The organism is Candidatus Phytoplasma zeae, assembly GCF_001712875.1.
GTDB classification, from domain to species: Bacteria; Bacillota_I; Bacilli_A; order Acholeplasmatales; family Acholeplasmataceae; genus Phytoplasma; species Phytoplasma asteris.
In genome coordinates this window covers 346029-403699 of record NZ_CP015149.1, presented here as the reverse complement: position 1 = coordinate 403699, position 57671 = coordinate 346029, and the positions used below count along the sequence as shown (strand labels likewise).

Sequence of the window (57671 nt, the reverse complement as noted above, 5' to 3'; positions counted from 1 at the left end):
AGGCGATGCTATTTTTAATGTTAAAGTTTTGGATGATGTAGTAGAAGAATTAAAATTATTAAGCGGACAAAGCCCTGTTATCACTAAAGCCAAAAAAGCTATTTCTAATTTCAAATTACGTGAAGGCATGCCAATTGGAGCTAAAGTGACTTTAAGAGGAACCCGCAAAGAGGCGTTTTTATACAAACTAACTCGTTTAGTTTTCCCCCGCGTAAGAGATTTTAGAGGCATTTCTGGTAAATCTTTTGACGGCAGAGGTAATTACGCTCTAGGATTAAAAGAACAAATCGTTTTTCCAGAAATTAATATCGACAAAGTTAAAAAAATTCGTGGCATGGATATCATCATTGTAACTACTGCCAAAAATAACACTCAAGCCAAAAAGCTTTTAGAGCTTTATGGTATGCCGTTTAAAAATTAAAGGAATTATTACTTATGGCTAAAAAATCCAAAATCGTAAAAGATCAAAAACAAAGAGAGCTAGTTTTAAAATATGCCAAACTACGCTTAGAACTTAAAAAAAAAGCTGACTATGCTGGGTTGTCTCAAATTCCTGCCAAAGCATCACCTGTACGTTTAAAAAACAGAGATTCTATTGATGGGAGACCACGCGGATACATTCGTAAATTCGGCATTTCCCGCATTAATTTTAGGCAGTTAGCTCATCAAGGTAAATTACCTGGAGTCAGAAAAACTAGTTGGTAAAGGTAAAAAGGAGGCTCAAACATGGTTATGACAGACCCTATTGCAGATATGCTGACACGCATTCGTAATGCCAATCAAATGTCACATTTAAAAGTGTTAGTACCTGCTTCTAAGTTAAAATTAGAAATTTTAGCAGTTTTAAAAAAAGAAGGTTTTATTAAAGATTTTTATCTACCTCAGTCATCTCGCGAAATAATTATTAGTTTGAAATATGCTCCCAACAAAGAAAGAGTTATCAAAGGCTTAAAAAGAGTTTCCAAACCAGGACTTAGAGTTTATGCATCAGCAGAACAAATTCCTAAAGTGCTCAACGGTTTAGGAGTTGCTTTGGTTTCTACTTCTAAAGGAATTCTAACAGACGTTCAAGCTCGCCTTTCTCAAGTTGGTGGCGAAGTTTTAGCTTATATTTGGTAATTAATTGCCAAATCAAAAGTAGTTAAAGGAGATAAAGGAGAAAATTATGTCACGCGTAGGAAACAAAGCAATTGAAGTCCCTAATGCGGTTAAAGTTGATATCAAAGATAGAAATTTTATCTCAGTTGAAGGCCCTAAAGGCAAATTAGAATATCAATTCAATCACAGATTAACAATCACTAATGAAAACAAAGTCATCACAGTAAAACGCCCTAATGATGAAATTTTTATGAAAAAAATTCACGGCACCACTAGAGCCTTACTTTCCAATATGGTAGAAGGCGTAAGCAAAGGCTTTCAAAAAACCTTAAAAATTGTAGGGTTAGCTTATCGTGCTCAAATTAAAGATAAACAACTAATTTTATCTTTGGGTTTTTCTCATCCTGTAATCGTTGCCATTCCTGATAATCTAGAAGTGGTAGTTAACCAAAACACAGAAATTGTTATCAAAGGAATTGACAAACAACTTGTCGGCGAATTTGCTGCCAAAAATGTAAAACTACGTAAACCAGAACCTTACAAAGGTAAAGGAATCCGCTACGTAGGACAATACGTTAGACAAAAAGCTGGGAAAAGCGCTAAAAAAACAAGAAAGGACTAAAAATAAGTTATGATAAACAAACAATCCTCTAGCGTGCTTCGTAAAAAACGTCATCTTCGCCTTAGAAAAATTGTTTCAGGCACATCACAAAGACCACGTTTAAATGTTTTTAGATCTAATAAATTTCTTTATGTGCAAATAATTGATGACACCCAACAAACAACTCTATGCAGCGCTAATAGCAAAGAAGCCAATGTTTTGGGATCCAACATCAAAGCCGCTGAAGCAGTAGGCGCTCTTATCGCTAAAAAAGCCTTAGCCCAAGGCATTAAAAATGTTGTTTTTGATAGATCAGGGTATTTGTATCACGGCAAAATCAAAGCCTTAGCTGATGCTTGTCGTAAATCAGGCTTACAGTTTTAAAGGAGAAAAGCAAAATGAAAGCAATAAAGAAAGAATTTAACAAAAAAGCCCCTCTTTTAGAAGAAAAAGTTGTTAAAATCAATCGTATTACTAAAGTAGTTAAAGGTGGTGCTCGTTTTCGTTTTTCTGCTTTGGTAGTTGTTGGCGATAAAAAAGGGCAAATTGGTTTCGCCACCGCTAAAGCTAAAGAAATTGTAGAAGCTATTAAAAAAGCTTTAGAAAAAGCCAAAAAACAATTAGTTCGCATTCCTATTACAGGAACTACTATTCCTCATGACACTATTGGACGTTTTGGAGCGTCTAAGTTTTTTCTAAAACCAGCTTCCAAAGGAACTGGAATTGTTGCTGGAGGAAAAGCTGCTAGAACTATTTTAGAATTAGTAGGCATTAATGATGTTCTTACTAAAACTTTTGGTTCACGCACCTCTATTAACGTAATAAGAGCAGTAATGGATGGATTACAAAGTTTACGTACTAAAGAAGAAGTAGCTAAATTAAGAGGCATCACTTTAGCGAAAAAAGAACAATGAAATTAAAAATTACTCTTACCAAAAGCCTTATTGCTTGTCGTGTTAATCAAATTAAAACCGCTCACTGTTTAGGTTTGAAAAAAATTAACAATCAAGTTATTAAAGATGACACTCCAGCCATCCATGGAATGATTAAAACCATCAGTCATCTTGTTGTAGTTGAAAAAGTTTCTGATACAAAGGAGCAAAAATAATGTTACACACACTAAAACCGGTCACTAATGCTCGTAAATCCACTAAACGTTTAGGACGTGGACCTGGTAGTGGTACTGGTAAAACTTCTGGTAAAGGACACAAAGGACAATTAGCACGTTCAGGAAAAACTTTGCGTCCCGGCTTTGAAGGCGGACAAATCCCTTTTTTTCAAAGAATTCCTAAAAGAGGATTTCACAACTTTGCCCAAAAAAGATACGCCCTTCTTAACCTTAAAACTCTAGAAACCTTTCCTCAAGATACCGTTGTCACTCCTCAATTATTGTTGGAAAAAAAAATAATTAAAGACCAATTATGTGGTATTAAAGTTTTGGCGCAAGGAACTCTCACTAAAAAATTAGTCGTAAAAGCTTCAAAATTCTCCAAACAAGCTCAAGCAGCCATTTTAGCAGTTGGTGGAAATATAGAGGTAATTTAAAGATGAAACGTCAATTAAAATTAGTTTTAGGCAATCGTAAATTAATGTTTCAAATCTTTTTTACCTTATTTATTATTTCTATTGTTTGTTTAGGAACTTCTTGGCCTCTTCCTTTTATTAATACTAAATCCCTTGATTTGTCCAAACTTTTTGGGGTTTTTTCCATAAATGCTGGTACTCTTTTTGGATTGGGAATCACTCCTTACATCACTGCTTCCATTGTAGTGCAATTTTTGCAAAAACTTCTTCCTATTTGTCGCGAATGGAAAGACCAAGGACAAATGGGCAAACGCAAACTTAATCTTTTAACACGTAGTCTTGCCTTATTGTTTGCTTTTGGGCAATCTTTTGCTTTTTTGAACAGTTATTCAAAACTTTTTGTCACATCAATAAGTACAAGCCAACTGTTTTTGTTAGCTTTAATTGCTACTGCAGGAGTTGCTATTTTAATTTGGTTTGCTGACCTTATCAATTCCAAAGGTATTGGAAACGGGACTTCTATTTTAATTGTTGTTTCGATGAGCCACAGCCTAATTAATCTATTTGTAAATCTGAACGAATCATATTTATCTCAAAAAAATTTTTTAACTTTAAAAACTTTTAATTTTGCATGTATTGTTCTTTTACTTCTCTTATTTTTAATTTTTACTGTAGTTGTGCAAATAACATCTTTAAAAATACCTATCAATTATGCGCGCAATCAAGTGCAAGGAAAAAGCTACATTCCATTAAAAATTAATAGTGCGGGAGTTATGCCAGTTATTTTGGCATCTGCTTTATTGCAACCTTTCCAGATGTTATCAGGAGTTATTGGGAATACAAAATTTACAGAAGTAGTAGATTTTTTTTCCAAAACTAACTTTCCTGAAAACCAAATTAACTTTTTTGCCATAGGCTTTTTAGTCTTGTTAGTAATTGTTTTTTCTTTCTTTTCTGCTTTTATGAATGTCAATCCTGAAGATATTTCAGAACATTTATCCAAACAAGATGCCTATATTGCAGGTTTAAGACCAGGTGAACAAACTACTCGTTATTTAGCTAATACCTTATTTAAAATCACCGTTTTAGGAACTGTTTTTATTGCTGCTCTTGTTGTAACACCTATTCTTATGGAACATTTTTTAGGTTTGAAAGATATGAAATTAGGAGGAACCAGTTTGCTTATTATTGTTAGTGTAGCCCTTGAAACTATCCAACGCATCAAAGCTACTGCCAACAAAAAAGAATATCAAAAATTATTTTAATTAAGCAAAAAAGACAATATGATACTAATATTATTAGGACCGCCCGGAATTGGTAAAGGGACTCAAGCTTCTGTTTTATCAGATATTTTAAAAATTAACCACATTGCAACAGGCGATATTTTTCGTAAAAATTTTAAAGAAAATACTGAATTAGGCATTTTAAGTAAAAAATTTATTGCTCAAGGACTTTTAGTTCCTGACGACATTACTAACCAAATGATAGCTGATTACTTGTCTAAGGACATCGCTACTAAAGATTTTTTATTAGACGGTTTTCCCCGCAATGTTTTGCAAGCTCGTTTTTTGGATGATTTTTTCAAAAACTCTCGTTTATTTTTAACTAAAGTCATCTATTTTAACGCTGGTACCCAAGATTTAATGAAAAGAATTGTAGGACGCAGAATTTGTCCCGAATGTGGTAAGGTTTATCACATCGAAAACATTCCTCCCAAAACCCCAGGTATTTGTGACAAAGACCAAAAAACCTTAATTCAAAGAGAAGATGACAAACCAGAAACCTTCCTTAAACGCCTCAAAGTGTTTAATCAAGAAACATTGCCATTAGTGCAATATTATCGCGAACAAAATCAACTTTTTGAAGTAGATGGTATGCAAAACATCGACCAAGTTACTAAAATTATTTTAGAAGTTTTAGAAACAGATCGCAAATGATTTCCATCAAAACTCCTCATGAAATTGCTATCATGAAACAAGCAGGAAAAATCATTAACGAAGCCCACAGATTGCTTGCTTCCTTTGTTATTCCAGGAATGTCAACTTTTGATCTAGATTTATTAGCTAAGAATTTTTATCAAAAAAAAAGTGTTATTTCTGCTTTTAAAGGTTACAACGGATTTCCCAAACATATTTGTGCCTCAGTTAATGAAGTGGTAGTTCACGGCATTCCTTCCAAAAAAACCATCCTTAAACAAGGTGATATCATTACCTTAGATTTAGGAATTAACTATCAAGGTTATTATGTTGATTGTGCTTATTCTTATGCTGTAGGAACTGTTTGCCAAACTACTCACAACTTGCTTGCACTTACTCAAAAAGCCTTATTTCAAGGTCTTTTGCAAATTAAACCCCAAAATCATTTTTCTGACATTTCTCATGAAATTGAACTTTTTGCCAAAAACAATAATTTAGGCATCGTAGAAGAATTTACCGGACATGGTATTGGTACATCTTTGCACGAAGAACCCTATATTCCTAATTTTGGCAAACCCCACGAAGGCGCAATCCTACAACCAGGAATGACTTTTTGTGTAGAACCCATGCTTACTTTAGGGAATCCCGAAATTGCTATTTTGCAAGATAATTGGACTGTAGTTACCACAGACAAAAGCCTAAGTGCTCATTTTGAACACACAGTTTTAGTAACTCCTACAGGATACGAAATACTTGCATAATATGTTTTTCATTTTACCAAATTACATCACAACCACTCCCAAACCCAGAAATCAAAATTAAAGGAATTACTTTGAATGTCAAAAAACAATTTAAACGAAACTGAATCCAAAATTGAAATCGAAGCTAAAGTTGTTGAATTATTATCAAATGATAAATTTAAAGTAGAGCTTCCAAATAAAAAAACGATTATCGCTTATGTTTCTGGTAAAATACGTATCAACAACATACGCATTTTACCTGGTGATAAAGTAAGAATTGAATTATCACCATACGACACTACACAAGCACGAATCACTTATCGTTTTAAGTAAGGAGAAAAGATTATGAAAGTTAGAGCTTCAGTTAAAAAACGCAGTGAAGATGATATCATTGTTCGTCGTAAAGGACGCATTTATGTTATCAATAAAAAAAATCGTAGACACAATCAAAGACAAGGATAAAAGGAGATATTTATGGCGCGAATTGCAGGAATAGATATTCCAAGCGACAAAAGAGTAGTAATTGCACTAACTTATATTTATGGTTTAGGCAATAAATTATCTCATAAAATTTTAAACGAGTTAAACATTGACCAAAATATTAGAGTTAAAAATTTAACCGAACAACAATTATCAGCTTTACGTAGTGAAATTACTAAATACAACGTAGAAGGCGACCTAAGACGTGAAGTTACTTTAAATATTAAGCGTTTAATGGAAATTGGAGCTTACAGAGGGCTACGCCACCGTAAAGGATTGCCTGTAAGAGGACAAAAAACCAGAAACAATGCTCACACTGTTAAAGGTAAACCTAAAGCAATTGCTGGTAAGAAAAAATAATAAAATTAACTAAATAATAAAAATAATAAAGGAGAAAGGCATTGGCAAGAAAAAAAACTACCAAACGCAAAGTTAAAAAAAATGTTCCTTTAGGAATTGCACATATTCATACCACTTTTAACAACACTATCGTTACTATCACTGATCTTAACGGTAATGCTGTTACTTGGAGTAGTGCAGGTGCTTTGGGTTTTAAAGGAAGTCGTAAATCAACTCCCTTTGCAGCACAATTAGCCGCTGAAGCAGTTGCCAAAGCAGCGATGGAACACGGAATGGTTAAAGTAGAAACTTTCATTACAGGACCAGGTCCCGGAAGAGAAGCAGCTATCCGTTCTTTGCAAGCAGCAGGATTAGAAATTACTGCTATTAAAGATGTTACTGCAGTACCACATAATGGTTGTCGACCGCCAAAACCTCCTAGAGGATAATAATCTTGTTCGACATTTCAAGGAGTAATTATGAAAAATATTAAATTTATTAAACCTTTTTTTGTTGAAGAAATTGATGAAAATCCCATTTCTGGGAAATTCACCATTAAACCTTTAGAAAGAGGATACGGCATTACTGTAGGAAACGCTCTAAGAAGAGTTTTGTTATCTTCTTTGCCTGGTACTGCTATTGTAAATGTTAAAATTCAAGGAGTAGAACAAGAATTTACCACTATTCCTGGCGTTTATGAAGATGTCATGACAATTATTTTAAATTTAAAAAAAATTGTTTTTGCCGTAGACGACGAATCAGATGATTTTGAAGAAAAACTAGAACTAATTGCCAAAGGACCACAACACCTAACCGCTTCTTCTTTCGAACTGCCTGCAGGAGTTAAAATCATCAACCCCGATCATTACATTACCACCCTTTCTGATGATGTTTGCTTTCATATGACAGTTACCATTAAAAAAGGCATTGGTTATGTTGGCGCCAAAGACAACAAAGTTCACGGCGAAAATCAAGTAGGCGTTATTGCAATTGATTCTTTATTTACTCCTGTTGTCAATGTTTCTTATCAAGTAGAAAAAAAATTAGGCAACAAAGACGAATTAACTATTGAAATTACCACTAACGGCGCTCTTTTAGCTAAAGAAGCTTTAGCAACTGCAGCTAGCATTTTAGTAGATCATTTTAATGTTTTAGTAGAATTAAGCCAAAAACCTGCTCATGTAGAATTTGTTTCTGAATCTAAAAAAGAAGCTCACAATTACGTACTAGATTTAGAAATTGAACAACTAGATTTATCTGTAAGGCTTTTTAACAGTCTTAAAAGAGCAGGGATTGACACAGTTGCTGCTTTAGTAAAATTAAGTGAAAAAGAAGTTGTCAAACTTAAAAGCTTAGGACGAAAATCTTTCCAAGAATTAAAAGATAAATTTTTAGAATACGGTTTAGAATTCAATGATTATCTTAAAGAAGCTTTGCATCACAGCGTTGAAGAAGACAAAGACAAACATTAAAACTAAAAAACACATTAGAAAATAGAAAGGACAGATAAATTTTATGCCTTTTAGCAAATTAGGACGCAATAAATCTCAAAGAAGAGCTTTGTTAAGAACTTTAATGACTGATTTAATTGTGCAAGAAAAAATTATGATAACTGAATCCAAAGCTAAAGAATTACAAAAATTAGCTGATAAAATGGTTACTTTATCTAAAAAAAATACTTTGCATACTAGACGCCAAGCCAAAAGACATCTTTTTGATGAAAAAATCAACGATGACACTACAGTTTTGCAAAAACTATTTAAAGATATCTCCTCTAAATATCTTGATCGTCAAGGTGGATATACTAGAGTTATTAAAACTGTTCCTCGTCGTGGTGATGGTGCTCCAATGGCAATTATTGCTTTTGTTTAATAACAATTAACCGAGCATTTTTAGGTTCTTGCTCAAAAAACTTAAATTATCAAAACCTTCTTATCTTAAGGATTAAGGAGGTTTTTTTAATATTAACCCCTTTTTTCTTCACTCCTTATTTCCCATTTTAAATTCTTAATAAATATTTTGTAGTTACACAAGGAGGCATTTTTGCAACACTTTTTTTATAAATTAATTTTAAGCTATGATGGCACTTGTTATTATGGATATCAAAAACAACCTCAAAAAATAACCGTGCAACAAACTTTTGAAAAAGCTTTAAAAAAAATGACCCATCAAAACATCCCTACTTTTGCAGCTAGTAGAACCGATAAAGGAGTCCATTCCCAAGGGCAAACCCTCCATTTCCAAACCACTTTTTTTCTAAAACCCACACATTTCCAAAAAACTCTTAATTACTTTTTGCCTCCTGATATTAGAGTTAGACAAATGAACTTTGCCACTCCTAATTTTCATGCTCGTTATTCAGCGAAATCAAAAATTTATCAATATGTTTTTTCCAAAAAACCTCTCAACGCTTTTAACCATCATTTTCAAATTTTTGCTGACAAACTTGATTTTGATAAAATCACCAAAGCCCTAAAATTTATTGAAGGCACCCATAATTTTTTTGCTTTTACTAGTGAGACCCAACCTAAAAATTTTTCTAAAACCATTTTTCAAGCCTTTCTCAAAGAAACTTTACACAAATATATTTTAGTTTTTCATGGAAACGGTTTTTTAAAATATATGATTCGTTTTTTGGTAGGAATTTTAATTGAAATTGGTAAAAATAAATTTTCTTTGGAACAATTTCAAGCGATGTTATTAGGCAACACAACTAAAAAAGCCACCCTTTTGGCTCCTGCTAAAGCCTTAGTTTTAAAAAAAATTTTTTATTGATTTTGTGACAATAAATAAAAATACACAAAAAGGAGAATTTATACTAAATGTTTATTTCTTTTGAAGGTTGTGAAGGCACCGGAAAAACCACCCATTCACGTTATTTATTTGAAAAATTAAGTAAAAAATATTCGTGTGTTTTAACCAAAGAACCTGGTGGCGGTTTATTTAATGAAGTAATTAGAAATATTTTGTTGCATTCTTCTAACAAACAAATAGATTTCCACACTGAGGCTTTGTTATTTGCAGCAGATAGATCAGAACATTTAAGCAAATTAATTATTCCTGCTTTACAACAAAACAAAATAGTTATTTGTGATCGTTATTTAGATTCGACTATAGCTTATCAAGTTTATGCTCGTGGTTTAAGTCAAGATTTTGTTTTAAATATTAATAATTTTGCTCTAAATTACATGCCTAACATTACTTTTTATCTAGATTTAGACCCTAAAATAGGCATTCAAAGAGTCAAACAATTTAGACCTAAAGAAATTAATTCGTTTGATTTGCAAAAACTGTCTTTTCATAAAAAAGTACGCAAAGGCTACCTTGACCTTTGTCAAAAAGACCAACAAAAAAGAATTTTTTTAATTGATGCAAGCAAGCCCTTGGAAAACATTTATAACATCATTGAAAAAAAACTCAAAGAAGTCTTTCAAATAGAATTATGAACAAAACCCAATCTTTGTTAGCCAAATTTAACCAAATTATCCAAAATAATAAACTCGCTCATCTTTATTTAGTTGTTGGCTCCACTCTTTCCCAACAAAAATTATTTGTTTTAGAACTTGCCTATCGTATTTTCAAACCTCATGACCCTCATCTTTTGACAAAAGATACCTTACTTAATTCGCAATACCCCAATTTTTATTATTTAACCAAACAAAACCATCTTTTTACCAAAGAACAAATTTTGCAATTTCAAAAAAACTTTTTGCAAACTTCTTTATTCGGAACCCAAAGAATTTATGTAATTGAAGAAATAGAAAAAATAACTACCCAAACTTCCAACAGTTTATTGCATTTTTTTGAAAATCCTTCCAACAACAATACTATAGGTTTTTTATTAACAAATAATTTAGAACAAGTTTTACCAACCATAGTTTCTCGTTGTCAAATTATTAATATCTCTGATACTGTGGATGCAAAATCAAAAAATTTAGACTCTAAAACCAAATCCCAAATAGATGCTTTTGATTTTTCCTTAAGTAATTTAATAAATAAAAATTCCGATCAAATAGATTTATTTATTGCCAGCGATTATTATCAAAATTTTAAACAATTTTTTTTGGATTTTCTTATTCAATTCCCAAAAACAATTTCATTAAAATTAGCAGTTTTTGCCTCTCCTCTGCTTGCAAAACTTATCTCTTATCCTCATTTTTTAAATGATTTTTTATCAGTGTTATTACGTTTTTTTTCTGATATTTTATATGAAAAAACACCTAACTCCAAAACACCCATTTATTTTTCCAAAACACAAATTTTAACAAATCCAGAATATCAAAAATACTATCAAACCCTACCCCTTCCAACCACTTTTAATATTTTAAAAATTATTCACCAAATTTACAAAAAAAAATATATATTATCTAATCAAGAAAATCTTTTCATGGCTTTTTTAATTCAATTAGAAGCCCAAAGACTTTCATTTTAAATCTTTAAAAATTTGCACACACCCAAACCCAACAAATAAGGTAAAAAATATGTTATTTCAACAACAAAGTTTTTGCAACGCCAAACCTACTTTATATTTGGTAGCAACTCCCATAGGCAATTTAGAAGACATCACCTTAAGAGCACTTGCCACTTTAAAAGAAGTTTTTTTAATTTTAGCAGAAGATACTAGAAGAGCCAAAAAACTTTTACACACTTATCAAATCCAAACACCTTTACTTTCTTATTATGAACACAATCAAACAAGAAGGCTACCTCAAATTTTAGAACTTTTATCACAAGGAAAAAATATTGCCTTAATTAGTGATGCAGGCACTCCTCTTATTAGCGATCCTGGGTTTTCTTTGGTTTGTGAAGTGCAAAAACATGGTTTTAATGTGGTAGCGATTCCAGGAGTATCTGCTTTTTTAACTGCTTTTATGACTTCTGCCATCCCCTCACCTTTTATCTTTTTGGCTTTTTTACCCCGTTTGTCTCAAGCTTTGGAAAAATATTTACTCCAATATAAAAACGCCTCAGAAAGCCTTGTTATTTACGAATCTCCTCATAGAATTAAAAAGACTTTACTTTTAATACATAAATTATATGGTAATAGAAAAATTTCTTTAGCGCGCGAATTGACTAAAAAATTCGAAACCATTATCAATGGCAATCTTGACTCTATTTTAGAATTTGATTTAATTAATAAGGGCGAATATGTCATTGTTGTTGCAGGCAACCCCAACCCCAACGAACATTTGCTTGCTCTAAGCATAAACGATCACGTTCTTTTTTACCTTAAATTAGGCTTTAACGAAAAAGAGGCTTTTAGCAAAGTTGCTCAAGAAAGAAACATTACCAAAAAAGAAATTTATCACCAATACAAAATCAAAAACCCCCAATCTTGATTTGATTTCCCAAACCACATGCAGATTTTTCCCAACAAACCACAATTAAAAAATATTTTTGTCACCATTTATTTAAGGAGTTTTATGAAAACAACCCCCAACCAAAAACCTAAATTTTTTCTTTCCACAGCAATTGCCTATGCTTCTGGCATTCCGCACATTGGAAACGTTTACGAATCTATTTTAGCTGATGCCATTGCTCGTTTCAAACGCCTAGAAGGATTTGATGTTTTGTTTCAAACAGGAACCGATGAACACGGACAAAAAATTGCTGCCAAAGCTTTGCAACAAGGCAAAAATCCCCAAGAATACGTAGACCAAATATCTTTGGAAATTAAAAGAATTTATGATTTAATGCAAGTAAGTTACGATAAATTTGTAAAAACTACCAATCCCCACCACAAACAAACAGTTCAAGCCATCTTTTACAAGTTATGGCAACAAGGAGATATTTATTTAGGAAAATATCAAGGGCTTTATTCAGTTGCTGAAGAATCTTATGTGTCTGCCAAAGATTTAATTGATGGAAAAACTTTTAATGGTGAAACTCCTATTTTAATCAGCGAAGAAACTTATTTTTTTAAGCTTTCCAAATATCAAGCCCAGTTATTGCAATATTTAGAAAACAATCCCTCCTTAATTAAACCTGATGCCCAAAGAAAAGAGCTGTTAAATTTATTAAAAGAACCATTAGCAGATTTGTCTGTTTCTAGAACTTCTTTCAAGTGGGGCATTCCCGTTCCTTTTGACCCCAAACACGTTATTTATGTTTGGATTGATGCTCTAAGCAATTATCTAACCGGACTAGACTACAATCCTACATCCAAAAATAGTCAGTTTAATCGATATTGGCCCTGTGATATGCATGTTATTGGTAAAGATATTTTAAGGTTTCACCTTATCTACTGGCCTATTTTATTGATGGCACTTGAAATTTCACTACCCAAACAGTTTTTAACCCATCCATGGATTTTGTTTGATAAAAATAAAATGTCTAAATCTAAAGGTAACGTTTTGTACGTTGATGATTTATTAAAATATTTTCCGATGGATTCCATTCGTTATTTTGTTCTATCAGAAATTCCTTATGCTCAAGATGGTAATATCACTTATGAATTGTTAGTAGAAAGGCACAATAGTGACCTAGCTAATGTTTTGGGAAATTTAGTTCATAGAGTTTTTGGGATGGTAAAAAGTTATCGCCAAAATAATTTATCCAAAACTTTAATTACAACTAATTTAGATCCCAAATTTGATTTATCCAAACAAGCTTTAGCAACTCTTCCTTTGGTTCGTCTCAAAATGCAAGATTGTAAAGTAGGAGATGCCTTGAAAGAAATTATGAATTTGGCTCGTTTTGCTAATAAATACATTGATTTTGTAGAACCTTGGAATTTATTTAAAAATCCTGAAAAACAACAACTATTAGACCACACACTATATTCTTTGGTAGAAACTTTAAGGTTTTTAGGAGTTTTATTGCAACCTTTTTTACCTCAAACTGCTCATAAAATTTTAACTCAACTCAAAAACTCCGATATTACTTTTGAAAGTTTAGATACTTTCGGGCTTCTTTCAAGTCAAAAATTAGATAATTATCATATTTTATTTAATCGTTTGGAAATTGATGAAGTTTTACCTAGATAATTAAATTATTAACACACAATAATTTTATTTATTTTAATGAGTTTGCACTTTTTTAAAACTTCTTTATATTATTACATTTATATGTTCACATTTAAAATAATGAATTCATAATTAATTTTAATTTCTCGAAGAATGGGTATGGCTCCAATGATTATAATTTTAAAAAAGAACTTTTTGCGATGTTGCCTGATCCTTTTTATAATATCTTTTTGGAATTATTTTCTTTTTGCAAATTTAATGGTAAAAGGGGCAATACCCAAAAAAACTAATCCAGAAAAAGAATCCGAACAACCACAATCACACGGATTTTGAGCCAATCTAAAGTGAAACTAAATTTAATGATGTGGCAGGGATGGAAGAAGAAAAACAACTTCTCCAACGTTTTATTGATTTTTTAAAAGAACTTAAAAAATATCATGAAGCAGGAGCCAAAATTCCTAAAGGAATTTTGTTTTATGGACCTCCAGGAACAGGAAAAACCTTACTTGCAAAAGCTCTTGCAGGCGAATCAGACGCATCCTTTTATGCTTTTAGTGGTACTGATTTTTTGCAAAGAATTCATGGTGATGGTGCTAAAAAAGTAAGAGATTTGTTTGAAAAAACAAAAACCCATAAAACAAGCATTATTTTTATTGATGAAATTGATTCTTTTGGTATTGCTAGAAACGATAGCCAAAAAGAAAAAGAAATAACTACAGAATTATTAAATCAAATGGATGGGATTAAATCCAAAGATAATGAAAATAATTTCATTGTGATAGCTGCTACTAACAGAGTAGAATCTCTAGATTCTGCCTTGCTTCGTCCAGGACGTTTTGTTTATGTAGTTAATGTTTTGCTCCCTGACCTTAAAGCAAGAAAAACTATTTTAAAATTATGTTCTAAAGGCAAACAAATAGCTGATGAGGATATTAATTTAGAACAATTATCCCAAGAAACCCAAGGATTAAGTGGTGATCAACTCAAAGCCATTTTAAATGAGGCTTCAATGCTTCAAGCAGAAAAAAACAAAGAACAAGAATTGCAAAAAATTTCTTCTGAAACAATTATTCAAGCTAAAGAAAACGTTTTATTAGGGATAACAAATTCTTCCAAAACATATAATCACAAAGAAAAAGAAATTGTTGCTACTCATGCAGCTGCTAAAATAATTATCAGCCAAGTCAAAAACACTCATTTTTTAAGTTCGGTTTCTTTAATTCCACGCTCTTCGGATAAAATATTGACTTTATTTGCTAAAGAACAGACCCCTAATATTTTATTAAAAGAAATTTTAATCCAAGAAATTACCGTTCTTTTAGCATGAAAAGTTGCTGAAGAAGTGATTTGCGAAAAAACTATTGATAAAGCTTGTTCTGATTTTGTTGAGGCTTTCCACAAATCCCAAGAACTAACACGTTTTTTTGGTTATAATTCGATATCAGTTAAAGATAAAGAAGATTTACAAAGAGATATTTTAAAAAAATGTTTTTCTTATGCCAAAGCTTTAGTGAAATTAAATGAACCTTTAATTAAAGAATTGTCTCAAAAATTACAAGAACAAAATATCACTCCAATGCCACAAATTAAAGAATTTTTATAAAAAAAACAAATAAAAGATATGAAAGAAATTAAAATTCAACCATTCCAACCTGCAAAAGGTTTTAATAAAACTACTATTTGGCATTTTATTTTCACTTTGCTTTTTTGTCCTTTTTCTTTTATTATCAACAATTTTAATTTTTAAAACCATTTATTGGTTGTTTGCTATTCCTAAAAATTATTTTATTTTCAAGAAAAAAATTATCACCCCTTTTTTAATTGTGGTAAGTTTGATGTTTTCTATTTTGTTGTTTTCTTTTGATTGCTATCATCATTTGCCTTTTATAAATGCCACTTCCAACATTACTGTTTCTGATTTATTGAATAAAATTGATAATTATAAAACCAAAAAAATTACTTATGTTGCTAAAAATAGTTGGCTGGAAGGTTTTTATTACCATATCAAATTAATTGATAAAAACGGAGTCCCTTTTTATTGCAAACTAAAACCTATTTCTCAAAACATTTTGGAACAAAAAATAGCTTCTCTTAAATACAAATATTTTATTTTCCAAGAAGAAAAATATTTTGATTGGGTAAACTTATTAATTAAAATAATCCTTTCTTTGTCTTCATTTGTTTTTTTGCTTTATGGTTGCCTTAACATTAAATGGATTAGAAAACAATTTTCAAATGAACAAATTTCCAAAAAATTAACATTTTTTAAATTATAATAAATTTTGTATGCCAAATCCCAAACCCCAAAAAAACAAAAGGAGTTTTAAATATAATGAGTAATTTAATGAATTATCAAGGACAAGATTTTAAAACCATAACTGCCACACAACAATTGGTAGTTGTTGATTTTTTTGCTACATGGTGTCCTCCATGTCAAAGATTATTGCCTGTTTTGGATGAAGTTTGCCTTTTAGAAAAAGACATTCTTTTTTACAAAGTAGACGTTGATTTTTTTAGACAATTAGCATTAGAAAAAGGCGTTTCTGGTTTCCCCACCCTTATTTTATACAAAGATAAAAAAGAATTAGCAAGACATAGTGGGTTTCTAAATAAAGAAGACTTGCTTAAATTTTTACATTCTTATAAATAATTTTACCACAAACCGAAAGCAAAATCAAACGTTATGAACGGATTTTTTTTAGTCAACAAACCAGAAAAGATGACATCACATGATGTAGTTTTTCAAATTAAAAAAAAATTTCATTTTGACAAAGTAGGACACACAGGAACTCTTGATCCTTTAGCCTCAGGACTTTTAATTATTTGTGTGGGTAAAGCCACTAAACTGGCTTTTTTGTTCGATAAACTACCAAAAACTTATCAAGGAACCTTTCTTTTTAATAAACATTATGATACTTTGGATGTGACAGGTAAATTGTTGGATACCAAAAACACCCCTTTAACTGATTGTACCATCCAAAAAAGTTTTGCATCTTTTCATCAAAAAAAGTATTTGCAAATACCTCCTATGTTTTCAGCAGTTAAAATTAAAGGAAAAAAAATGTATCGTTTAGCACGCAAAAATCAAGTTGTAGATATTCCTCCAAGAGAAGTTTTTATTCATCATTTTGAAAAAACATCTTTGCTTTGTCGCGACCAAGTAGATTTTTTGGCACATGTTTCCAAAGGAACTTATATTAGAAGTCTTGCGCGCGATCTAGCTTTGCAATTAAATACTTATGGTGCTCTTCTTCGTTTGCAAAGAACTGCAATTGGCACGCATTTATTACAAAACGCTAAAAATATTGAAAATTTAGAACTCAATGATTTGATTTTGGATAGTACCTTTTTTGCTGCTTACGATGAACTTATTTTAAATGATTATTTAATTAAGTTAGTAAAAAACGGCACTCATTTAGACCAAAGACAAATAACTACTAAAAAACCTTTTATAGTTAAAGATAGTAATAAAAATTTTGTTGCTTATTATGATACCTTGGATGAAAATAAATACTATCCGCGTTATTTTTTTTAATTTGCAATATTTTTAATTATTAACTATTAAAAAAACAAAAGACATTTTTGAACAATATTTTAATAATAAGTTTTTAAACATCAAACCACACAATCAAGTAAGGAAGGATTGGAAAATAATGCAAAGATTACAAAAAGTTTTGGCTTATGCAAATGTGGCATCTAGAAGAAAAGCAGAAATTTTAATTTTGAAAAAACGCATTAAAGTTAATGGCAAAATTATTTCTGAATTAGGAACCAAAGTATCTTCCAGCGACATTATAACTTTGGATGACAAACCGATCACCAAAACCACTTATTCTTATTTTTTGCTCAACAAGCCCAATGGATTTCTTTCCACTGCCAAAGACAATAAAAAACGCCCTACTGTTTTGGATTTAATCGAAGAAGCAAGCATACAAAGATTATATCCGATAGGACGCCTTGATTTTAATACTACAGGACTACTTTTAATTACTAATGACGGCGATCTTACTCAAAAATTAACCCATCCTTCCTTTTGTATTCCTAAAGAATATCATGTTAAAATTAATGTTTGTTTGCAAAAAAAAGACCTTGCCACATTCCGCAAAGGAATTATCATTGATAAAAATTATTTGGCTGTTTGTAAAGAAATTGATATTTTGAAAGGTTCTTATACACCCAAACCTTCTACTTGGTTAAAGCTAGTAATAACTGAAGGAAAAAACAGGCAAGTTCGTAAAATGATGCAAGCTTTAGGCTATCAAGTTTTAAAGCTAAAACGTTATCGTTATTCTTTTTTAACTATTGAAAATCTCACAATAGGTGCTTATCGCCCTTTAAAAATTCATGAAATTAAAAAATTAAAAACCTTAACTACTCAAATACCGCATTAATTTAGTAAATTTAAGATCACTATAAGGAGTTAGTTATATATGCATATGAAAAGTTTTAAAATCGCCATTGATGGTCCGGCAGGTTCTGGCAAAAGCACTATTAGTAAAAAGTTGTCCCAAAAATTAGGTTGGAATCACATCGATACTGGAGCAATGTTTCGGGCACTAACTTTATATTTGTTAGAAAATGAAGTTTCATGGAATCATGAAAAAAGTCTTAATCAAGCTTTAGATAAAATCAATCTTTCTTATTCTTGTAATAAAATTTTTCTTAATCAAGAAGATGTTTCTTTAAAAATTAAGTCTTTGGACGTCGAAAAACATGTCTCTTCAGTAGCTTTAATTCCTGCTGTAAGAACTAAATTATTGAAATTGCAAAAAGAAATTTGTGCCAATACTCCTAATTTAATTATGGATGGAAGAGATATTGGAACAGTTGTAATGCCAGATGCTAATTTAAAAATTTTTCTTACTGCCAACATTACTAAAAGAGCTTTGAGAAAACAACAAGAAGATGCCCAAAAAGGAAAAATCACAGACATTGCTCAAATTATGAAACAACTCAAGGAACGCGATCATAAAGATTATCATCGCCAACTTGCTCCCTTATCTAAAGCTTTAGATGCCATTTTACTAGATACTACCGAATTATCAATTGATGAAGTAATTGCCAAAATTATTGCCTTAATTGATAAAAAAAGGAGAACTTAAATGTCTTTTAAAATTGCTATTGTGGGTCGTCCTAATGTTGGCAAATCAAGTTTGTTTAACCGCATTATTGGGAAAAGACACGCTATTACTCATCAAAAAGCAGGCATTACTCGGGACCGCATTTATGCTACTGCCGAGTGGCTTACTAAAACATTTGGAGTTATTGATACGGGCGGTATCGAAATTCAATCAACTCCTTTTTTGGAACAAATTAAATTACAAGCTCAACTTGCAGTTGATGAAGCTGATGTAATTGTTTTTGTAGTTGATGGACAAACAGGACTTACTCAAAATGACATTTATTTAGCTAAACTTTTGTATAAAACTAAAAAACCAGTTCTTTTGGCAGTTAATAAAATTGACAACCACAATTTATTATCTAACGCTTATGAATTTTATGCTCTGGGATTTGATACTCCTTTTGCAATTAGTACTCAACATGGTATAGGTATAGGTGATTTGTTAGATAAAATTGTTTTTCTTATGCGCGATGCTGCTTTGCTTTCTGATTCTTCATTTTTAGAAGACCTTCCAATAGATACACCTTTGCAAACCCCCCCTTCCGAATTTAATTATGAAATCCCACAAAAACAACTGTTAGAACCAGAACAAAACCAAAACCAAGAAAAAGACAACAACATTATTAAATTTTGTGTTGTGGGACGCCCAAACGTTGGCAAATCAACCCTTACTAATTCTCTTTTAGCATCCCAAAGAATGATTGTCTCTGATATGGCAGGAACTACCACCGATGCTGTTGATACTTTTTTTGAAAATGATGGGCAAAAATACCAAATTATTGACACTGCAGGTATTAAAAAAAGAGGTAAAATTTATGAACAAGAAGATAAATACAGCGTTTTGCGTGCTTTAGGTGCTTTGGAAAAAGCAGATATTGCTTGTTTAGTTTTAGATGCTAAAGAAGGTATTTTAGAACAAGATAAAAATATTGCAGGGTTTATTTTAGAACATCATAAAGCTTGCATTATTATTGTCAATAAATGGGATTTGTTAGAAAAAGATACCAATACCCTAAAGAACTTTGAGCAAAAAATTCGTCAAGAGTTTGTTTTTTTATCTTATGCGCCTGTTATTTTCTTATCAGCTTTGAAAAAAAGTCGTCTTACTCAAATTTTTGCTATTTTAAAACGAGTTTTTAACAATTATAAAAGTCAGTTTAGCACTAGTCTTTTAAACGATATTTTACAAGAAGCAACTCTTATAACTCCTCCCACTTTCTTTAATCAAAAAAAAGCTAAGTTTCAATATATTTTTCAAACTAAAACCAAAGCTCCTGAATTTCTTTGTTTTGTTAATGACCCTAAACATATTCATTTTTCTTATGAAAGATTTTTAAAAAATCAATTTAGAAAAAGCCTTGATTTAGAAGGAACACCCCTCAAAATTATTTTTCATAAAAAAAAGTCTAATTTTTAAAACTATTTTGAATCCCCCTTTTTCTCCTTCCCCTTCTTTTTTCATTTTGTTTGCAAGTATTTTATTATTTGTTCTTATTTTATGATTTAATTATAGTGGTTGAAAAAAATTCAACCTTATTTTTAATTATCAAAAAAACTTTTGTCATTTTTGCTGTAACTTTTTTCATGACCGTTTTTGCTATTTTGATTACAAGAAAGAAGCTATATTTTATGAAAATTACTATTATTGGCAGTGGTGCTTGGGGTTCTACTTTGGCACAAGTTTTAACTGATAACAACAATCAAGTTTTACTCTATGACACTAACCTTTCTTATGTGGAAAAAATAAATCAAGGGAAACATCCCATTTTTAATGATCCACTAGTAAATGTCAAAGCAGTTTCTTGCCTTAAACAAGCTCTTGATTATTCTGATTTGATAGTTTTGGCAGTTCCTATAAAATCTATGCGTCATCTTCTCAAACAATTTGCCCTTATGTTAAATACTCCCAAATCGTTTGTCAATGTTTCTAAAGGTATTGAACCTTTAACTTTTTTGCGTGTTTCTGAAATTGTCAAACAAGTTATTCCTGCTCCTCTTTTAGCTAATTTTGCTTCCTTAATGGGTCCATCGCATGCTGAAGAAGTTATTTTACGCAAATTAACTCTGTTAACTGCAGCTTCTTCCAATCCCGCTTTTGCCTTGGAAATTCAAAAATTATTTTCTTGCCCTAATTATTTGAAAGTATATACTTCTTCTGATTTGGTAGGAAATGAAATTTGCAGTGCTTTTAAAAATGTTTTAGCCCTTATTAATGGTATTTTAGTAGCTAAGAACTTTGGAATTAATTCTCAAGCAGCTTTGATGAGTCGTGGTATTTTAGAAATGTCGCGGTTAGTTACTTTTTATCAAGGAAATCCCCAAACCGTTTTAGGACTTCCAGGATTAGGTGATTTAATTGTGACTGCTTTTAGCAAATACTCCAGAAATTTTAATGCTGGTGCTAAAATTGCTGCAGGCATTACTTACCAACAAATTATTGACTCTTCTTTGCAAACCATCGAAGGATTCCAAACTCTTAATGCTTTTTATCAATTGCAATTAAAACATAATTTAGATCTGCCCATTATTAAAGCCTCTTATCAATTAATTTTTGAATCCAAACCCTTTTACACTGTTTTTGAAACTTTAATGCAAAGACCTTTCAAAAGTGAATTCTAAATTATTTTTTTGACCCACCCACCATTTTTTAATCCATTTTGCAAACACCCCCGCAGTCAATTAAGAATAAAATGCAAATAATTACCAATAATTTCAAATAATTGTTGGTTTTCGCTTGTAAATTATTTTTTTGATGTTATAATAAGTACGTAAATAAAAAGAAAAGGAGGCAAAAAATGAACAAATTAGAATTTTTAAGAAAATTAGCTGAAAAAAATGGCGTTAGTCAAAAAGAAGCTGATAAATTTCTTAATAACTTTATTGAAGTTATTTCTCAAAGTCTTCAAGAATTCAAAGAAGATGAAAAAGTTACTTTAACAGGTTTTGGCACCTTTGAAGTAAAACACAGAAGTGCTCGCGAAGGAAAAAATCCAAGAACTGGTAAAACTATTGACATTCCAGCTAAAAAGGTTCCTACTTTCAAATTCAGCAAAAGTTTTAAAGATCTTTTCGTTGCTTAAAATCTTTACTATTAAGTTTTTTAATATTTTACAATAAAAAAACAAACTAACTAGTTTGTTTTTTTATTTACACTTTTTGATAAAGTGAACCCATAAGGAAGTAGGTTAGTGCTTTTGCAACCCACAGCTAAAAATTATTTAATAGGAACTTGCGCCAAAGTTCAAAACGAACCCCAAATAGCAGTTATTACTCGCATTGATTATCAAAGAGGTTTTATTTACTTGTTATTTAAAAGAATGAGAGAAGAAAAATATCCTTTTCCCCAAGCCTTAGAACAAAACATTATTCAACCTATTGTTTCTAAAAATAAATCTCATCAGCAATAATTTATCATTAATCAAATTTATAACTTATCTTCATTATCCATTATTTTAATTGCATTTGTAAATATTTAAATGTTAAACCAAAAAGGAACGATATGAAAAGAAAATTAAGATTTAAAAAAATTGTTTTAAGAAATTATTTTAAAAAGTCCAATGTTGTTTTTCTTTTTTTAATGTTGTCTATTTGTACTTTAATGCTTGTTTTTTTTCATGATTTTAAAGAATGTGTTAACAAAGGACAAATTTATTGGCAATATAAGTACAAAGCCCCTACTTTTATGCCTGAAATTGATTTTGACACCACAGGAAAAGAAGACAACATTTTAGATTACGAAGAAGGTTATTATCCTGGGCACCACACTTTTATCAAAACAGTTTGGTATTTTACCCATCAAAGTAATTTATTTGTATTAATTGTTTATGCTTTATTTTTTACCAAAGTAAGACAAAAAAATTGGTATCATTATGTAGTTTTTGCATGTTTAGTTAGCATTTTGATGACAGCTTTAATTTTTCACACTTTAATTGATAAAGGTAGACATTTTTACGAACCTAAATTTAGTCTTTCTTTTTTTATTTCTCATCTCCAACACACTTTAGCTCCTTTATGTTATCTATATTTTTATTTTAAAGTCAATTCTTATGCTATTCCTTATAAAAAAATATGGATAGCTTTTATTCATCCCTTGCTTTATATGACCTTTTTTAGTTTATTTGGCTTTTTATCTATGCAAGATTATTTTCAAGATCTGCAAAAAGACAAACCAATTATAACTTCAGAAAAACAAGCAGCTAAAAGAGATCCTTTTAAAATGTTTCCTTATGTTTTTTTTTCTCCTTTTAAACAAAAATTAAATAATCCTGCAAATGCCCAAAAGTTAGAAGATAAGGAAAATCGCCATCATAAACGTTATCGTTTTGTTTATTCATGTTATGACTTTGTTTGTTTGGTCTTTTCTTGCCTTTTTGTCTTTACAGTTTCTATGACTTATACTCTTTTATGGATTAAAAAACGTTTACTTAATAAAAAAACTACTCCTCATTATACAAAAACTAAAAAATAATAATTTTAAAAACTCTTTATTATTTATTAAAAAAATTTGATATAATAGTACTATATTGCTTAATTAGTTAGGAGAAAATTAACATGCGTGATTTAGTAAAATTAGTTTGTACAGAGTGCAAAAGAGAAAATTATCATACTGATAAAAATAAAAAAAAGACCCCAGGACGTTTAGAATTAAAAAAATACTGTCCTTTTTCTAGAACTCACACTCTACATAGAGAAAAAAAATAAAAAACAAAACAAATATTTAATATTTAGAAAAGTAAAACCTTTAGCCAAACAAATTTTTTCAATATTTTTCCAAGAAATTCGCAAAACAAAAGTTTAAATTACTTCCCAAAATCAAATTTTTTCAAATCAAAAGTTAAATTATTTTGCCAAGTTTTTTGCCTACTTTTTTATTCCAATTTTTTAATATTAAACATTTTTCCGTTTGCTTTATGAACTTATATTTTTTTCATTTCTATCTTAAAAAAAGGAAAATCGTGTTTTTATGTTTTTGCACAATAGAAATAATTTCATCCAAAAAATGAAACCAAACACCGCTGCTCTTTTTTATTCTGGAAAAGCAATTACTAAGAGTGGCGATCAAACTTTTCCTTTTGAAGTTGATCATAATTTTTATTATTTGACAGGAATTAACCAACCAAACACTATTTTATTGTTGGTAAAAACACCTAATTTATCTCATACTTTTTTATTTTTAGAAGAAAATAACCCTAGTAAAGCCTTGTGGGATGGAGATATTTTGAGTTTTTCTGATGCTTATTTAATATCTCAAATTAATTTATCAAACCTCAAAAACATATTAACTTTTGAAACTTTTTTATTTCAGATGATAAATCCTTTGAGAGGTTCTTTTGTGGATTCTTTAGAAGGTTTTTATTTTGACCTATCCAAGCAAACCTTAGACCAAAAAGCAAGTTGGGCTTTAGAATATTGTCAAAAAATGGCTTCTTTATATCCTTTTTTGCAAGTTTATAATAGCTCTTCTTTTTTATTTTCTTTGCGTCAAACAAAAAGCGTTTACGAACAAACCCAAATCCAAAAAGCTCTAGATATCAATCATCAAGCCCTTAATTATTTATTAAAAAACTTAAAACCTGGAATGTATGAATATCAAATAGCTGCTCTTTTTCATTATTTTTTGGAAAATAACCAAACTCAAAAATCCTTTGAAACCATTGCTGCTTCAGGAAAAAATGCCTTAATTTTGCATTATAACAAACCTAACTGCCAATTAAAACCCAACGACCTTTTATTATTTGATGCTGGCGTTACTTATAATCATTATTCCTCTGATATTACTCGTTGTTATCCTGTAAGCGGACAATTTAGTTCTTTGCAAAAAGATATTTATAATTTAGTTCTTAAAGCTAACAAAGAAATCATTGCTTGGGTAAAACCGCATCACACCTTTACGCAATTAAACCAATATGGCAAAGATATTTTATTGCAAGGATTAAAAGAAATGTCTTTACTTAAAGAAGGCGAAACAATCCATCAATATTGCTATCACGGATTAGGACATCACTTAGGATTAGATATTCATGATGTTTGCAATTATACAGGTGTTATTGGAACAAACAGCGTAATTACTGTTGAACCAGGTCTATATTTAAAAGATTTAGGGATTGGAGTAAGAATTGAAGACAACCTTTTAATCACTCAAGAAGGGGTTGTTAATTTATCCAAACACATCCCTAAAGAAGTCAAAGACATTGAAGCTTTAATGAAACCATTTGTCACTCATTAATTTAATTATAAAAAAACTCGCATTAAAGCGATGTTTGGCCCTGTAGCCAAGTGGTAAGGCATGGCTCTGCAAAAGCTTGATCAACGGTTCAAATCCGTTCAGGGCCTCCATTTATTTTATTTTTTTAATCCACTTTTGGGATATTTTTTTAACACATCTCAATTACTATTTTTTTCATCCCCTCTTTTTTTATTTTTATTTTTTATATTTGCTTACATTCACTTATTTATTTTTTTATTTTGCAAATCTATACAATATAATTTAGGAGTAGTACTCAAGTGGCTATAAGAGGCGTCCCTGCTAAGGACGTAGTCCGAGAAATCGGTGCAAGGGTTCGAATCCCTTCTGCTCCGCCATTTTGAATTTATTTTTTATCCTTTATTTTTTAATAAATATCTGGTATTTTTTTAATCAATAAAAAAACTTTTATCCCCCGCTTTTTTTTATTATGGATTACCAAATTATCATCTCAACTGCAATTATTTCTTGTCATTTCCAAACTATAACAACATTATTATAAATCGAAATAAAAGAATTGTTAGATTCTTTAAAAAATAAATATTTTCAAAAAACCTTCATTTACAAGTCATCATTATGCTTTTAAATATTTATTTTTTATTATTTTTTCATGTTATAATATTTTTGATTATAGTTTGTTCTTTCTCTGAAACCAACACAAATAACACATTAATTAAAATATTTATAATATATTATAACTAAACAAAGGTAATGCAAAAATGAAAACAATGAAACGAGTTAAAACAGTTACTACTCGCTCATCTGATTTTGGAAAATGGTATACAGATGTTTGTCTTAAAGCTGAATTAATAGCTTATTCTGAGGCAAAAGGTTTTATTATCTATCTTCCTTATGGTTATGCTTTGTGGGAAAATATTCAAAAACATCTTAATTGTACTTTACAAAAAACAGGTCATAAAAATGTTTATTTTCCGTTAGTTTTTCCAGAAAAACTATTTCACAAAGAAAAAAATCATATTCAAGGATTTTCTCCAGAAGCAGCAATGATAACAACTACAGGCAAAAAAAACTTATCCGAAAAACTAGTAATTCGACCTACTTCAGAAATTTTATTTTCGCAATATTATTCTAAAACAATCACTTCTTATCGTGATTTACCTAAGTTATATAATCAATGGTGCAATGTGGTTCGCTGGGAAAAAACGACTAAACCTTTTTTAAGAGGTAAAGAGTTTTTGTGGCAAGAAGGACACACTGTGCATGCTACCGAACAAGAAGCGATGCAGCAAACTTTATCCATCCTTGATATTTATCAAAAGTTAGGCAGAAACCTTTTAGCCCTTCCTTTTGTATGTGGCAAAAAAACCGAAACAGAAAAATTTGCTGGAGCCCTCATCACTTATTCTATCGAAGCGTTAATGCATGACGGACAAGCTCTTCAAGCAGGAACTTCTCATTACTTAGGTACTAATTTTGCTAAATCGTTTCAAATCCAATTTCAAGATTGTGACCATCAAAAAAAATATGTTCATCAAACATCTTGGGGCGTTTCTACACGTTTAATTGGAGCTTTAATTATGGTTCACAGCGATGATGAAGGACTAGTTTTACCGCCTTATGTTTCTCCTATGCAAATTGTAATCATTCCTTTGCAACCTCAAGATGATGCAGTAAAACAAACATCCGAAAACCTCTTTTCCATCCTTCAAAAAAACTATCGCGTTCATCTCGATCTACAAGAAAAAACTGCTGGTTGGAAATTTAGTCAATATGAACTTAAAGGTGTTCCTTTGCGTATAGAAATTGGCAAACGTGGTTTAGAAAATGATGAAGTTACTATTTTTCAAAGATATAACTTCGCCAAACAAAATATCAAAACCAAAGATTTGCCATCTCAAATCCCGCAATTATTTGAAACCATCCACAATAACATGTATCAAAAAGCACTGCAACATTTAGAACAAAATCGCAAACAAGCTACCACTTATGAAGAATTTAAAACTTATCTCAAACAAGGTGGTTATGTAGCAATGAGTATTTCAGGAACTGATGCCGAATTGCAAATTAAACAAGAAACAGGAGCTACTGCCAGAGTTATTTTAGAAACTAATTTAATTACTGCTAACTGCCCTGTTACTAACAAAAAAGCCCTTCAAAATGTCTTATTTGCTAGAGCTTATTGAAATTATTTTAAAAATGATTTGTTATAAAAGCCAACCAAAAAGTTTCAACACATTTAATACTAAATCATTTCTCCAAATATTTTCTTTCTTTTTATAAACATTTTATTTTTTACATTTTTACCCCTACAACCACTATTTTTTAATTATTCAAAACTTTTAGGCTTGACATTTCATACTAAAAAAGCTATAATTTAAGAAAGTGTGTTAAATAGAAAAGAGGTTTTTTTATGAAAAGAACATATCAACCTAGTAAAATCAAAAGAAAAAGAACTCATGGTTTTAGAGCCAGAATGGCAACTGTTGGAGGATGCAAAGTTCTTGCTAGAAGAAGAGCTAAAGGACGTTTGCAACTAACAGTTTAAAATCAAACTAACTTGATTTTGATTAATTCAAACCAAAAATAAACACCACTTTTTAGGTGTTTTTTTTGATAAATTTCTTTTTATTGCTATTGTATCATTAATAATTGTGGAATTTATATTTTTTAAAATGTTTAATTGATGTTTTGAATATAAAAGTTAAGAATTTTAGGATTATTAAGAAGATGAAAAGAAAATATATTCTTAAAAAAGAAAGCGAAATCACCCCTGTTTTTAAATCTAAAAAAAGATACGGGAACTCCCTTTTTATTATTTATTACTTCAAACAAAATGCCTTTCCTCATTTTAAATTTGCTTTAAGTGTTGGCAAAAAATATGGTAAAGCCCATGAAAGAAATTTAATTAAACGTCGTTTAAGAGCAATTATTAGGGGTGTTTCTCCTTGCCTTAACCCCAAAATGTTTTTTGTTATTGTTATTAAAGCTCAAGCCAAAAGCCTAACTTTTCAACAATTAAAAACTTTCTTTTTGCAATTTGCTACCAAAACTCGCATATTACTTTCAAATAACTAAAATAAGGAGTTAATTAAAATGGATGTTAGAAATCATTCTTCAAAAAAAAAGTTTTTATTTTTAGCAATTTTTCTATTTGGGTTATTTTTTTGGCTCCTTACTCCTCCAAAGCGTGAAAAAATAGAAGTTTTTGACAAAGTTTTTGTTTTTAAAAGTAGCGAAAAATATGAAGAATATTTTACAAATAATGATCCTTCTAAATTAAATGAATGTGCTGATATTTTTGTGGTTTATGTTATCAATAACAAAAAGAAAGAAATTCAAATAGCTATGCAAGACGAATTTAAAGGCATGTTAAATAAAAAAAAACAATCAAAATATTTTTTTGGTTTAATGAAAAAAACAGATTCTGAAGTAGAAGATGTTTCTAATTTTGACCTTTCTAAATTAAATAAAAAAGAATATTTTTTAACTTTTAAACCAGATGCTGATGTTTTTAAAAATAAAAACGATAAAGAAAAAACCGAATTCAAAAATAAATTAATGAAGGATTTTTTAACAGTTTCTGCAGGCACTAATGATGATTATATTCAAAACAATAAATATCAAAAAAAAGAATTAAAAGATGCATTAGAATTTAGAACATATGAAGATAAAACCCCTCTTTCTTTAGAAAATATAAAATTAGATTTTGACAAAGATCATTATGCAGAAAATATCAAAAACACTTCCAATAATGATTCATCTAACATTGATATTAAATTTACAAACAACAATAACGACCATTTAATATCTAGAAAACTTTTTATAACTAATTCTTCGGTTCCAATTCAATTTCCTTCTAGACTGGAATGGAGCCTGTTTGGTTATTTTTGGAATGTTTTAATAATTTCAATTGGCTCTTTTTTATATTTTTTCTCAACTTTCTTAGTTTCTGGTGCTTCTGGTATTTTTTTTGGCAACTTAGGGTTAGGAATTGTTTTAGCTACTATTTTCATCCGTACTTTAACTTGGCCTATTTATACTAAAACAAGTACTTTGAGTATGAATATGAGTTTAATTCAGCCCGAAATTGAAAAAGTAAAGCAAAAATATGCTCTCAAAAAAGATCCTGCCTCAGCTCAAAAAATGCAGTTAGAAATTTTAAAAGTTTATCGCAAAAATAATTTTTCTTTTTGGGGCTTTTTATTGTCTTTCTTGCAACTTCCCTTATTTATTGCAATTAATCAAACCTTAAGTCGCTTTATTATTCCTGGAGGTATTTTTGCAACTGATAAATTAATTGAAAAGCCCTTTTTAGGATTCATTAATTTAAACCCTTCTAATCCCAATAATGCTTTTGTTATCTTTTTTCTTTCTTTTTTAGTGGGAGCAACGATGTTTATTTTGAATAAAATTATTTTTAAAAAACCAGATTATTTAAAAACCCCTTCTTATCATTTGACTTCAGAACAAAAACAAAAAGCTAAACAATCAGAAAAAAGCATGAAAATTATGAGTGTTTTTATGATTTTAATGATGGTATTTTTCTCGCGTTCTAACCCAATATTGTCTTTATATTGGATTGTTGGGAACACCTATACTATTTTCCAAACTTTGCTCACTAGAAAAAAGATGCAACAAAAATATTTTGCATTAAAACAAAACGCTTTATAAAAACTTTTTCCTTCATCAATACTTGCAACAATTCAAAAATCAAACTAAGTAAAAAACAAACAAAACTTTTATATTTTTTTCTGCAGTTCTTAATTTTCATCCTTATAATTTTTAAAAAACATTTTTTGTAAAGCAACATATTTAGTTAGGATAATTTATTCATATATATATATATATATATATATATATTATTTTGCAAAAAAAATATTTCAAACACCATTATCCAATTCCAAAATATCTTTTTCCAAAACCCAAATTCCTATCAAAAATAACAACCCAAATTAAAATTTAAAAAAAATCAAAAAAGCTTGCTTTTCATTTTTATATGTGCTATAATATTTAAGGTAAATAAATTTGAAATTGTTAAGCAATTTCGGAGGGATAGCGAAGTGGCTAAACGCAGCAGTCTGTAAAACTGTTCCGTAAGGTACGGTGGTTCGAATCCACCTCCCTTCACCATTAATTTTTTTAATCTTTGAAAACTGAAGATGATAATTAACGAATATTTTTAATTATTTTTTTAACACCTTAAAATTGACACCAAAAAGCAATTTTTGATGTATCAATTTTGTAACATACGAAGAGTTTGATCCTGGCTCAGGATTAACGCTGGCGGCGTGCCTAATACATGCAAGTCGAACGGAAGTTTAAGCAATTAAACTTTAGTGGCGAACGGGTGAGTAACGCGTAAGCAATCTGCCCCTAAGACGAGGATAACAGTTGGAAACTACTGCTAAGACTGGATAGGAGACAAGAAGGCATCTTCTTGTTTTTAAAAGACCTAGCAATAGGTATGCTTAGGGAGGAGCTTGCGTCACATTAGTTAGTTGGTGGGGTAAAGGCCTACCAAGACTATGATGTGTAGCCGGGCTGAGAGGTTGAACGGCCACATTGGGACTGAGACACGGCCCAAACTCCTACGGGAGGCAGCAGTAGGGAATTTTCGGCAATGGAGGAAACTCTGACCGAGCAACGCCGCGTGAACGATGAAGTATTTCGGTACGTAAAGTTCTTTTATTAGGGAAGAATAAATGATGGAAAAATCATTCTGACGGTACCTAATGAATAAGCCCCGGCTAACTATGTGCCAGCAGCCGCGGTAATACATAGGGGGCAAGCGTTATCCGGAATTATTGGGCGTAAAGGGTGCGTAGGCGGTTAAATAAGTTTATGGTCTAAGTGCAATGCTCAACATTGTGATGCTATAAAAACTGTTTAGCTAGAGTAAGATAGAGGCAAGTGGAATTCCATGTGTAGTGGTAAAATGCGTAAATATATGGAGGAACACCAGTAGCGAAGGCGGCTTGCTGGGTCTTTACTGACGCTGAGGCACGAAAGCGTGGGGAGCAAACAGGATTAGATACCCTGGTAGTCCACGCCGTAAACGATGAGTACTAAACGTTGGGTAAAACCAGTGTTGAAGTTAACACATTAAGTACTCCGCCTGAGTAGTACGTACGCAAGTATGAAACTTAAAGGAATTGACGGGACTCCGCACAAGCGGTGGATCATGTTGTTTAATTCGAAGGTACCCGAAAAACCTCACCAGGTCTTGACATGCTTCTGCAAAGCTGTAGAAACACAGTGGAGGTTATCAGTTGCACAGGTGGTGCATGGTTGTCGTCAGCTCGTGTCGTGAGATGTTGGGTTAAGTCCCGCAACGAGCGCAACCCTTATTGTTAGTTACCAGCACGTAATGGTGGGGACTTTAGCAAGACTGCCAGTGATAAATTGGAGGAAGGTGGGGACGACGTCAAATCATCATGCCCCTTATGACCTGGGCTACAAACGTGATACAATGGCTGTTACAAAGGGTAGCTGAAGCGCAAGTTTTTGGCGAATCTCAAAAAAACAGTCTCAGTTCGGATTGAAGTCTGCAACTCGACTTCATGAAGTTGGAATCGCTAGTAATCGCGAATCAGCATGTCGCGGTGAATACGTTCTCGGGGTTTGTACACACCGCCCGTCAAACCACGAAAGTTGGCAATACCCAAAGCCGGCGGCCTAACTTCGCAAGAAGAGGGAACCGTCTAAGGTAGGGTCGATGATTGGGGTTAAGTCGTAACAAGGTATCCCTACCGGAAGGTGGGGATGGATCACCTCCTTTCTAAGGAAACAATTATCATCTTCAGTTTTGAGAGACTTAAGAAAGTTTTTCATTGTAACTTGCTTACAAATTATATTTGCAACATTTTAATCTTTTTAAGATTAAGGGCCTATAGCTCAGTTGGTTAGAGCACACGCCTGATAAGCGTGAGGTCGGTGGTTCAAGTCCATTTAGGCCCACCATAACCACAAATAGGCAAAATCTTAAAAAAGCTCTTTGAAAAGTAGATAAACGAAGGTTAAAAAATCAAAGGAACTAAGGGCGCACAGTGGATGCCTTGGCACTAAGAGCCGATGAAGGACGCAATTAACGGCGAAACGCCACGGGAAGCTGTAAATAAGTGAAGATCCGTGGGTCTCCGAATGGGAAAACCCATTACATTGAAGATGTAATATTCTTCTAATACGATTTATCTTGTTAGAAGAAAGGAAACGCGGCGAACTGAAATATCTAAGTAACCGCAGGAAAAGAAAGTAATAACGATTCTGGTAGTAGTGACGAGCGAACCCGGAACAGCCTGATACCATTTCTAGTTACAAAATTTTAACGAAGTAGAAGCTTTTGGAAAGAAGCACCAAAGAAGGTGACAGTCCCGTAAACGTAAGTTAAAATCTAGGGTATCAATAAGTACGGCGAGACACGAGAAATCTTGTCGGAAGATGGGAGGACCATCTCCTAAGGCTAAATACTTATTAGTGACCGATAGTGAACTAGTACCGTGAGGGAAAGGTGAAAAGAACCCCGAAAGGGGAGTGAAATAGATCCTGAAACTGTGTGCCTACAATTAGTCAAAGCACGTTAATGTGTGATGGCTTGCCTTTTGCAGAATGAACCGGCGAGTTATGATATGGAGCAAGGTTAAGTTTTAAGGAACGGAGCCGTAGCGAAAGCGAGTCTTAATAGGGCGTTTAGTTGCATGTCATAGACCCGAAACTGAAGTGAGCTAGCCATGAGCAGGTTGAAGTTTAGGTAAAACTAAATGGAGGACCGAACCAGGACACGTTGAAAAGTGTTTGGATGACTTGTGGCTAGGGGTGAAATTCCAATCGAACTCAGAGATAGCTGGTTCTCCCCGAAATAGCTTTAGGGCTAGCGTTGATTTAGTAATTTGGTGAAGGTAGAGCACTGAATGAGTAAGGGCTCCACCTCGGGGTACCGAACTCAATCAAACTCCGAATGTTACCAAATAAAATCAGCAGTCAGACTGTGGGTGATAAGGTCCATGGTCAAAAGGGAAAGAGCCCAGACCGTCAGCTAAGGTCCCAAAATTGATGTTAAGTGGCAAAGGAAGTGAAGACGTTTAAACAACTAGGAGGTTGGCTTAGAAGCAGCCATCCTTTAAAGAGTGCGTAATAGCTCACTAGTCGAATGACTCTGCGCCGAAAATGTACCGGGGCTAAAACATCATACCGAAGCTACGGATTGAAATAACTTCTTAGTTATTTGAATGGTAGGGGAAGCGTTCTGACATCAGTGAAGCCATAGCGGAAGCAGTGGTGGAGAGGTCAGAAGTGAGAATGCCGGTGTAAGTAACGAAAAGATAGGTGAGAATCCTATCCGTCAAAAACCCAAGGTTTCCAGGGCCAGGTTCGTCCTCCCTGGGTTAGTCGGGTCCTAAGGTGAGGGAGAAATCCGTAATCGATGGCAAGCAGGCTGAGATTCCTGCACTAGTTAATCAACTGACGGAGGGACAAAGCAGGCTAAACACGCCCCTTATTGGATTGGGGTAGAAAAACTAAGTCTGAGAAGACAGGCAAATCCGTTTTCTCATTTAAAGACAAGGTTTGAAAGTAAAGTGATTGATGTCATACTTTCAAGAAAAGCTTCTAGGGCTAATTGATTAACTACCCGTACCGCAAACCGACACAGGTGGGTAGGTAGAGTATACTAAGACGCGCGAGCAAACTCTTGTTAAGGAACTCGGCAAAATTACTCCGTAACTTAGGGATAAGGAGAGCTTTTATTAAAACTAAAAGCCGCAGAGAATAGGCCCAAGCGACTGTTTATCAAAAACATAGGTCTCTGCTAAACCGCAAGGTGATGTATAGGGGCTGATGCCTGCCCGGTGCTGGAAGATTAAAAGGAGATGTCAGGCAACGAAGCATTGAATTGAAGTCCCAGTAAACGGCGGCCGTAACTATAACGGTCCTAAGGTAGCGAAATTCCTTGTCGGGTAAGTTCCGACCCGCACGAAAGGCATAACGATTTGGGCGCTGTCTCAACAAGAGCCTCGGTGAAATCAAATTACCGGTGAAAATGCCGGTTACCCGCGACAGGACGAAAAGACCCCATGGAGCTTTACTGCAACTTAATATTGAAATTGGAAATAAGATGTACAGGATAGGTGGGAAACTGTGAGAGAAAAACGCTAGTTTTTCTGGAGTTGTCCTTGGGATACCACCCTTGTTATTTTTAGTTTCTAACCTGCACATGTGTAATGTGAGGGACAGTGTTTGGTGGGCAGTTTGACTGGGGCGGTCGCCTCCTAAAGAGTAACGGAGGCGTTCGAAGGTTCCCTCAAAATGGTTGGAAATCATTTGTAGAGCATAAAGGCACAAGGGAGCTTGACTGCAAGACTTACAAGTCGAGCAGGGACGAAAGTCGGACTTAGTGATCTTACGGTACCGAATGGAAGGGCCGTGACTCAACGGATAAAAGCTACCCTGGGGATAACAGGCTTATCGCTTCCAAGCGTTCACAGCGACGAAGCGGTTTGGCACCTCGATGTCGGCTCATCGCATCCTGGAGCTGGAGAAGGTTCCAAGGGTTGGGCTGTTCGCCCATTAAAGCGGAACGCGAGCTGGGTTCAGAACGTCGTGAGACAGTTCGGTCTCTATCCGTCGTGGGCGTTGGAAATTTGAAAGGAACTGTCCCTAGTATGAGAAGACCGGGATGGATATACCGCTGGTGTTTCAGTTGGTTCGCCAGAGCCACAGCTGAGTAGCTATGTATAGAAGGGATAAACACTGAAAGCATCTAAGTGTGAAGCCTCCCTTAAGATGAGATTTCCCTATGAGGTCCCTGAAAGACTATCAGGTTAATAGGCTAGAGGTGTAAGAAGAGTGATCTTTTCAGCTGACTAGTACTAATAGACCCATTGACTTTGATTTTTTTAAATACCAACGTTTATCTAGTTTTGAAAGATCCTTGGTGCATAAAACTAAGGGGCAACACCTGTTCCCATCCCGAACACAGCAGTTAAGTCCTTAGTACTGACAATAGTTCTTTATTGAGTGAAGATAGGGAGTGCCAAGGTTTGTTTTATAAAAAAGAATAAAAAAGAATAAAAAAGAGGATTAGCTCAGTTGGGAGAGCGTCTGCCTTACAAGCAGAATGTCGGGGGTTCAAGTCCCTCATCCTCTACCAAAAACTGCCTACGTAGCTCAGTTGGTTAGAGCATCTGACTGTTAATCAGAGGGTCCTAGGTTCGAGTCCTAGCGTGGGCGCCATCTTTGTTGTATTTTTTCTTTTGTCCTTGAAACTCATTTTTTAAATTAGTATTTTCTAATTTATTAAGTCAATTTTACAATCAATGATTGGCTTATTTTTTTAACAAAATTCTCTTTTTTAAGAAAATAATTTTAAATTGATTTTTTATAAATATCACTTAAAATTAAAATAATTATCTAATTATTAAGCTAGTTTGTTGAAATCAATTCAAACTCTAGCTTTTTATTTTTATATATTTTTTTATCACATCCAAAATTACCCCAACCCCAACCCAGTTACTTAAAGGAGTATCTCAAGTGTTAAAAAAAGTTTTTGAAACTACTAATTTAAAAGATTCTTTTCAAGTCGAAATAGGAACTTACGCCAGAAACGTTGATGCTTCCATTTTAGTACGCTACCAAGATACAGTGGTTCTTACAACTACTGTTTTTAGTCGCAAACCAAATAATCTTGATTTTTTACCTCTTACTATTATTTATCAAGAAAAATTATATGCTGCTGGAAAAATTCCTGGCAGTTTTTTACGCCGAGAAGGACGTTCCAACGATCACGAAATCCTCACTTCACGCCTCATCGACCGTTCTTTACGCCCCCTATTCCCTGATTATTTTCAACAAGAAGTGCAAGTAATTAATACAGTTTTAAGCCTAAACCCTGATTTTAAAAGCGAGCTTGCCTCCATGCTTGGAAGCTCTCTTTCTCTATTGATTTCTGAAATCCCCTTTTTTGAAGCTATTTCCGGAGTTTATGTAGGAAAAATCAACGACAAATTTATCATCAATCCCACTTTGCAACAACTTGCCAATTCTACTCTACATTTGATGGTTGCAGGTACCAAACACAACGTTACTATGATAGAAGCACACGCCAATGAAGTTAGCGAACAAGACTTTTTAGAATCCATTAATTTTGCTCACCAATATATTAAAAAACTGTGCTTATTTCAAGAAAATATCAAGCAACAATTTGCACCTGATAAAATAACAAATACCTTGCACCAAACCGAACAAACCCAACAACAAGCCTTTTTTGCCAAACACCAATCCCAAGTTAAACAAGCTATTTTAAGTTGCAACAGCAAAAACGATTTACAGCAATTAAAAGAACAAATCCTAGATCAAGCCAAACAAACTCCTTTTTTCAAAACTATTGACACTACCACTGTTTTTGATTACGAAGCCCACAAAAAACATTTACAAACAACAGAAACCCTATTTCAAAAATTATCCAAACAAGAAACACGTTCTTTAATTTTGCAAGAAAAAATAAGACCAGATAAAAGAGGATTAGAAGAAATAAGAACTCTTGAATCTCAAATTGATTTGTTGCCCCGCGCTCATGGTTCTGCTTTGTTTACTAGAGGACAAACCCAAAGCCTTGCTGTAGTGACCTTAGGATGTTTATCAGAAAGTAAAATTATTGACGGTCTAAGCGACGAACAAAACAAATGTTTTATGCTTCATTACAACTTTCCTCCTTTTTCAGTTGGTGCAGTTGGTCGTTATACTGCCCCTAGTAGAAGAGAAATCGGACACGGCACTCTTGCCGAAAAAGCCATATCTCAAGTTTTGCCCGAAGAAAAAGACTTCCCCTACACTATTAGAGTAGTTTCTGAAATTCTAGAATCTAACGGCTCTTCTTCTCAAGCCACTGTTTGTGCTTCTTCTTTGGCATTAATGGCATCAGGAGTTCCTTTAAAAAAAGCAGTTGCAGGAATGTCAGTAGGATTAGTTTTTGACCAAGCAACGAATAAATACGTTATTTTAAGCGATATCCAAGGTTTAGAAGACCACGTTGGAGACATGGATTTAAAAATCGCAGGCACCAATAAAGGAATTACTGCTTTACAAATGGATCTTAAAATTCAAGGAATCCCTTTTAAAATTTTGCAAGAAGCTTTTTTGCAAGCCAAAAAAGGACGCCTTCATATTTTAGAACACATGAGCCAAACAATTTCTCAACCTCGTTTAGAAGTTTCGAAGTACGCCCCTAAAGTTTGTATGATGCAAATCAAACCAGAAAAAATTCGTGATATTATTGGAAATGGTGGCAAAATCATCAATCAAATTATTGAATCTCATGATGGTGTAAAAATCGATATTGAACAAGACGGACGCGTTTTTTTAATGCATTCCAACTTAGAAACAGTCAAAAAAACAGTCGCTTTTATTGAAAGTTTAATCCAAGAAATTCAAATAGGCACTTGTTATCAAGCCTCTATTTTGCGTTTTGTAAGTGACAAACAAGGAAAAATGATTGGAGCTGTGGCACAAGTTTGTCCAGGAATCGAAGGACTTATCCACGTTAATCAAATGAAATTTCAAAAAATCACCGATGTTTTAAAAATAGGTGAAACAGTTTCGGTTAAATGCACCAAAATCAACGACCGCGGAAGAATTGATTTTTTGCTTTTGCCCAAAAATACACAAGAAAAAAAATCTTAGTTTGGCTTTTAAAAATTATTACCAATACCCATTAATTTATAAAAAAAATACCGATATCATTTAAGAAAAGTGTGGTGGTTGTGCATGAATGAATCTTTAAATAATCCCAATATCGCAACAAAACAAAACTTTACAGGACTAACTAACAAGCAAGTAGAACAAAAAAAAACTGCGGGTCAAGTTAATGTTTCTAACTATAAAAATTCTAAAAGTATTAAAGATATCTTATTTAGTAATTTATTTAATTATCTTAATTTGTTGATTTTAATTGTAGCATTAATCGTTATTTTCATAGAACAATATGAACATTTATTTTTTTTAGTAGTTTCTTTAACCAATGTTTTTATTAGTGTTATTCAAGAAATTAAAGCTAAAATAACTCTTGACAAAGTATCTTTGTTGATAAAAAACCATTCTCAAGTAATAAGAAATAGTCAAAAAGAAAAGGTTTTTGCTTCTGATTTAGTTTTGGGAGATCTTTTATTTTTGGAAGCAGGAGAACAAATTGCAGCTGATGCCAAGGTAAAATCGGGTGTTTTAGAAGTTAACGAATCACTTTTAACTGGTGAATCTAAATTAGTTATCAAAAAAGAAAATGATTTTTTATACTCTGGTAGCTACGTGGTATCAGGTCAAAGTTATGCCGAAATTGTAGCTGTAGGAAGTGATATGTATATTGAAAAAGTTTCCCAAGAAGCTAAAAAATACAAAAAACCGACCACTCCTTTAATGCAAAACTTATCTTCGTTAATCAAAACAATCATTATTTTTGTCACACTTTTTGCTATTATTTTAGCTTTTTTTGCTTTTAATAAAGAAAATAATAAAATATCAGGTTTCAGCCAAAATTCCTTACTAGGTTTGTGTGGCATGATGATAGCAATGCTTCCTTTGGGACTTTTTTTGCTGACTAACATTTCTTTGGCAGTAGGTTTTGTACGTTTAGCAAAACAAAAAACTTATGCCCAAAATCTATTTGGAATCGAAATGTTAGCTCAAATAAACACTTTATGCCTCGACAAAACAGGAACTATTACTGATGGCACTATGCAAGTTAAAAAAGTCATTCCTTATCACCCTAAAGAACTTGATTTTACTAAATTAATGAACTCTTTTTTATCTGCTTGCCCCACTTCTAATAGTACTTATAATGCTTTAATAAACAAATTTAGCCCCAATACTTTTCCTACTTCAACTCCTTATCAACCCTCCCAAAATCTTCCTTTTTCCAACACAAGAAAATATAGTGCAGTTGAATTTAACAATTTAGGAACCATTTTTTTGGGAGCTCCTGAATTCATTTTAAAAAACAATTTTCACCTTATTCAAAAAGATTTTGAAACTTACACTAAATCAGGTTATCGAGTGCTTTTATTAGCCAAAAGCCCTGAGCCTTGTATTTCTCAAATAACTTGTAAAAACCAAAAATTACACGACATCCCATGCATTCCTTTAGCTTTAATTATCATCAAAGATACTATTAAAAAAGACGCAGTTACTACCATTGATTTTTTCCAGAAAAATGGCGTTTGTGTTAAAGTAATTTCTGGTGATAATCATGTGGCAGTTTCTCAAATAGCTCAAAGAGTAGGTATTATTGATGCTTATAAAACCATCAGTTTAGAAGGACTTTCTGACCAAGAAGTTATCCAAATAGCTACTAAATATAATGTTTTTGGAAGAACTTCGCCCCAACAAAAAAAAATCTTAATCCAAACTTTTAAACAAGCAGGACAAAAAGTTGCCATGACAGGCGATGGTGTAAACGATATTTTAGCCCTAAAAGAAGCCGATCTTTCCATTGCGATGGCATCAGGCAGCCAAGCCACTTGTAATATTGCTAATTTAGTTTTGATGGATTCTAATTTTTCTTCCATGCCTAAAGTAGTTTTTGAAGGCAGAAGAATTATTAACAATTTAGATAAAATCTCTATTTTGTTTTTTACCAAAACTATTATTGCTTTTATGCTTGCAGTTGCTGTTATTTTATTTAATTTTTTAAGGCGTCCTTGCTACTATCCATTATCACCTTTGAAATTACAATTTGTCATGGATTATTGGTCAATTGGCATTCCTTCGCTTTTTTTATCTTTTGAAAAAAACAACGAAATTATCAGCAAAAACTTTTTACTTAATAATCTCAAAAAAGCCTTTCCCTATGCAAGTCTAGCTTTTATTAGTTATGTCTTAACTTTTGGTGTGCGAATTGGTTTTGTATCAACCCAAACTCCCGATTTCAAACAATTAGAAACAGTTTCTAATTTTGTCATTTTGCTTTCCACCTTCATTTTATTTACTGTTTTATTTAGAATTTCTAAACCTTTAAATCTAGCTAAATTAATTTTATTTGTAGCAATGTTAATAGGATTTATGACAGCTTCATTTATTTTGGATGTTTTGGAAGAAATGTCTCAATTCGATAAACTTGAAAAAGTTTTATTAGTTTTAATCATCATTTTATCCCTTGTCATAACCCAAATCTCCCAAAAACCCCATCCAACAAAAACTACAAAATCGAAAGAAAACAAATAATTAATATGATTATTTACGGAAAAAACCCCATCAAAGAAGCAATTAAAGCGCAGAGAAAAATTTATCAACTATATTTAGATGAAAAAATTAAAGACCATCTTTTTATAATGTTTTTGCAAAAACACAATATTGCTTATCAATTAGTTAACAAAAAGTTTTTATATGATCTAACCAAACAAAAAACCCATCAAGGAGTCGCTGCCAATGTTTGTGACTACACTTTTTACGACTTAGACACTTATTTAGATTCTGCCAAATTCCAAAAATTCTTAATTTTAGACGCCATTAATGACCCTCATAACTTAGGAGCCATTTTAAGAACTGTTGAAGCTTGTGCTTTGGATGGTGTTATTATGAGTAAAAAACATCAAGTCCCACTCAATTCCACAGTTTCCAAAATTTCTTGTGGTGCCTTGGAATACACTAAAGTTTTTTTAGTTACTAATTTGCATCAAACCATTTTAAAACTAAAAAAAAATCAAGTTTTAATCGTTGGTACCGATAGCAATTCTTCCCAATCTTTTCACCAAATCCCTAAAAACATTTCTTTGGCTATTATTGTTGGCAACGAAGGAATAGGCATTAGACATTTATTAAAACAACAATGTGATTTGTTGGTTAAAATTCCTATGTATGGAAAAATCAATTCTTTAAATGTAAGTGTTTCTGCTGCATTAATGATCTACTCCACTTTTATTTTTGGCAATAATTAACCCTTGCCTCCTCCAAAAAACAAACTAATCACTAGCTTTTTTAAGCAGCTAACCATTTATCTAATTTGGGTTACTGTTAGTTTTCTTACCATCTTTCATCCAACATTCCAAATATTTTCTCCCCGGGATATTTTTTTGCACAAAGCAATTTTTATATTTTATTTTTTGCATAAAAACACTGATTTGTGATATAATAAAAAAGATGTTTTGAAAATAAATTAATGTTTTTTCAACTTTCTAACATAAAAGGAGCTATTTTTTTGAAAAAAAATATTTTAGTTTGTGTTTTGTGTCTAAACCGCAATTACAACACCAAACCACGAGCCAATCAAAACTCAAAACGTTTAACTTTAAAAAAATATTGCTCTTATTGCAACAAACACACTTTGCATCAAGAAACTAAGTAAAGGAGTTTTTAACTTTATGGGAATTAAAATAGTAAGCGAAAACAAACCAAATCAGTTATTAGAAGTAATCAAAAGAGAATATAGTTGGCTCAATATTTTACTAATTACCACTTCTATTTTGTCTCTTGCTCTTTGTGGGCAATTATGGCAACAAAAACAGTTTGAAACTATGCATTGGGCATTGCCTTGTGCTTTAGTTCTTTTGAGTGTTTTTATTTTTGCGATAGGTTCATTTGCTTTTTTCAAAGATGCATTTTTGCAAATTCGTAACATTAGTTGGCCTTCCTTAAAACAAATTTTGTTTAAAACATTACAAGTTATTTTTTTCACATTGTTCTTAATCCTTTTTGTTCATGCCATAGATTCTTATGTTATTGGCAAATTAAACCAATTTTGTGTCAAAATCAAAAATTTGTTGAGCAAATAAAATGAATAAAACAGAAAAACAAATAAAAGAGACACAAGCGCAAGAACAACAAGATCAAGAAAAAGACTCCCAAAATACATGTCACCTTAAATGGTATATTGCTCAAACTTATTCAGGTTATGAAAATGTTGTAAAAGACGATTTGTTAAGAAGAGTCGAAAGCATTGGCATAGGTGATTTAGTATCTAATGTTTTGTCTCCCAAAGAAGAATATTATGAAACTCGTTTGGATGGGAAAAAGGTTAAAAAAGAGCGTAAAATGTACCCCGGGTACGTTTTTATTCAAATGATGATTACTGACCGATCTTGGTTTGTTGTCAGAAACACTCCGCGAATTACTGGTTTTTTAGGTTCCAGCGGGATGGGTTCTAAACCAGTTCCTTTATCTGAAAACGAAATCAATCCTGTTTTATTAAAAATGGGCATCATCAATAAACCCGATTATAAAAATTTTATCGGCAAAAAAGTAGAAATTATTTCTGGTTCTTTTTCGGGTCAAATAGGGCAAGTATCAAGTATTGATGACGACCGTGAAAAAATGACAGTGGAAGTAGATTTGTTTGGTAGAGCAACTCCAGTAGAAATTTCTTTCAACGACTTCAAAGAAATATCTTAATTTTTTCATAATTTCTAACATTTTTTTATCAAATATTTAAAATTTATGTTAAAATAAGTTGTCTAAAAAATTTTATCATATTTTTTTATGTTACAATATCAACAATATTCCAAATTTAATGAAACGTAAACAAAGAATAAACAACTCAAATTATCAAGTTTTTTATTTCAATTCTCCGTTCCAAAGAAAGGTTTTTATGGCTAAAAAAGTTGTTAAAACGTTAAAATTACAAATTCCTGCAGGAAAAGCTAATCCAGCTCCTCCAGTAGGACCTGCTTTAGGGCAAGCCCAAGTTAATATTCCTGCTTTTTGTTCCCAATTTAATGAAACAACTAAAGATCAAATGGGTTTCGTTATCCCTGTTATCATTTCTGTTTATGAGGACAGAACATTTACTTTTGTAACTAAAACTCCTCCAGCAAGTGATCTTTTAAAAAAAGCTGCTAAAATTGAATCTGGTTCTGCTAATGCAAGTCAAACCAAAGTAGCTACTATCACCCACAAACAAGTAGAAGAAATCGCCAATTTAAAGCTTCCAGACCTAAATGCTTATTGCGTTGAAAAAGCTTGCAAAATCATTGAAGGCACAGCTCGTAATATGGGAATTTTAGTAAAAGATTAAAATATTAAAATAGTTTTTAACCCAATTATTCAAATTTCAAATTAAAAAAATTTCTAAAAAATGTCAAGTTGTTTTGAGAAAGGAATTACTGCGATGAAACGAGGCAAAAAATATTTAGCATCATTACAAATGTTTGATGTTAAAAAAACATATCCACTTCAAGAAGCTATTAGCTTAGCTAAACAAACTCAAGTTGCTAAATTTGACGCTGCGGTAGAATGTGCTTTTCATCTAAATTTAGATCCTAAAAAAGTTGATCAAAATTTAAGAGGAGCCTTAGTTTTACCACATGGCACTGGTAAAGTCTTAAAAGTAGCAGTTCTTGCTAAAGGAGAACAAGCTAAACAAGCACAAGAAGCCCAAGCAGATTACGTAGGCGACCAAGATTTAATTGATAAAATTGCCAAAAACTGGTTTGATTTTGATGTCTTAGTTGCTACTCCCGAAATGATGCTACAATTAAGTAAATTAGGACGTCTTTTAGGACCCAAAGGACTAATGCCTAACCCTAAAACAGGTACTGTAACAAATGATGTTTTACAAGCAGTTAAAGAAATTAAAAATGGTAAAATTGAATACCGCCTAGACAAAAGCGGGAATATTCACGCCATATTAGGTAAGGTTTCTTTTGATGAGACAAAATTACTAGAAAACTTAAAAACTTTATATCTTCAATTAATGGCTGTTAAACCTCGTACAGTGAAAGGCACTTACATTAAAAGTGTTACTATTTCAACTACGATGGCACCAGGTATTAAAATTGACCCTGTTACAATTTCACAATAATCAAGATCAAAATTTTGAAGGAAGGAAAAGGGCATAATCATGATAAAACCTCAGTTAGCCAAAAAAATAGATTCAGTTGCTGTTTTGCAAGAAAAGATTAGCACTGCCAAAACAGTTATTGTTTTTGAATATGCAAGCTTACCGGTAAGCTCTTTTATGCAATTGCGTCGTGAGTTAAAAAAAACTAGTTGTGAAGTAAAAGTATATCCCAAAAACATCATGCAAAGAGCTGTTACCAACGCCAAACAAGCTGATTTAGTTACCTTTTTAAAAGGAGCAAAAGCTTTAATTATTAGTCCCCAAGAATTATTAGAACCAATCAAAACGATTTATAATTTTGCTAAAAAAAATAAAGCAGTTAAAATAGTTTCTGGCATCGTGGAACAAAAAATTGTCTCCTTGCAAGAAATAAACACCTTAGCTACTTTGCCTTCAAAAGAACAAATGTTAGCGCTTTTAGCTGCTTCAATGTTTGCACCTTTGCAACATTTAGCAATTGGTCTAAATATGTTAGTACAAACCAAAGAACAAGAAAACCCCAAAAAATAAACAATTAATTTATGAATGAAAAGATTATAACAAAGGAGATTGACATGGCTAAGTTAACGAAAGAAGCTTTTGTATCGGCTTTAAAAGAAATGTCTTTATTAGAGATTAAAGAATTATTAGATGGTTTGAAAGAAGAGTTTGGAATTGACCCAACTGCTTTATCAGTTGCAGCTCCTGGAGCAAATAATGCAGCTGAAGTAGAAGAAAAAACCGAATTCATAGTAGTTATGAAAAGTTTTGATGAAAAAAAGAAACTTGCTGTTATCAAAGCAGTGCGCGAAGTAACAGGATTAGGCTTGCTAGATGCTGCTAATTTTGTTAAAGTTCCTGACTCTAAAGTAAAAGAAAATGTTTCCAAAGCTTTAGCAGAAGATATCAAAAACAAGTTAGAACAAGCTGGAGCTGTTGTTGAACTTCAATAAATTATTATCTTGTAAGTAATATAAAAACCTGAGTTTTCTCAGGTTTTTTAGTCTTGCATTTTTTTTATTTTTATACCCCACCCCCAAAACCCAAAAATCGCAAAGACACAATTAAAAATAAAGATTTTGGCAAAACAAACTACCAATTAATAATTTATAGGAGCATAAGATGGGTTATCATAATGTCAAATATGGCAAAAAAGCACAACGTCGTAATTATTCTAAAACAATTTATGATGTTGATTTGCCCAATTTAATTGAAATTCAAAACCAATCTTTTGATTGGTTTTTAAAACACGGTATTAAAGAATTGTTGCAGGATTTTTGTCCTATTGAAAGTTATAATGGGGATTTAAAAATTCACTTTGATGATTATTTTTTAGCACCCCCAAAATATAGCATTGAAGAAACTAAAATTAAAGATATAAGTTATGTTTCCCAATTATTTGTCAAAACTACTTTAGAAAATGTTTTAACTGGCAAAACTAAACAAAGCAATATTTTACTTACTGAATTGCCTCTAATGACTCCCACTGGGACTTTTGTTATCAACGGCACTGAAAGAGTAGTAGTTTCTCAAATTGTACGTTCCGCTAGCGTGTATTTTGCAGGTAATTTTGACAGCAAACTCAACAGAACCACTTATTCTGGACAAGTAATTCCTTCACGTGGTGCTTGGATTGAATACGAAGAAGGCTCTAAAGAAATTTTGTATGCCAAATTAGATCGTTCCAAAAAAATCCCCTTGTCTAATTTTATTTATGCTCTAGGTTTTGACAGCAAAGAAGCAATCGAAAATGTCTTTGGCAAAAGCGCTATCCTTGATTCTGTTTTTGATAAAGAAACTGATATGGACTCAGACAATGCTTTGGTAGAACTGTATTCTAAAATCCGTCAAGGCGAAAAAGTTCCTGTCGACACTGCTAGAGATTTTATCAGAACAAGACTTTTTGATCAAAAAAAATACGACCTGGCTAAAGTGGGAAGATACAAATTTAACAAAAAACTAGACGTTCTTACCCGAGCTGAAAACACTTATTTAGCTTGTGATTTTGTCAATCCCGAAACTCAAGAAATAATAATTGCACAAGACGAACTTTTAACCAAAGAAAAAATTGCAATCCTGAAACAAAATCGTCATTTTTTGCTCCAAGAAATCTTCGACGCTAAACATAATTTAGAAAACGAAACTGATGAAGAGATTTTAGCATATAAAAAAGACCCCCAAAAAAACGAATTATTCACCAAAACTAACATCATCAACTCTCGCACTGGTGAAGTTTTAGTAGCTAAAGATACTTTAGTTAACGACGATATTATCAATCATTTAAGACACAATATTCACACTCTTGATGAAAAAGTATCTAAATTTTTCTTAGGAACTAAAGATATTTATCAAAAAGAAGCATACCGTCAAGGAGTTTTTAACGAAATTTTAGAAGTCTATACTTCAAAAGACGAATCAGGCAAACTATATCACAAAGTCAAACTTATTGGAAACGACCAAAGAGAAACCAAAAAACACATCACTTTGTCAGATGTTATTGCAAGTATTAATTATTATTTGAATCTTTATGAAAACGTAGGCACTGTTGATGATATTGATCATTTAGGGAATCGTCGTTTAAGATTAATTGGAGAATTGTTAAAAAACCAATTCCGAATTGGTCTTACCAGAGCTGAAAAAAATATCAAAGATATGATTTCCACTAGCAAATTCAGCGAAGTTAACGGTCCAGGCGACCTAGTTAATTTTACTTTTTTAATGAGTGTAATCAAAACTTTTTTCACAAGTTCACGCTTATCGCAATTCATGGATCAAATCAATCCTTTAGCAGAATTAACCCAAAAAAGAAGGGTATCAGCTTTAGGTATCGGAGGAATTAATCGTGATCGTGCAGGCATTGAAGTGCGCGACGTGCACAATTCCCACTACGGCAGATTATGCCCCATTGAAACTCCTGAAGGACCTTCCATCGGACTTATCACATCCCTTTCCACTTATGCCAAAGTCAATAAGTACGGTTTTATTCAAACTCCTTTCTTTAAGGTTTTGCACCAAGACGGGAAAACTACCCTTTCGCGCCACATAGATTATTTAACAGCTGACCAAGAAAAAGAAGAAATTATTGCCTCAGCTGGGTTTGTTTTGGATGCCAATAATGCTTTTCAAGACAAAAAAATAATTGCTCGTAGCAACGGTGAAACAGGCATTTTTGAAAGAAGCCAAATAACATATGCTGACGTTTCTCCTAAACAAATTGTCTCTGTTGCAACTTCTTCGATCCCCTTTTTAGAACACAACGACGCTTCCAGAGCTTTAATGGGAGCCAACATGCAACGTCAAGCAGTCCCTTTATTAATCCCTGAATCTCCTATTGTGGGAACAGGTGTTGAATATCGCGCTGCCAAAGACTCAGGTTGCTTAATTATTGCCCGCGAATCAGGATTTGTTACTTATGTTGATGCTCAAAAAATAATTATCACTAAAAAACCCAACCAAAATGTTTCATTAAATGGCAAAACCCTTTACGATACTACCCAAGAATTTACCTACGCCCAAGCCAAGACTTTATACGAGAACAACTACAAAGAACACCAAGCCGAATACACCCTCATCAATTTTGCCAAATCCAACCAAGACACTTTAGTATTGCAAAAACCGATTGTAGTTTTGGGAGAACAAATCAATGAAGGCGATATTTTAGTAAGTGGACCTTCTACATCTCAAGGCGAATTAGCACTTGGCAGAAATGTTACAGTGGCTTTTATGACTTGGGAAGGTTATAACTATGAAGATGCCATCATTATGTCAGAAGAATTAGTCAAACACGATGTCTACACTTCCATCCACATTGATAAATACGAAATTCAAACTAGAGAATTAAAAAAAGGTAGCGGTCAAGAAGAAATCACTAGAGAAGTTCCCAACGTGGGCGCTGATGCTATTAAAAACCTTGACGCAAGAGGAATTATTATTCCTGGTTCCGAAGTTAAAGAAGGAGATATTTTAGTAGGTAAAATAACTCCTCAAGGAAACATTGAACCTTCTCCTTCTGAAAAATTAATTCAAATTGTAATTGGTGAAAAAGCCCGCGAATACAAAGACTCTTCTTTAAGGGTTCCTTTTGGTGAAGGGGGGATCGTTCAAAGTGTTCATTATTTCTCCAGAAAAAACGGTGATGTTCTTCCTGCTGGTGTCAACGAAAACATCCGTGTTTTCATCGCTAAAAAACGTAAAATCAACGAAGGCGACAAAATGGCAGGACGCCACGGGAACAAAGGTGTAATTTCTCGCATCTTACCTAAAGAAGACCTTCCTTATATGGCAGACGGCACCCCAATTGATATCATGTTAAATCCTTTAGGAGTTCCTAGTAGGATGAACATTGGACAAATTTTAGAAATCCATTTAGGAATGGCTGCCAAAAAATTAGGCATCAAAGTGGCAACTCCTGTTTTTGACGGCGTTAATGACTACGACCTTAAAGAAATCATGAAAGAAGCCAATTTAGATCCTGATGGCAAAATGGTTTTATATGACGGACGCACCGGAGAACCTTATGACAGTCGTATTTCTGTAGGAGTTATGTATATGGTTAAATTATCTCACATGGTAGATGACAAACTCCATGCCAGAAACGTAGGACCATACACTTTAGTGACCCAACAACCTATGGGAGGAAAAGTCCAAAACGGTGGACAACGCTTCGGTGAAATGGAAGTATGGGCGCTTTATGCTTATGGAGCTGCTCATACCTTACAAGAAATTTTAACAGTTAAAAGTGATGATATTATAGGTAGAAACAAAACTTACAGTGCCATCGTGCAAGGAACTCCACTGCCTAAACCAAGCATTCCTGAAAGTTTCCGAGTTTTCATTAAAGAATTGCAATCTTTAGGATTGTATGTAGAACTAATCAAAACCGATACTAAAGAAAATGAAGTTAATAAATCCTTAATTGATTACAAAAAGGAAGGTTATAATTAAAGATGAGTGATAACAGATTATTTACTTCAGTAGAAACTTTAAATCTTTCATCTCCAGTTTTAGAAAAATTAAAACTTTCTGGAATCAATACTTTGGAAGATTTTAACACTTTTACTTTAGAAGAGTTAAGGCTTTTACTGCAAGAAGCTTTTTTAGAAGTTTTACCTATCCTCAAAAACTTCGCCCTACCTCGCAATTTACAAAATCTAGATTTGAGTGAAGCCGTTATTAACATTCTTACTGAACTAGGAATGGAAGATTTTCAAGATCTTTTACAAACTAAAATGGCTGTCCTTACAAAAGCATTTGAAACCAATCCCCTTGCTTTTCAAAAATTAAACGACCTATTTAAGTTATACAACCACTTCCCTTCTATTTCATCTGACAAAGAATACGGTAGTAGAGATTATGATTATTTTAAAATCCGTCTAGCTGCTCCTGAAGAAATCAGACAGTGGTCTTATGGTGAGGTTACTAGCTACGAAACAATTAACTATCGCACCTATAAACCAGAGATATCAGGATTATTTTGTCAAAAGATTTTTGGTCCAGTAGTTGATTTCCAATGTGCTTGTTCTAAAAAACAAGTCAGCATCAAAAGTCAATTTTGTAACAAATGTGGAGTTGAATTTACCGAAACCAAAGTGCGTCGTGAAAGAATGGGACACATCGAATTACAAACCCCCATCGTCCACACTTGGTACCTTAACTCTTCTCCCAGCCGTTTAGCTATTCTTTTAAACATCAAAACTAAACAATTAGAAGAAATAGTTTATTATGTTTCTTATGTTGTAATTGATCCTGGAAAAACCGAATTCAAACCTAAAGAAATTATTACAGAAACTCAATACAGTGAAGCTCTTTATGAATTTGGAAACGCTTTTGTAGCTTTAACAGGTGCCGAAGCGGTTAAAAAATTACTAGAAAATCTCAATTTAGAAAAAACTATCAAAGTCCTTCGCAAATCTTTATCGGAAAATTCCAAACAAAAAAGAGAAAGCATTATTAAAAGACTAGAAATCATCGAATCTTTTCATCAATCAGACAACAAACCTGAATGGATGGTAATGGATGTTATTCCTGTATTACCTCCGGGATTAAGACCGATGGTTCCTTTAGATGGTGGTCGTTTTGCCACTACTGAAGTCAACGATCTTTACCGCCGCATCCTTAATCGCAACAATCGTTTAAAAAAACAAATGCTCCAAAAAGCTCCTCGTTTAATCATTAAAAATGAAAAAAGAATGCTACAAGAAGCAGTTGATGCTTTATTTGATAATGCCAAAACTAGCAAAAAAAACGTTAACAACGTCGAAAAAAATCGCCCGCTTAAATCTTTATCCGAAATGCTACGCGGTAAACAAGGGCGTTTCCGTCAAAATCTTTTAGGTAAAAGAGTGGATTATTCGGGACGATCCGTAATTATTGTAGGTCCTGATTTAGAAATGCACCAATGCGGTGTGCCTCGTGAAATGGCAATTATTTTGTTCAAACCTTTCATTTTGAAAAAACTACAAGAAACCAAAGGAATTGACAAAAAAAACGCCAACACCATTTATGAAAAAATGAATGAAGAAGTTTGGAACGCCTTAGAAGAAGTAGTCAAAGAACACCCGGTCCTTTTAAACCGCGCCCCAACACTACACCGTTTAGGAATTCAAGCTTTTGATCCTAAATTAATTGACGGTAAAGCCATTCGCCTCCACCCTTTAGTTACGCCTGCCTTTAATGCCGATTTTGATGGCGACCAGATGGCAATTTATGTCCCTCTTTCTTTAGAAGCCCAAGCCGAAGCGCGCTTATTGATGCTTGTTTCGAACAACATTTTAGACCCTAAAAATGGTAATCCAGTAGTAACACCTTCCCAAGATATGGTTTTAGGAAACTACTATTTAACCATTGAAGAAAAAAAAGATCGCACTATAAACAGCTATGATGCTGCCCAAAGAACTGCAGAACACCAATACAAACATCGCAATGAAGGAACTTTTTTTGCTGACATCAACGAAGCCAAAACCGCTTATCAAAATAAAGAAATCCACCTTCACACAAGAATTTTTATCAAACCAAAAGCAATTAATTTATCATTTACTGAAGAACAACGTCAAAAATATTTAATGACTACTTTAGGAAAATTAATTTTTAATGACATTTTGCCTCCAAGTTTCCCCTACATTAACGAACCAACTCAGTTTAATTTGGATGTCAAAACCCCTGATGCTTATTTTTTAACTCCAGGAACCAACCCCAAACAATTCCTAAAAAAACTTCCCACCCCTAAACCTTTTAACAAAAAATTTCTATCTATGATTATTGCATGTTTTTTCAAACAAATGAAAATTACAGAAACTTCCAAAATGCTAGATCACATCAAAAAATTAGGTTTCAAGTATTCTACTATCGCAGGAATTACAGTTTCATTTGCAGACATCAATACTTACTCCAATAAACAAGAATTGTTACAAGAAGTAGAAGCCCGCAATATTCAAATTGATACTTGGTACAACGATGGTTTTTTAACAGATGCCGAACGTCGTCGTTTAGTAATTAACGAATGGAAAACTATTCGTGATAAAATTCAAGAAGGCTTGATGAAAGAATTTCAACAAGACAACCACATTTTTATGATGAGCGAAAGTGGCGCACGTGGTAGCGTTTCTAACTTTACTCAATTAGCAGGGATGAGAGGGTTAATGAATAACCCTAAAGGTGAAATTATTGAAGTCCCTGTTAAAGCTTCTTTCCGAGAAGGTCTAAAAGTTTCTGAGTTTTTCATCTCTACTCACGGAGCCCGTAAAGGTTCAACTGACACTGCCCTAAAAACAGCCGAGTCAGGTTATCTAACGCGTCGTTTAGTTGACGTAACTCAAGATATTGTTGTTATCAAAGAAGATTGCAATAGTGACCGCGGTTTTGTTGTAGAAGCTATGATGAGCGACGGCAAAGAAATTGTTTCCCTCAAACAACGCATTATTGGACGCTTTGCTAGTTACGACATTTGTCATCCAAAAACCAACGCCCTTATTATAGCGCGCAATGAATTAATTACTGAGTCCAAAGCCCAAGAAATTATTACTGCCAAAATTAAAAAAGTTCCTATTAGAAGCATTTTAACTTGTAATTGTGAATATGGTATTTGCGCCAAAGACTACGGCGTCAATCTAGCTACCAATAAATTAGTAGAAATTGGCGAAGCTGTTGGTGTTATTGCTGCTCAATCCATTGGGGAACCAGGAACTCAATTAACTATGAGAACTTTCCATACTGGAGGAGTTGCTTCTGCCTCAGATATTACTCAAGGTCTTCCAAGGATCGAAGAATTATTTGAAGTACGCAAACCTAAAGGAAAAGCGCTAATCAGCGAATTAAAAGGAAAAATCAAAAAAATTGATAAAATCCGTTCCCAAAATCCAGAAATTGTAATCACAGAAGAAAATGACCCTGACACAGAGCACCGTTATATTTTGGAACCTAATGTCGATATTTTAGTAAGCAAAAACAACAGTGTTTATCCCGGTCAAAAACTAACTTCTGGTTCGGTTGATCTAAAAGAACTTTTAAGAGTGGCAGGCACAACAGAGGTTCAAAAATACATCTTAGAAGAAGTACAAAAAGTTTATCGTGCCCAAAATGTTTATATCAGCGACAAACACATCGAAATTATTATTCACCAAATGTTTAAACAAATTTTAATTATTGATGAAGGTGATACTCAACTTTTACCTGGAACAGAAATTACTATTAATAACTTTAAAAAAGCTAATTTAAAAATGTTAGAAGAAAACAAACTTTTAGCAGTAGGGCGCCCCATTATTTTAGGAATTACGCGTTCTTCTTTAAGAAGTGATTCTTTACTGTCAGCTGCATCTTTCCAAGAAACTACTAAAATTCTAATCGATGCTGCCATCAAAGGAAAAACCGACCATCTTTACGGACTTAAAGAAAATGTTATTATTGGTGGCTTAATTCCTGCAGGAACAGGTATTTTAGAAACTACTTTATTTAAATATCCAAAAGAACCTGCAACAACTTCTGAACTTGCTGAAAAAACTAACCAAAATTAAAAAAAGAAAGGAAATAAAAAATGTCTACTGTTTCTCAATTAATCAAAAAACGTCGTAGCAGTAAAACTTCCAAAACTAAAGCACCTGCTCTAAGTTACGGTTTTAATGTTTTGCAAAAAAAAGCTAAACATTACAGTTCTCCTCAAAAAATGGGTGTTTGTCTGCGTGTAACTACCATGACTCCAAAAAAACCAAACTCAGCTTTACGTAAATTTGCAAGAGTGCGCCTAAGTAATGGTTCTGAAGTAACTGCCTACATTCCAGGCGTGGGACACTCCTTACAAGAACATAGCTCTGTTTTAGTTCGTGGCGGACGCGTAAAAGACCTTCCTGGTGTGCGTTATCATATCGTTCGTGGTGCTCTAGATGCTACTGGTGTTGCTAACCGCAAACAAGGGCGTTCTAAGTACGGCTCTAAATTACCTAAAGAAAAAAAATAATTATAATTACAAAGAATAAAAAATAAATAATAAAAAAATCACAAATCCCTAAAAAAATAAATAAAATAAAGAAAGTAGGTGAATTTTTGTGTCCCGTAAAGGTCATATTAAAAAAAGAGATGTACAGCCAGATCCTATTTACAATTCTAAATTAGTTACTAAAATCATTAACACCATTATGGAAGACGGCAAAAAAGGCAAAGCTCAAACTATTTTTTATCAAGCTTTAAAACAAGTAAAAACTATCACTAACCGCGAGCCTATTGAAGTTTTTCATGAAGCCCTAAACAATATTATGCCTGTATTAGAAGTACGCACGCGTCGTGTGGGTGGTCAAAATTACCAAGTGCCTTCCGAAGTTCGTCCCGAAAGACGCCAGTCTTTAGGATTAAGATGGCTTGTTAAATACACTAAAGAAAGCAATGAAAAAACAATGGGAGAAAGACTCGCCCAAGAAATAGTAGATGCTTCTTTAGGTAACGGAGCATTAGTTAAAAAAAGAGAAGAAACGCATCGCACTGCAGAAGCTAATAAAGCCTTTGCTCATTATCGTTGGTGATTGTAACTTATAGGAGAATAAAAGATGGCACGTCAGTTTTCATTAGAAAAAACTCGTAATATTGGCATTATTGCTCATATTGATGCAGGAAAAACCACCACTACAGAAAGAATTTTGTTCCACACCGGAAAAATTCATAAAATCGGAGAAACCCATGATGGCGCTTCTCAGATGGATTGGATGGAACAAGAACAAGAAAGAGGAATCACTATTACCTCTGCTGCTACTACTGCTTTTTGGAAAAACCACCGTATCAATATTATTGACACTCCCGGACACGTTGATTTTACGGTGGAAGTTTCGCGCTCTCTTAGAGTTTTGGATGGAGCAGTAACAGTTATTGATGCTCAGGCAGGAGTAGAACCACAAACTGAAACTGTTTGGCGCCAAGCTAGTGAATATAAAGTCCCAAGAGTTATTTTTGTTAACAAAATGGATAAAGTAGGCGCTGATTTTGCTTATGCAATTGAAACCCTTAAACAACGCTTAGGAGTTCATGCAAGCGCTATTCAATGGCCAATTGGCTCAGAAAATGACTTTAATGGTATCATTGATTTAGTAGAAATGAATGCTTTTGAATATGATAACACTTCCCAAGAAACAGGAAAAGTAGTTCCTATTCCTAGCGTTTTAGAATCAATTACCCAAACTAAAAGAAACGAATTAATAGAAACTTTATCTACCCTAGACGAAGAATTAATGATTTATTATTTAGAAGAAAAACCAATCTCTTCTGAAATGTTGAAAAATTCCATTAGAAAAGCAACCTTACAAGCTTCCTTTTTCCCAGTTCTTTGCGGTTCTTCTTTCAAAAATAAGGGTGTTGTTAAAATGTTAGACGCTATTGTTGACTACCTTCCTGCTCCTTGTGATGTTGCAGCTATTGTTGGTTTTGATTCTGACAACCAAGAAATTGTGCGCACCGGATTAGATGAAGAACCCTTCACAGCTCTAGCTTTCAAAGTGATGACCGATCCTTATGTAGGAAAATTAACCTTTTTCCGTATCTATTCAGGTTCAGTTAAAGCTGGTTCTTACGTAACTAACACTACTAAAGGAACCAAAGAACGTTTTGGACGATTATTACAAATGCATGCTAATTCTCGTGAAGAAGTAAAAGAAGCCTACACAGGCGATATTTTAGCAGTTGTAGGATTAAAAGCAACTACTACAGGAGACACTTTAGCATCAGAAGGACAAACCATCGTCTTAGAATCAATTAATTTCCCAGAACCAGTAATTGAAATTGCAGTAGAACCAAAAACTAAAGCTGACCAAGATAAAATGGGGATTGCCCTTTCAAAATTAGCTGAAGAAGACCCTACATTTAAGGTTTTTTCCAATCATGAAACCGGGCAAACTATTATTGCTGGAATGGGTGAACTTCATTTAGATATCATTATTGAACGTCTTAAAAGAGAATTCAAAGTACAAGCAAATGTTACAGAACCTCAAGTATCATACCGCGAAACAATCACCCAAGAAACTGAGACAGAAGGAAAATTCATTCGTCAATCAGGTGGTCGTGGACAATACGGACATGTTTGGATGCGTTTTGAACCAAATCCTGGAAAAGGTTTTGAATTCGTTAATAAAATTGTAGGTGGTGTAGTTCCTCGTGAATACGTTCCTGCAGTTCAAAAAGGAATTCAAGAAGCTCTTGCTGTTGGTATTTTAGCTGGATATCAAATTATTGATGTTAAAGCAACTTTATTTGATGGCTCTTACCATGATGTCGATTCTTCCGAAATGGCTTTTAAAATTGCTGCTTCCATGGCATTAAAAGAAACCAAAAACAAAGGAAACCCAGTCATTTTAGAACCTATTATGGACGTTGAAGTATTTACTCCCAACGATTATGTAGGAAATGTTATTGGTGATCTAACTTCTAGAAGAGGTAGATTAGAAAACCAAGAATCACGCGCCAACGCTGTTGCTATTAGAGCGTTTGTTCCCCTTTCTGAAATGTTTGGATATGCTACTGTTTTGCGTTCCAATACTCAAGGAAGAGCTACTTTTATTATGCAATTTGCTAAATATGAAAAAGCTCCTAAAAGCATCACTGAAGAAATTATTAAAAAACGAGCTTAGACAACCTTACACTAAAAAACATTTTTATTAACAAAATAGTTGTGAAAAGCCAAAAATAAGTTAAAATTTAAATGGTAAATATATTTATTAAAACAAACCTTAAAACATAATAAAAGGAGGCCTTTGAAAAATGGCTAATGAAAAATTTATACGAAATAAACCGCATTTAAATGTAGGTACTATTGGACACGTAGACCACGGTAAAACTACTCTTACAGCAGCTATTACCCAAGTTTTGTCTACCCGTGGCTTGGCTAAAAGTAGAGCTTATGATCAAATTGATAATGCTCCTGAAGAAAGAGAACGTGGAATCACTATTAAAACTTCACACGTAGAATATGAAACAGAAAAACGTCACTATGCTCACGTTGACTGTCCTGGACACGCCGATTATGTTAAAAACATGATTACTGGTGCTGCTCAAATGGACGCTGCTATTTTAGTTGTTTCTGGTGCAGATAGTGTTATGCCTCAAACTAGAGAACACATTTTATTAGCGCGCCAAGTTGGTGTTCCAAAAATTGTTGTTTTCTTAAATAAATGTGATCTTTCCCCAGACGAACAAATTTTAGAATTAGTAGAAATGGAAGTTCGTGAATTATTATCTCAATACGATTTCCCAGGAGACGACATTCCTGTTATTAGAGGATCTGCATTAAAAGCTTTAGAAGGTGACGCTCATTACGTTGCTCAAGTAAACGAATTAATCGAAACTCTAGACACCTACATTGAAGACCCGGTGCGCGAAGTTGACAAACCTTTCTTAATGCCTGTAGAAGATGTTTTCACTATTACTGGTAGAGGAACTGTTGTTACTGGTAGAGTAGAAAGAGGTCAAGTAAAAGCTGGTGATGAAGTAGAAATCGTAGGACTTAAAGAAACTAGAAAAACTATTGTAACTGCAGTAGAAATGTTTAAAAAAGACCTAGATTTTGCTCAAGCAGGAGACAACGTTGGAGCTTTATTACGTGGAATTAACCGTGAAGATGTACAACGTGGACAAGTTTTAGCTAAACCAGGTTCTGTTAAGCCTCATTCTAAATTTGTTGCTCAAGTTTATGTTTTAACTAAAGAAGAAGGAGGACGTCACACTGCCTTTTTCTCTCAATACCGTCCTCAATTCTATTTCCGTACTACAGATATTACAGGAGTAGTTGAATTACAAGGTGATGTTAAAATGGTAATGCCAGGTGACAACGCTGAATTAGTAGTTACCCTTAACAACCCAATTGCTATCGAAGAAGGAACTAAATTTTCTATTCGTGAAGGTGGAAAAACAGTTGGTGCAGGATCAGTTTCCAAACTTCTTAACTAAAAATTCATTATACCCAACCTTATTAATAAATAAAACCCACATAATGTGGGTTTTTATCTTTTTTAATTATTTTTTATTTTGTATTTTGCCCCTTTTTGCCCCTTTTTTGCCCTTTTGCCTTTTTATCGCTTTTTAAAACTCCACAAATCTAACCCAACTCAAATAAAAGATGCAAATTTTGCAATAAAACACCACTTTTTGTTATTTTTTGCAATAAAAAAGCAAAATATCTTCCAATTAATTTTAAAAAAAGGTAAAATATATATGTGCTTGTTCATTAAGCAAGTTAAAAAAAGATGTAAATATTTTTTTAAACAATAAGAATAATAAAATAAATTTAATTTTAATAATAAATAAAATTTAAAAAGGTGGTTTAAATGGAATCCAATAAAGTAAATAATTCGTTCACCCAAATTAAAAATAACTTTCTTTCTTTATTTGAAACAACTACTTATAATAATATTGCTACTCGTAA

The 57671-nt window shown here is 32.7% G+C and carries 57 protein-coding genes, 6 tRNA genes and 3 rRNA genes (2 of these 66 cut by a window edge); all 66 read left to right on the top strand.

What is annotated here, in order from left to right:
• On the top strand, positions 1 to 421 hold the 3' portion of the coding sequence (gene rplE / locus MBSPM3_RS02015) for a 50S ribosomal protein L5 (protein ID WP_069028287.1). 125 nt of this gene lie to the left of the window's left edge; the window shows 421 of its 546 coding nt (coding positions 126–546); the start codon falls outside the window, past its left edge; its stop codon occupies positions 419 to 421.
• A 14-nt stretch (positions 422 to 435) separates the two neighbouring features.
• Complete coding sequence (gene rpsN / locus MBSPM3_RS02010) at positions 436 to 705, top strand: 30S ribosomal protein S14 (protein ID WP_011160588.1); 270 nt, start codon at positions 436 to 438, stop codon at positions 703 to 705.
• Positions 706 to 726: 21 nt separating this feature from the next.
• The gene (gene rpsH, locus MBSPM3_RS02005; RefSeq protein ID WP_069028286.1) at positions 727 to 1119 is read left to right on the top strand and encodes a 30S ribosomal protein S8; all 393 of its coding nucleotides are present in this window, start codon (positions 727 to 729) and stop codon (positions 1117 to 1119) included.
• A 46-nt stretch (positions 1120 to 1165) separates the two neighbouring features.
• Complete coding sequence (gene rplF, locus MBSPM3_RS02000) at positions 1166 to 1720, top strand: 50S ribosomal protein L6 (RefSeq protein ID WP_069028285.1); 555 nt, start codon at positions 1166 to 1168, stop codon at positions 1718 to 1720.
• Between the two features lie 9 nt (positions 1721 to 1729).
• A complete protein-coding gene (rplR, locus tag MBSPM3_RS01995) occupies positions 1730 to 2083 on the top strand; it encodes a 50S ribosomal protein L18 (protein ID WP_069028284.1) in 354 nt (117 codons plus the stop codon).
• Between the two features lie 14 nt (positions 2084 to 2097).
• Complete coding sequence (gene rpsE, locus MBSPM3_RS01990) at positions 2098 to 2613, top strand: 30S ribosomal protein S5 (RefSeq protein ID WP_011160592.1); 516 nt, start codon at positions 2098 to 2100, stop codon at positions 2611 to 2613.
• Positions 2610 to 2807 carry a 50S ribosomal protein L30 gene (gene rpmD / locus MBSPM3_RS01985; RefSeq protein WP_011160593.1) on the top strand — a complete coding sequence of 66 codons (198 nt, stop codon included), beginning with the start codon at positions 2610 to 2612 and terminating at the stop codon, positions 2805 to 2807. The genes rpsE and rpmD overlap by 4 nt, the downstream gene beginning before the upstream one ends.
• Positions 2807 to 3244, top strand: a complete 438-nt coding sequence (rplO, locus tag MBSPM3_RS01980) for a 50S ribosomal protein L15 (RefSeq protein ID WP_069028283.1) — start codon at positions 2807 to 2809, stop codon at positions 3242 to 3244. The genes rpmD and rplO overlap by 1 nt, the downstream gene beginning before the upstream one ends.
• A gap of 2 nt (positions 3245 to 3246) precedes the next feature.
• Entirely contained in the window at positions 3247 to 4488 is a 1242-nt protein-coding gene (gene secY, locus MBSPM3_RS01975; RefSeq protein WP_069028282.1) for a preprotein translocase subunit SecY, read from the top strand.
• An 18-nt stretch (positions 4489 to 4506) separates the two neighbouring features.
• The gene (locus MBSPM3_RS01970) at positions 4507 to 5160 is read left to right on the top strand and encodes an adenylate kinase (RefSeq protein ID WP_069028281.1); all 654 of its coding nucleotides are present in this window, start codon (positions 4507 to 4509) and stop codon (positions 5158 to 5160) included.
• Positions 5157 to 5900: a type I methionyl aminopeptidase gene (gene map, locus MBSPM3_RS01965; protein WP_069028280.1), complete on the top strand. Its 744-nt coding sequence runs from the start codon at positions 5157 to 5159 to the stop codon at positions 5898 to 5900. The genes MBSPM3_RS01970 and map overlap by 4 nt, the downstream gene beginning before the upstream one ends.
• A gap of 75 nt (positions 5901 to 5975) precedes the next feature.
• Complete coding sequence (gene infA / locus MBSPM3_RS01960; protein WP_069028279.1) at positions 5976 to 6212, top strand: translation initiation factor IF-1; 237 nt, start codon at positions 5976 to 5978, stop codon at positions 6210 to 6212.
• Between the two features lie 12 nt (positions 6213 to 6224).
• Complete coding sequence (gene rpmJ, locus MBSPM3_RS01955; protein WP_011160599.1) at positions 6225 to 6341, top strand: 50S ribosomal protein L36; 117 nt, start codon at positions 6225 to 6227, stop codon at positions 6339 to 6341.
• Between the two features lie 12 nt (positions 6342 to 6353).
• The gene (rpsM, locus tag MBSPM3_RS01950; RefSeq protein ID WP_011160600.1) at positions 6354 to 6719 is read left to right on the top strand and encodes a 30S ribosomal protein S13; all 366 of its coding nucleotides are present in this window, start codon (positions 6354 to 6356) and stop codon (positions 6717 to 6719) included.
• A 41-nt stretch (positions 6720 to 6760) separates the two neighbouring features.
• On the top strand, positions 6761 to 7147 hold the full coding sequence (gene rpsK, locus MBSPM3_RS01945; RefSeq protein WP_011160601.1) for a 30S ribosomal protein S11: 387 nt from the start codon (positions 6761 to 6763) through the stop codon (positions 7145 to 7147).
• Between the two features lie 30 nt (positions 7148 to 7177).
• Positions 7178 to 8170, top strand: a complete 993-nt coding sequence (locus tag MBSPM3_RS01940; protein WP_069028278.1) for a DNA-directed RNA polymerase subunit alpha — start codon at positions 7178 to 7180, stop codon at positions 8168 to 8170.
• A 43-nt stretch (positions 8171 to 8213) separates the two neighbouring features.
• On the top strand, positions 8214 to 8570 hold the full coding sequence (gene rplQ / locus MBSPM3_RS01935) for a 50S ribosomal protein L17 (protein ID WP_011160603.1): 357 nt from the start codon (positions 8214 to 8216) through the stop codon (positions 8568 to 8570).
• 171 nt (positions 8571 to 8741) lie between these two features.
• The gene (truA, locus tag MBSPM3_RS01930) at positions 8742 to 9473 is read left to right on the top strand and encodes a tRNA pseudouridine(38-40) synthase TruA (RefSeq protein ID WP_069028277.1); all 732 of its coding nucleotides are present in this window, start codon (positions 8742 to 8744) and stop codon (positions 9471 to 9473) included.
• A 47-nt stretch (positions 9474 to 9520) separates the two neighbouring features.
• Positions 9521 to 10144: a dTMP kinase gene (gene tmk / locus MBSPM3_RS01925; RefSeq protein WP_069028276.1), complete on the top strand. Its 624-nt coding sequence runs from the start codon at positions 9521 to 9523 to the stop codon at positions 10142 to 10144.
• On the top strand, positions 10141 to 11130 hold the full coding sequence (locus tag MBSPM3_RS01920) for a DNA polymerase III subunit delta' (RefSeq protein WP_069028275.1): 990 nt from the start codon (positions 10141 to 10143) through the stop codon (positions 11128 to 11130). The genes tmk and MBSPM3_RS01920 overlap by 4 nt, the downstream gene beginning before the upstream one ends.
• Positions 11131 to 11179: 49 nt before the next feature.
• Positions 11180 to 12037: a 16S rRNA (cytidine(1402)-2'-O)-methyltransferase gene (gene rsmI, locus MBSPM3_RS01915; RefSeq protein WP_069028274.1), complete on the top strand. Its 858-nt coding sequence runs from the start codon at positions 11180 to 11182 to the stop codon at positions 12035 to 12037.
• An 84-nt stretch (positions 12038 to 12121) separates the two neighbouring features.
• Positions 12122 to 13684: a methionine--tRNA ligase gene (gene metG, locus MBSPM3_RS01910; protein ID WP_069028273.1), complete on the top strand. Its 1563-nt coding sequence runs from the start codon at positions 12122 to 12124 to the stop codon at positions 13682 to 13684.
• A gap of 352 nt (positions 13685 to 14036) precedes the next feature.
• Positions 14037 to 14990 (top strand): AAA family ATPase, encoded by a 954-nt coding sequence (locus MBSPM3_RS01905; RefSeq protein WP_069028272.1) that lies wholly within the window; start codon positions 14037 to 14039, stop codon positions 14988 to 14990.
• Between the two features lie 15 nt (positions 14991 to 15005).
• Positions 15006 to 15266: a hypothetical protein gene (locus MBSPM3_RS01900; RefSeq protein ID WP_069028271.1), complete on the top strand. Its 261-nt coding sequence runs from the start codon at positions 15006 to 15008 to the stop codon at positions 15264 to 15266.
• 247 nt (positions 15267 to 15513) lie between these two features.
• Positions 15514 to 15939, top strand: a complete 426-nt coding sequence (locus MBSPM3_RS01895) for a hypothetical protein (RefSeq protein ID WP_232308826.1) — start codon at positions 15514 to 15516, stop codon at positions 15937 to 15939.
• A gap of 56 nt (positions 15940 to 15995) precedes the next feature.
• The gene (locus tag MBSPM3_RS01890) at positions 15996 to 16313 is read left to right on the top strand and encodes a thioredoxin family protein (RefSeq protein ID WP_069028269.1); all 318 of its coding nucleotides are present in this window, start codon (positions 15996 to 15998) and stop codon (positions 16311 to 16313) included.
• A 33-nt stretch (positions 16314 to 16346) separates the two neighbouring features.
• Entirely contained in the window at positions 16347 to 17198 is an 852-nt protein-coding gene (gene truB / locus MBSPM3_RS01885; protein WP_069028268.1) for a tRNA pseudouridine(55) synthase TruB, read from the top strand.
• Positions 17199 to 17316: 118 nt separating this feature from the next.
• A complete protein-coding gene (locus tag MBSPM3_RS01880; RefSeq protein ID WP_069028267.1) occupies positions 17317 to 18054 on the top strand; it encodes a pseudouridine synthase in 738 nt (245 codons plus the stop codon).
• 45 nt (positions 18055 to 18099) lie between these two features.
• Positions 18100 to 18765, top strand: a complete 666-nt coding sequence (cmk, locus tag MBSPM3_RS01875; RefSeq protein WP_069028444.1) for a (d)CMP kinase — start codon at positions 18100 to 18102, stop codon at positions 18763 to 18765.
• On the top strand, positions 18766 to 20202 hold the full coding sequence (gene der, locus MBSPM3_RS01870; RefSeq protein ID WP_069028266.1) for a ribosome biogenesis GTPase Der: 1437 nt from the start codon (positions 18766 to 18768) through the stop codon (positions 20200 to 20202). It begins immediately after the preceding gene.
• A gap of 212 nt (positions 20203 to 20414) precedes the next feature.
• Positions 20415 to 21404: an NAD(P)H-dependent glycerol-3-phosphate dehydrogenase gene (locus MBSPM3_RS01865; RefSeq protein WP_069028443.1), complete on the top strand. Its 990-nt coding sequence runs from the start codon at positions 20415 to 20417 to the stop codon at positions 21402 to 21404.
• A 176-nt stretch (positions 21405 to 21580) separates the two neighbouring features.
• A complete protein-coding gene (locus MBSPM3_RS01860; protein WP_011160617.1) occupies positions 21581 to 21865 on the top strand; it encodes an HU family DNA-binding protein in 285 nt (94 codons plus the stop codon).
• Positions 21866 to 21973: 108 nt separating this feature from the next.
• Positions 21974 to 22192: a hypothetical protein gene (locus tag MBSPM3_RS01855; protein WP_198143618.1), complete on the top strand. Its 219-nt coding sequence runs from the start codon at positions 21974 to 21976 to the stop codon at positions 22190 to 22192.
• Positions 22193 to 22284: 92 nt separating this feature from the next.
• Positions 22285 to 23253: a hypothetical protein gene (locus MBSPM3_RS01850; RefSeq protein WP_069028265.1), complete on the top strand. Its 969-nt coding sequence runs from the start codon at positions 22285 to 22287 to the stop codon at positions 23251 to 23253.
• Positions 23254 to 23336: 83 nt separating this feature from the next.
• Positions 23337 to 23486 (top strand): 50S ribosomal protein L33, encoded by a 150-nt coding sequence (rpmG, locus tag MBSPM3_RS01845; protein ID WP_011160619.1) that lies wholly within the window; start codon positions 23337 to 23339, stop codon positions 23484 to 23486.
• 262 nt (positions 23487 to 23748) lie between these two features.
• Positions 23749 to 25011 carry an aminopeptidase P family protein gene (locus MBSPM3_RS01840; RefSeq protein ID WP_069028264.1) on the top strand — a complete coding sequence of 421 codons (1263 nt, stop codon included), beginning with the start codon at positions 23749 to 23751 and terminating at the stop codon, positions 25009 to 25011.
• Positions 25012 to 25047: 36 nt separating this feature from the next.
• Positions 25048 to 25121, top strand: a tRNA-Cys gene (locus MBSPM3_RS01835).
• A 154-nt stretch (positions 25122 to 25275) separates the two neighbouring features.
• A tRNA-Ser gene (locus MBSPM3_RS01830) sits at positions 25276 to 25367 on the top strand.
• A gap of 381 nt (positions 25368 to 25748) precedes the next feature.
• A complete protein-coding gene (proS, locus tag MBSPM3_RS01825) occupies positions 25749 to 27173 on the top strand; it encodes a proline--tRNA ligase (protein WP_069028263.1) in 1425 nt (474 codons plus the stop codon).
• Between the two features lie 227 nt (positions 27174 to 27400).
• A complete protein-coding gene (gene rpmH / locus MBSPM3_RS01820; RefSeq protein WP_024563646.1) occupies positions 27401 to 27535 on the top strand; it encodes a 50S ribosomal protein L34 in 135 nt (44 codons plus the stop codon).
• A gap of 182 nt (positions 27536 to 27717) precedes the next feature.
• Positions 27718 to 28065 carry a ribonuclease P protein component gene (gene rnpA, locus MBSPM3_RS01815; protein ID WP_069028262.1) on the top strand — a complete coding sequence of 116 codons (348 nt, stop codon included), beginning with the start codon at positions 27718 to 27720 and terminating at the stop codon, positions 28063 to 28065.
• An 18-nt stretch (positions 28066 to 28083) separates the two neighbouring features.
• Entirely contained in the window at positions 28084 to 29661 is a 1578-nt protein-coding gene (locus tag MBSPM3_RS01810) for a YidC/Oxa1 family membrane protein insertase (RefSeq protein ID WP_069028261.1), read from the top strand.
• A 375-nt stretch (positions 29662 to 30036) separates the two neighbouring features.
• Positions 30037 to 30120: transfer RNA gene (locus MBSPM3_RS01805), tRNA-Tyr, on the top strand.
• Positions 30121 to 30235: 115 nt separating this feature from the next.
• Positions 30236 to 31768, top strand: a 16S ribosomal RNA gene (locus MBSPM3_RS01800).
• 105 nt (positions 31769 to 31873) lie between these two features.
• Positions 31874 to 31950 (top strand) — tRNA-Ile (locus MBSPM3_RS01795).
• A gap of 63 nt (positions 31951 to 32013) precedes the next feature.
• Positions 32014 to 34878: ribosomal RNA gene (locus MBSPM3_RS01790) — 23S ribosomal RNA — on the top strand.
• A 36-nt stretch (positions 34879 to 34914) separates the two neighbouring features.
• Positions 34915 to 35023 (top strand): 5S ribosomal RNA (rrf, locus tag MBSPM3_RS01785).
• The 16S, 23S and 5S rRNA genes sit together here with 4 tRNA genes alongside, the layout of an rRNA operon.
• 35 nt (positions 35024 to 35058) lie before the next feature.
• Positions 35059 to 35134, top strand: a tRNA-Val gene (locus tag MBSPM3_RS01780).
• A gap of 6 nt (positions 35135 to 35140) precedes the next feature.
• Positions 35141 to 35217, top strand: a tRNA-Asn gene (locus MBSPM3_RS01775).
• A gap of 297 nt (positions 35218 to 35514) precedes the next feature.
• A complete protein-coding gene (locus tag MBSPM3_RS01770; RefSeq protein ID WP_069028260.1) occupies positions 35515 to 37662 on the top strand; it encodes a polyribonucleotide nucleotidyltransferase in 2148 nt (715 codons plus the stop codon).
• An 84-nt stretch (positions 37663 to 37746) separates the two neighbouring features.
• Complete coding sequence (locus MBSPM3_RS01765; RefSeq protein ID WP_069028259.1) at positions 37747 to 40194, top strand: HAD-IC family P-type ATPase; 2448 nt, start codon at positions 37747 to 37749, stop codon at positions 40192 to 40194.
• Positions 40195 to 40199: 5 nt separating this feature from the next.
• On the top strand, positions 40200 to 40907 hold the full coding sequence (gene rlmB, locus MBSPM3_RS01760) for a 23S rRNA (guanosine(2251)-2'-O)-methyltransferase RlmB (RefSeq protein WP_069028258.1): 708 nt from the start codon (positions 40200 to 40202) through the stop codon (positions 40905 to 40907).
• A 221-nt stretch (positions 40908 to 41128) separates the two neighbouring features.
• Positions 41129 to 41314, top strand: a complete 186-nt coding sequence (rpmG, locus tag MBSPM3_RS01755) for a 50S ribosomal protein L33 (RefSeq protein WP_011160627.1) — start codon at positions 41129 to 41131, stop codon at positions 41312 to 41314.
• Between the two features lie 16 nt (positions 41315 to 41330).
• A complete protein-coding gene (gene secE, locus MBSPM3_RS01750) occupies positions 41331 to 41741 on the top strand; it encodes a preprotein translocase subunit SecE (RefSeq protein ID WP_069028257.1) in 411 nt (136 codons plus the stop codon).
• A gap of 1 nt (position 41742) precedes the next feature.
• Positions 41743 to 42357, top strand: a complete 615-nt coding sequence (gene nusG / locus MBSPM3_RS01745) for a transcription termination/antitermination protein NusG (RefSeq protein WP_011160629.1) — start codon at positions 41743 to 41745, stop codon at positions 42355 to 42357.
• Between the two features lie 196 nt (positions 42358 to 42553).
• Entirely contained in the window at positions 42554 to 42979 is a 426-nt protein-coding gene (rplK, locus tag MBSPM3_RS01740) for a 50S ribosomal protein L11 (RefSeq protein ID WP_069028256.1), read from the top strand.
• Positions 42980 to 43072: 93 nt separating this feature from the next.
• Entirely contained in the window at positions 43073 to 43765 is a 693-nt protein-coding gene (gene rplA / locus MBSPM3_RS01735) for a 50S ribosomal protein L1 (RefSeq protein ID WP_069028255.1), read from the top strand.
• A 39-nt stretch (positions 43766 to 43804) separates the two neighbouring features.
• Positions 43805 to 44314 carry a 50S ribosomal protein L10 gene (gene rplJ, locus MBSPM3_RS01730; RefSeq protein WP_069028254.1) on the top strand — a complete coding sequence of 170 codons (510 nt, stop codon included), beginning with the start codon at positions 43805 to 43807 and terminating at the stop codon, positions 44312 to 44314.
• A gap of 44 nt (positions 44315 to 44358) precedes the next feature.
• The gene (gene rplL, locus MBSPM3_RS01725; protein ID WP_069028253.1) at positions 44359 to 44736 is read left to right on the top strand and encodes a 50S ribosomal protein L7/L12; all 378 of its coding nucleotides are present in this window, start codon (positions 44359 to 44361) and stop codon (positions 44734 to 44736) included.
• Between the two features lie 169 nt (positions 44737 to 44905).
• Positions 44906 to 48727: a DNA-directed RNA polymerase subunit beta gene (gene rpoB, locus MBSPM3_RS01720; protein ID WP_069028252.1), complete on the top strand. Its 3822-nt coding sequence runs from the start codon at positions 44906 to 44908 to the stop codon at positions 48725 to 48727.
• 2 nt (positions 48728 to 48729) lie between these two features.
• Positions 48730 to 52791: a DNA-directed RNA polymerase subunit beta' gene (gene rpoC / locus MBSPM3_RS01715; protein ID WP_069028251.1), complete on the top strand. Its 4062-nt coding sequence runs from the start codon at positions 48730 to 48732 to the stop codon at positions 52789 to 52791.
• Between the two features lie 20 nt (positions 52792 to 52811).
• Positions 52812 to 53231 carry a 30S ribosomal protein S12 gene (gene rpsL, locus MBSPM3_RS01710; RefSeq protein WP_011160636.1) on the top strand — a complete coding sequence of 140 codons (420 nt, stop codon included), beginning with the start codon at positions 52812 to 52814 and terminating at the stop codon, positions 53229 to 53231.
• A gap of 88 nt (positions 53232 to 53319) precedes the next feature.
• Positions 53320 to 53790, top strand: coding sequence for a 30S ribosomal protein S7 (gene rpsG, locus MBSPM3_RS01705; RefSeq protein ID WP_069028250.1), 471 nt, complete (start codon positions 53320 to 53322; stop codon positions 53788 to 53790).
• A gap of 24 nt (positions 53791 to 53814) precedes the next feature.
• Positions 53815 to 55881, top strand: a complete 2067-nt coding sequence (gene fusA / locus MBSPM3_RS01700; protein WP_069028249.1) for an elongation factor G — start codon at positions 53815 to 53817, stop codon at positions 55879 to 55881.
• 130 nt (positions 55882 to 56011) lie between these two features.
• Positions 56012 to 57196 (top strand): elongation factor Tu, encoded by a 1185-nt coding sequence (gene tuf, locus MBSPM3_RS01695; protein WP_011160639.1) that lies wholly within the window; start codon positions 56012 to 56014, stop codon positions 57194 to 57196.
• 377 nt (positions 57197 to 57573) lie between these two features.
• Positions 57574 to 57671 carry the start of a Bax inhibitor-1/YccA family protein gene (locus MBSPM3_RS01685; protein WP_069028247.1) on the top strand. 691 nt of this gene lie beyond the right edge of the window, so 98 of the gene's 789 nt are visible here — the first part of the coding sequence; the start codon lies at positions 57574 to 57576; its stop codon lies off the right edge, out of view.

Coding starts and splice junctions, on each gene's coding strand:
- rpsN (WP_011160588.1), top strand. CDS start 436: ATGGCTAAAAAATCCAAAATCGTAAAAGATCAAAAACAAAGAGAGCTA.
- rpsH (WP_069028286.1), top strand. CDS start 727: ATGGTTATGACAGACCCTATTGCAGATATGCTGACACGCATTCGTAAT.
- rplF (WP_069028285.1), top strand. CDS start 1,166: ATGTCACGCGTAGGAAACAAAGCAATTGAAGTCCCTAATGCGGTTAAA.
- rplR (WP_069028284.1), top strand. CDS start 1,730: ATGATAAACAAACAATCCTCTAGCGTGCTTCGTAAAAAACGTCATCTT.
- rpsE (WP_011160592.1), top strand. CDS start 2,098: ATGAAAGCAATAAAGAAAGAATTTAACAAAAAAGCCCCTCTTTTAGAA.
- rpmD (WP_011160593.1), top strand. CDS start 2,610: ATGAAATTAAAAATTACTCTTACCAAAAGCCTTATTGCTTGTCGTGTT.
- rplO (WP_069028283.1), top strand. CDS start 2,807: ATGTTACACACACTAAAACCGGTCACTAATGCTCGTAAATCCACTAAA.
- secY (WP_069028282.1), top strand. CDS start 3,247: ATGAAACGTCAATTAAAATTAGTTTTAGGCAATCGTAAATTAATGTTT.
- MBSPM3_RS01970 (WP_069028281.1), top strand. CDS start 4,507: ATGATACTAATATTATTAGGACCGCCCGGAATTGGTAAAGGGACTCAA.
- map (WP_069028280.1), top strand. CDS start 5,157: ATGATTTCCATCAAAACTCCTCATGAAATTGCTATCATGAAACAAGCA.
- infA (WP_069028279.1), top strand. CDS start 5,976: ATGTCAAAAAACAATTTAAACGAAACTGAATCCAAAATTGAAATCGAA.
- rpmJ (WP_011160599.1), top strand. CDS start 6,225: ATGAAAGTTAGAGCTTCAGTTAAAAAACGCAGTGAAGATGATATCATT.
- rpsM (WP_011160600.1), top strand. CDS start 6,354: ATGGCGCGAATTGCAGGAATAGATATTCCAAGCGACAAAAGAGTAGTA.
- MBSPM3_RS01940 (WP_069028278.1), top strand. CDS start 7,178: ATGAAAAATATTAAATTTATTAAACCTTTTTTTGTTGAAGAAATTGAT.
- rplQ (WP_011160603.1), top strand. CDS start 8,214: ATGCCTTTTAGCAAATTAGGACGCAATAAATCTCAAAGAAGAGCTTTG.
- tmk (WP_069028276.1), top strand. CDS start 9,521: ATGTTTATTTCTTTTGAAGGTTGTGAAGGCACCGGAAAAACCACCCAT.
- MBSPM3_RS01920 (WP_069028275.1), top strand. CDS start 10,141: ATGAACAAAACCCAATCTTTGTTAGCCAAATTTAACCAAATTATCCAA.
- rsmI (WP_069028274.1), top strand. CDS start 11,180: ATGTTATTTCAACAACAAAGTTTTTGCAACGCCAAACCTACTTTATAT.
- metG (WP_069028273.1), top strand. CDS start 12,122: ATGAAAACAACCCCCAACCAAAAACCTAAATTTTTTCTTTCCACAGCA.
- MBSPM3_RS01905 (WP_069028272.1), top strand. CDS start 14,037: ATGGAAGAAGAAAAACAACTTCTCCAACGTTTTATTGATTTTTTAAAA.
- MBSPM3_RS01890 (WP_069028269.1), top strand. CDS start 15,996: ATGAGTAATTTAATGAATTATCAAGGACAAGATTTTAAAACCATAACT.
- truB (WP_069028268.1), top strand. CDS start 16,347: ATGAACGGATTTTTTTTAGTCAACAAACCAGAAAAGATGACATCACAT.
- MBSPM3_RS01880 (WP_069028267.1), top strand. CDS start 17,317: ATGCAAAGATTACAAAAAGTTTTGGCTTATGCAAATGTGGCATCTAGA.
- cmk (WP_069028444.1), top strand. CDS start 18,100: ATGAAAAGTTTTAAAATCGCCATTGATGGTCCGGCAGGTTCTGGCAAA.
- der (WP_069028266.1), top strand. CDS start 18,766: ATGTCTTTTAAAATTGCTATTGTGGGTCGTCCTAATGTTGGCAAATCA.
- MBSPM3_RS01865 (WP_069028443.1), top strand. CDS start 20,415: ATGAAAATTACTATTATTGGCAGTGGTGCTTGGGGTTCTACTTTGGCA.
- MBSPM3_RS01860 (WP_011160617.1), top strand. CDS start 21,581: ATGAACAAATTAGAATTTTTAAGAAAATTAGCTGAAAAAAATGGCGTT.
- MBSPM3_RS01850 (WP_069028265.1), top strand. CDS start 22,285: ATGAAAAGAAAATTAAGATTTAAAAAAATTGTTTTAAGAAATTATTTT.
- rpmG (WP_011160619.1), top strand. CDS start 23,337: ATGCGTGATTTAGTAAAATTAGTTTGTACAGAGTGCAAAAGAGAAAAT.
- MBSPM3_RS01840 (WP_069028264.1), top strand. CDS start 23,749: ATGTTTTTGCACAATAGAAATAATTTCATCCAAAAAATGAAACCAAAC.
- proS (WP_069028263.1), top strand. CDS start 25,749: ATGAAAACAATGAAACGAGTTAAAACAGTTACTACTCGCTCATCTGAT.
- rpmH (WP_024563646.1), top strand. CDS start 27,401: ATGAAAAGAACATATCAACCTAGTAAAATCAAAAGAAAAAGAACTCAT.
- rnpA (WP_069028262.1), top strand. CDS start 27,718: ATGAAAAGAAAATATATTCTTAAAAAAGAAAGCGAAATCACCCCTGTT.
- MBSPM3_RS01810 (WP_069028261.1), top strand. CDS start 28,084: ATGGATGTTAGAAATCATTCTTCAAAAAAAAAGTTTTTATTTTTAGCA.
- MBSPM3_RS01765 (WP_069028259.1), top strand. CDS start 37,747: ATGAATGAATCTTTAAATAATCCCAATATCGCAACAAAACAAAACTTT.
- rlmB (WP_069028258.1), top strand. CDS start 40,200: ATGATTATTTACGGAAAAAACCCCATCAAAGAAGCAATTAAAGCGCAG.
- rpmG (WP_011160627.1), top strand. CDS start 41,129: ATGTTTTTTCAACTTTCTAACATAAAAGGAGCTATTTTTTTGAAAAAA.
- secE (WP_069028257.1), top strand. CDS start 41,331: ATGGGAATTAAAATAGTAAGCGAAAACAAACCAAATCAGTTATTAGAA.
- nusG (WP_011160629.1), top strand. CDS start 41,743: ATGAATAAAACAGAAAAACAAATAAAAGAGACACAAGCGCAAGAACAA.
- rplK (WP_069028256.1), top strand. CDS start 42,554: ATGGCTAAAAAAGTTGTTAAAACGTTAAAATTACAAATTCCTGCAGGA.
- rplA (WP_069028255.1), top strand. CDS start 43,073: ATGAAACGAGGCAAAAAATATTTAGCATCATTACAAATGTTTGATGTT.
- rplJ (WP_069028254.1), top strand. CDS start 43,805: ATGATAAAACCTCAGTTAGCCAAAAAAATAGATTCAGTTGCTGTTTTG.
- rplL (WP_069028253.1), top strand. CDS start 44,359: ATGGCTAAGTTAACGAAAGAAGCTTTTGTATCGGCTTTAAAAGAAATG.
- rpoB (WP_069028252.1), top strand. CDS start 44,906: ATGGGTTATCATAATGTCAAATATGGCAAAAAAGCACAACGTCGTAAT.
- rpoC (WP_069028251.1), top strand. CDS start 48,730: ATGAGTGATAACAGATTATTTACTTCAGTAGAAACTTTAAATCTTTCA.
- rpsL (WP_011160636.1), top strand. CDS start 52,812: ATGTCTACTGTTTCTCAATTAATCAAAAAACGTCGTAGCAGTAAAACT.
- fusA (WP_069028249.1), top strand. CDS start 53,815: ATGGCACGTCAGTTTTCATTAGAAAAAACTCGTAATATTGGCATTATT.
- tuf (WP_011160639.1), top strand. CDS start 56,012: ATGGCTAATGAAAAATTTATACGAAATAAACCGCATTTAAATGTAGGT.